This is a genomic window from Vibrio sp. Vb1755 (assembly GCF_033338635.1).
Lineage (GTDB): Bacteria > Pseudomonadota > Gammaproteobacteria > Enterobacterales > Vibrionaceae > Vibrio > Vibrio alginolyticus.
Genome location: NZ_JAWOTA010000031.1, coordinates 1 through 54,063 on the forward strand (window position 1 = coordinate 1; position 54,063 = coordinate 54,063).

The window sequence follows — 54,063 nt, forward strand, 5'->3', positions numbered from 1 at the left end:
GTTTCATTGAAACCTAAATTGTTTCCGAAGAAACTATTTGGATTATCATCAACGAGTGCCCACACAGATTGATAGGTTCTTATTTTTAAAGAGCTTTTCTAACATTTTCAGCAACTTAGTTGCTCGTCGTTAGGGGTGCGTATCTTACTTTACACCGTGAGAGAGTCAAGCATTTTTTTCAAATTCTTTTTTCTCTCTTCCCGACTCGCTATGTGACTTTCGTCTCACTCCGTGTCGGTGGATGCGCAGTATAGGGGGTTGAGAAATTAGTACAAGCGTTTTTTGCAAATAAAAAACCAACCGGTCACAAATTAGCCAAAAGTGCGATATTTGCATATTTCTTCGTCACATTTGAGACATATCACAGCAATTGGTTGGAAAAACACCAACCATATACGTAAGATTCATGTGTCTATTCTGTTAATGGACAATCGATCTCTTTATCACTATGTGTAGTAATTAAAATGACGTCTAAAAAAAATCTGATTTTATGTGTTGGGCTGGCCATCGTTGGGGGAATCATTTTCTCTCAATTCATCATCCCACCAGCCTTGAGCTTCCTCATTGGTGTTATCGCTACTGCTTTTCTTTTTTCATTTTCTAGCAAAACACCTGTTCTTCAATCTTCGGAGCCTGATCCTTCAACTAAAACGCTGTATGTCGGCAACCTTCCTTATAAGGCCAATGAGAGTCATGTTCGCGATTTGTTTGCTGAATATGGACAGGTCTATGCAGTACGCTTAATGAAAGATAAGCGTACTGGAAAAAGAAGAGGGTTTGGTTTTGTAGTGATGGCTGCGGCAGATGCCAAGCCAGCTATCGCTAAACTTAATGAAAAGGAATATATGGAGAGAACGCTAAAAGTGAGAATTGCGAACGATCCTAAACATCCGGATGGTGGTAAACCTGAACAGGATTAAAACCTAGCTTCTTTAAACAAATGTTCAGTGCATCTTCCTGCCAAGGAGTTGCACTGGCATAAATCGACTTACTTCCCTCTTCTGTATCCTCAATTTCATCACTTAATAGCAATGCTTTTACTCGACGTGCAATCGCTGCGCCTGAATCAATTAAAGTAACGTCCCCACCCAAAGCTTGATGAATCTCCTCTTTGATTAAAGGGAAGTGAGTACAACCGAGCACCGCAACATCGACTTTATCGCGAAGGGGAAGCAGGATATTTGTCAGTTCGTCGAGAGAAACGCTGTTGCCTCGCAACTTCTCTTCGGCCATATCTACCAAGCGAGTTGATCCCACCAGCTCAACTGGTTTGCCTTGCGCAAAGTCCCGTATTAACTCGTGAGTATATTGGCGTGTTACTGTCGCCGGAGTGGCGATCAGCCCTACTCCTTTTGATGCTAATAGCGATGCGGGTTTAATCGCAGGGACAACACCAACAACGGGAATCGATAAATTTTCGCGTAAGGAAGGAAGCACTATGGTGCTCGCCGTGTTGCAAGCAATGACAACAATGTCGACTTGGTGTTCTTCGACTAATGAAGAGACCAGTTGGTTAACTCGTGAAACGAGTACAGCCTGATCGAGTTCACCATAAGGGTAAGCCTGATTATCGAATAAGTATAAGTAGTCTAGCTGGGGCAATAGGCGATGTATCTCTTGGAATACAGAAAGGCCACCAACACCGGAGTCAAAAACTAGGACTTTTTTCTTACTTGCTACTCGCACGAGCCTTACCTAAAGAACAGAAACGTTGCGATCATACTGCGTAGATTTGTTTTGGCAATGCTTTAGCATGGTATCTTTGATGGCTGAATCTATCTCCAGATTCTACATCTCGCTTCGTCAACTCGATATGTCCTTGAAAAGATGGCGAAGACGTGACCAATGTGTGAAATTCACCATTTTCCCCACAGGGATCAATTTGACTTGGTAATGACTCTATTAGGGCTTTGTCATACCAGCGACCACACCATTCTGGAGGGAGAACTCTTCCGTCGATGGTGATTAACATCGTTTGAATACCACGCTCTATGATTTCCATCGCTAGTTTTTCGCTGCTCTCCCCTAATAGAGGAAAGACGCATTCCCAGCCAACAGGTTCAATATAGCTGCGTCGGTAATCGGCAATGCCATTGCAAAACATATCACCAAATGCGACAGCTTCTATGTTCAGACCACTACTTTGTAATGCATTAACGATGGTTGATTGATAAATTTCGTTACTCGGAAAGACTTCAGGCAGTTCGATAGTAATGAGCGGAAGCGCAAGTAAGTCTGCTTGCATTTGTACAACCTCAAGCGGAGTTGCTTGAAAAGGGACTTCTTTTCCTACGTAAGTCGTGTACAAACCGACAACTTGATAATTTGGATTCTCGTTAAGGCGCTCAAGCGTTAATGTCGAATCTTTACCGCTGGACCAACTGATCACCACTCGCTTGGGTTTCTTCATTCGATTTTCCACCACAAAATATTAAAAACCGCCCGAAGGCGGTTTGTGCTCATTCACGATTAGAATTCGTAGCCAACGTTGAGATAGTACGCTCGCTCTGCAGCAGGGTAACCTTTTGCCATCTCATACTCTTCATCAAGTAGATTATCGATACGAGCGCTAATAGAGGTCGACTCATTCGGATAGTAAGTCACCGCCGTATCAACCAACGAGTAAGAAGAAAGTGTAATATCTTGTGAAGGCCAAGTGCTGTAATCCACATCTGGACGCTTACCGACGTACTGATAGCTAACCGACCAATCCACTTTATCGAAGCTCACTAAAGCATTCCACTTATACATTTCTTTAGCGCGGCGCTGCAACTGATGCCCTTTATCGTCTTCGGCATCTTTGTAATCTGCACTCAACTGGTGCTGCACAATCCCTGTATCAAACTCAGCAACAAGCTCCACACCTTGGATATGTGTTTCACCATCGACATTCAAATATTTGTATGTGGTTGGATGGTAATCGATAAGATTCGTGATTTTATAGTCATAACCCGTTACGGACCAAAAAACGCCTTGGACATCACCGCTGAATGCTAACTCCCAAGCATCTGACTCTTCCGGCTTCAGATCTTTCTCACCGTATGTTGGGTCATACTGTTGATATAGGTTTGGAGCCTTAAACGCAGTACCAAAAGAGGCTTTAACCCCAAACTCTGGTACAAACTGGTAACCAGCCGCTAAACTGTAAGTGAACTCACTACCGTATTCTTCGTTATCATCAAGGCGAGCACTGCCCTCGAGCATTGCTTTATCAATACTAGTGGTTGCCATACCAAACAGAGCGCCATTGGTACGATCAAACGTTTTATTCGCACTCTTGTCTTTATAAGACTCGTTGCGCCAATCAATACCACCAGCCAACGTCGTATTGTTGTTTAGCAAGTAACTGTTGGTCCACTGGACATTTTGCTGCTCAAGTTCATCTTCAGTACCTGAGTGTTTGCCTTTTGCTTGCTCATAGTTCCAAGACTTCTGTTTCTGTGCTGTTACTTGTAGTTCTGACATCACATTATCAGACTGATACTTACCGCCCAGAGTGACAGAAAGATCGTCTTTTTCTGCTTCGTAGTAACCGCGACTGCCGTAGCTGCTGTCATATTGATAAACATTTTCGTAAGCACGTAGGTTACCAAATGCAGACCACTGGTCATTGAAGTTATGCACGTAACCTAGCAGACCATTCTTTGTATCAAAGCCATGGCGATCGCCGTCATTAACTCCCGGTACAGGACGAACGTTATAACCATCATCACTTTCACTACCAAGCGCGATATTTAGCTGGCCGCTCTCTGTGACTTTAATACCAGATGCCACACTCAATTCTTGATAATCTAAACTACCTAAACCCGCACTTAACTTCGTTCCTTCTTCGTCAGCACGCGCAATGGTGATGATATTGATCACGCCACCAATCGCTTCTGAGCCATAAAGTGACGCACGCGCACCACGCACGTACTCAATACGTTGAACGTAAGTAAGTGGGATTTGGTTAAAGTCCACAGCGCCCTTCGCTGCTCGTGCAAAACGTACGCCATCAACCAGTACTAAAACTTGGTCGGAACTGGTTCCACGAACAAATAAAGACGCTAACTGACCACGACCACCATTTTGTGAAACTTGAATCCCCGTAAGGCGACGCAATACATCTGGTAGGGTTTTCGCTTGAATGCGATCGATGTCTTGTCGAGTAACTACTTCGACATCTGCCAACGTACGGCTTTCGGCTTGCTCAAAACGGTTTGCAGTAACAACGATGGTTTCGTCAGTGGAGGTTTCTTGGGCCTGTAGATAAGAGACAGGTGAAAGCAGCGATGCCAAAGTTATCGCCAGTGCGGATTTTCTCATTGTATTGTCCTAAATCGCGTAATTCCTTCCGAGCCCTGTCATCATGACAGTCCAGTGCTGTGGCTCAGTTGTTGGCAGGTATTCGGACTCAAGAGCACGGGTGTACCGCCTACTTGCTCGACTTCCCACATAAACTAATGCAGTGTCTGATGAGCGTTCGTTCTCTTTTACCGCTGCGCGTCAGTTCTGGATTCACACCAGATTCCCATTTCAGCCATCTAGATTGCTAGATAGCACCAACTTGAGGCAAATATTATTCAGCTATTGATTATTTGTCCAGCCAATATTGCCCTTAGAAGTTGTAACGTTTTGATTGATTTTGCTTTCTACTCTGCCTGTACGCACTATCTTTAAATCAATTCCAGTACAAAACTGGACATCCTATTGAGATTGAATAAAATCTGCGCTCTTAAATTGAATGCACCATAAAAGGTAAGATCATGGCTACTCTTGATGTAAACCCACAACGCTACCAAGAACAACTGGCTGAAAAAGTCGAACGTCTCACGGATATGTTCGCGCCATACAACATGCCAGAACTGGAAGTGTTTGAATCACCAGAGCAGCACTACCGCATGCGTGCTGAGTTCCGTGTTTGGCATGAAGGCGAAGATCTTTACTACATCATGTTCAACCAAGAAACTCGTGAGAAGTACCGTGTTGACCAATTCCCTGCAGCAAGCCGTCTGATCAACGACCTGATGCCGCTATTGGTTGAAGCGATGAAAGACAACGACTCACTACGTCGTAAACTGTTCCAAGTGGATTTCCTATCGACGCTAAGTGGTGAGATTCTGGTCTCACTCCTTTACCATCGCCAACTTGATGAAGAGTGGATTGAAAACGCGAAAGCCCTTAAACAGCGTTTAAATGATGAAGGCTTTAACCTAAACATCATTGGTCGCGCTCGTAAGATGAAGATTGTCCTAGACCGAGACTACGTTATCGAGAAGCTCGATGTAAATGGTCAAAGCTACATCTACCAACAAGTAGAGAACAGCTTCACTCAGCCGAACGGCAAAGTCGCAGAGAAGATGCTGGAATGGGCGGTCGACTGTACCCAAGAAAGCACTGGCGACCTACTAGAGCTTTACTGTGGTAACGGTAACTTCTCGCTGGCGTTGGCACAGAATTTCGACCGCGTACTGGCAACTGAGCTAGCGAAGCCATCTGTGGTATCTGCACAGTACAACATCGCCGCCAATAAGATTGATAACGTACAAATTTTACGTCTATCAGCAGAGGAATTTACTCAAGCGATCGAAGGTAAGCGTGAATTCCGTCGTCTACAAGATGCAGGTGTAGATCTGGAGAGCTACAACTGCAACACGATTTTTGTCGATCCACCACGTGCTGGGATGGATGTCGATACTTGTAAGATGGTGCAAGGTTACGAGCGCATCATGTACATCTCTTGTAACCCTGAGACTCTAAAAGAGAACTTGGACATTCTATGCGAAACACACAACGTGACGCGTTTTGCTCTGTTTGACCAATTCCCTTATACCCACCATATGGAAGCGGGCGTGCTATTGGAACGCAAAGCGTAACCCACTGCGTCAAATACAAAAAAAGCGAGCTCAATGGCTCGCTTTTTTGTATTTGATTCGTTTTGCTTATTCCGCAGAAGTCTTCTTGCTGACAAAACCTAACTTCTTACCAATCCATGCGAGTAAGATCATTGAAACCATGATCGCAAAGAAGTTTGAGCCTGCTTCTGGGTATTGCGCCTTAATAAACGCAGAGTGGCCAAACGCACCTACGAAGAAACACGCCAAGCCAACTAATGGGATATCTTCTGATACCGGATTATTTAGGTACTCTTGGTAAAGAGCTTGTACAGCCAGTACGAGTGCAATCAATGGGAAGATTGAAAAAGACACTTCACTCATGGTCAACCATGACAACAAAGCATCACCACACATACCTGCAACCAGTGCCAAAATCAGCGTTTTCTTTTCAGATTTATTTCCATTCGACATTATTCTATCCCGCCTTTTAATCGGTTACGTTCACGTTCTTTGCGATACCAATAGGCCCCTTTGGCTATCATTCGCAATTGCATGATCAATCGCTCGGCGAGTTCATCGCGCTCACGTCGATCTAAATCTAAAGCTTCAGCTCCCGAACTGAAAACCAAAGTCACAGACGCTTCTGCTTGAGTATACGCCTCTTCTCTGGTCACGCCGGTGCTCATTAAATACTCGGTTAATTCTGCCGCAAAATGCTGGATTTCTCGAGCAACAGCGGTACGAAATTCAGCAGAAGTGCCGGAGCGCTCACGCAACAACAAACGAAAAACGTTCGGACTACTTTCAATGAATTCCATAAAGGTTTCGACCGAGGTACGAATTACGCTACCTTCTTTCACAATACGTTGACGCGCCTGACGCATCAGTTGACGTAGTAGCAAACCGCCTTCATCAACCATGGTTAAGCCTAGCTCATCCATATCTTTGAAGTGGCGGTAAAAAGAAGTCGGTGCAATCCCTGCCTCTCGGGCGACTTCTCGCAAGCTAAGGCTGGAAAAGCTGCGATCCGCACTTAATTGACTAAATGCCGCATCGATCAATGATCGACGTGTCTTCTCTTTTTGCTGTGCGCGGATTCCCATCGATTTCATTCTTAACTTGCTCTTTTTCTGTAGGGTACAAGAGCCTCAATATAACGCAATTTGCTCCTACGGAGAAAGATATGTTGCTTCGCTCGCTCTGAGCGCCGAGAACGTTACTATTGGCATGCATCTAATTGCAATGTTCTCGATGCAATTTATAGACATACAACATACCAAATCACCCTTTTGGTCGATTCTGCGTGATCACTTCCACTCTCTAACAGGCATGACGTGTACCAATAGAGTAAATGAGTTAAAATCGCGCTAAAGCAATGTTAAGCAAATATAACAAGGAAGGCATCATGGCGCATGTTAATCACTATGACGTGATCGTAATCGGTAGTGGCCCTGGCGGAGAAGGGGCTGCAATGGGATTAACCAAAGCGGGACTGAATGTTGCCATTGTCGAGAAAGAAAGCAGTGTCGGCGGCGGTTGTACTCACTGGGGAACTATTCCATCTAAAGCACTGCGTCATGCCGTTAGCCGCATCATCGAATTTAATAGCAACCCGCTATTTTGTCGAAACAACACCAGCGTTCATGCAACATTTTCTGACATTTTAGGTCATGCTAAATCGGTCATTGATAAGCAAACTCGACTTCGTCAGGGCTTTTATGACCGTAACTCATGCACACTTTTGTTCGGAACCGCGCGATTTATCGATAACTACTCAATTGCAGTGATGCAAAGCGACGGTACAGAAGAAATCTATTCTGCAGATAAGTTTGTCATCGCGACGGGTTCTCGTCCGTATCAGCCTAACGACGTAGATTTCTTGCATGAGCGCATCTACGACAGTGATTCCATTTTGAGCCTGAAACACGACCCTCGCCATATCATCATTTACGGTGCGGGCGTTATCGGTTGTGAATACGCTTCTATCTTCCGCGGCCTTGGAGTGAAAACCGACCTTATCAATACCCGAGACCGCTTGTTGGAGTTTTTGGATAATGAAGTGTCAGATGCGCTGTCTTACCACTTCTGGAACAGCGGTGTAGTAATTCGTAATGATGAGACCTATGAAAAAATCGAAGGCACAGAAGATGGCGTGATTATTCACCTACAATCTGGCAAGAAGATGAAGGCAGACTGCTTGTTGTATGCGAATGGTCGAACAGGTAACACCGATAAGTTGAATTTGGGTGCAGTGGGTCTGGAAGCGGACTCTCGCGGACAACTAAAAGTAAACCGTAACTACCAAACCGATATTGAGCACATTTACGCTGTAGGCGATGTCATCGGTTACCCTAGCCTTGCAAGCGCCGCTTATGACCAAGGGCGATTTGTCGCACAAGCCATTACGAGAGGTCAGGCAGAAAACTATCTGATTGATGACATTCCAACAGGTATCTACACCATCCCAGAGATTAGCTCTGTGGGTAAAACCGAGCAAGAGCTAACAGCTGCGAAAGTACCGTATGAAGTAGGACGCTCTTCGTTCAAGCATCTAGCTCGTGCACAGATCGCAGGAAAAGACATCGGTAGCTTGAAGATATTGTTCCATCGTGAAACCAAAGAAATTTTAGGGATTCACTGTTTTGGCGAACGTGCCGCGGAAATTATCCACATCGGTCAAGCCATTATGGAGCAAAAAGGCTCAGCGAATACCATCGAGTATTTCGTCAATACCACCTTCAACTATCCAACAATGGCCGAAGCGTATCGTGTCGCTGCGTTGAATGGTTTGAACCGCTTGTTCTAATCTATGCTTCTTGATAGCAGACAGAAAAACAGCAGGCTTGGACCTGCTGTTTTTATATCAACATTGTGCGAGGAAGGTATCCTTGTGCCATTGATAGAGAAAGATAACCCCTAAACCAATACCCCGCATCAACATAAAGCTCGTCATTGCAAACCACAGCGCGTGATTTTCCCACTCGGCGAATAAGTAAAAGACAACGAAGAAACTGCTGGTCGCGACAAACATACTATTGCGCATGTCTTTGCCTTTGGTTGCACCGACAAAAATGCCATCCAATAGAAAGCACCACATCGACGCAAGTGGCATCACCACCAGCCAAGGTAGATACACCGCTGCTTGCTGTTGTACCACCTCAATTGAAGTGATCATGGCGATCAACTGCGATCCCGCCAAACCAAAGAGCGCGGTCAGTCCTAAGCAAATAACCAAACTCCAAAAGAAAGTGCCGACAAGCGATGCACTCAATTGTTGCCTATCTTTGGCACCAATCGCCTTCCCGACCATGGCCTCCATTGCATAAGCAAAGCCATCCATGCCATACGAGATAATCATCAGGAAGCTCATCAGAACCGCATTTGCAGCGACAACCTCATCACCAAAGCTCGCACCTTGGAACGTCATAAAGCTAAAAGCCGCTTGCAGACACAAAGAGCGTAAGAAAATATCACGATTCAATTTCACGAATCGCCCTAAACCGTGTTGAGTGCTGGTTAGCAACTTTTGAGGTGATGGTAATTGCCTCTCTCGCCAGGTTTTCCAGACACACATGAGACCAAAACCCATGCCTGAGTAGTCAGCAATCACCGATGCCAGTGCAGCGCCTTCTACTTTCCACCCCAAACCAATCACAAACAACAAATCGAGGACAATATTCGTCACGTTAGTGATGATCACCATCCACATTGGTGCTTTGGAATTTTGCGTTCCGAGCAACCATCCCAACAACACAAAGTTCATTAGCGCAGCGGGGGCACTCCACACTCGGATAGAGAAATATTGCATGCCGTAGTGCTTCACTTCAGCACTGGCGTCACTCCAGCCAAAGATCAAATCAGCAATCGGGTTATGGGCAATAAGGAAGACTAACGCAAACAGCAGCGCCATAAGTGAGCCTTGCATGAACACTAAGGCAAGTTGCTTTCGGTCTTCACCGCCATAGGACTGCGCCGCCAACCCAGTAGTCGACATACGCAAAAAACCAAGCAGCCAAAATGTCACGCTGATCATGGTACTGCCCAACGCAACACCGCCCAAATACCAAGCGTGGTCTAGATGACCAATCACCGCAGCATCGACCAAACCGAGCAATGGAACAGTAATATTCGACAGCACCATAGGTATCGCTAAAGCTAAGACTTGGCGATGAACTTTTGGGTTAGATAAAGGAGAGAAGATTGAATTTGTCACAGGCACCTCATCAGTAAGATCGACGAGTGTACCTGAGCGCTTAACGACTAGCCAATTACCACTTGATATGAACGAGTACTGGCGTGAGGCGATGCTTCAACATTGGAATCTTATTAAGCCAACGCTGCCAAGCTTTCCAACGAGAACAGAATCTATCGAATGGCGAGAAAGCTTTCACCCACTGTGCCCATGGTAACCATTGCAATATCTGTGCTGCAGGCGCTTCAAAGCCATGAGCATAACGATCAGAGCCAAGCTTTTGTCCCCACTTGGTTTCCGTTAAATCTCCTGCCAGCACCATACACAGTTCAGCAGAAACAAAATGTCGACCTAAGGTTTGAATAAATTTCGCGACTTGACGCTCTGTGCAATCGAGCAGTGCCATTTCACATAAAATGAGTACCGGTGCTTGCTCTGGAATGGCTAACGTCTCTAGCCACGACATTTCATCCACACTGCCACAGCGATGTTCATAACGTTCATTTTTGTGGAACAAACGCTGACGCCATACCAAATTTTCCGTCACATCCAGCTCTATCCAATGGCAGCGTCCATTATCCAAACGATAAAAGCGGGTATCCAACCCCGCTCCAACATTGATTATCCAAGCATCGGGATACTGCTGTAAGAAGTGACTAACCTGCTGGTCACAAAGCTGAGTCAGCGTCACGTGCAGCAATTGCTTCTGCGCAATATCACCACTCAAACAATCCGGCGCCATCTTACAGCTCAAACACGCTTTAGCAGCTATCGGATCGTACACCAAGCCATTGTCGACCATGCTTTCACGGCTACGCAATAACAGTGGCTTTAATAAATGGTTAGGAACTTGATGTTTAGACTGAGACATGGGCATTTCCTGCGCCAGAGAGAAAACATAGACATTAATAAAGATGATAATGAATATCAATTACATTATCAAGCTTATAAATTGGTCAAAACAAACAAGGTCAAGATGATGAGCAAGCTTTTGGAGGAAGTAGAAAAAGAGAAAAGACAAAACAGCCCAGATCAACTAGGCTGCTTAAATACACTTACATCCAATCGGTATTACGAATAATACCAACGGCTAAGCCTTCAATCGTAAGGTGCTGAGACGTTAAGTCCACTTGGATTGGGGCAAACTCTTCATTCTCAGCATGCAGTAATATGGTTGAACCTTTGCGCTCCAAACGCTTCACAGTCACATCATCATCAACACGCGCAACGACAACTTGACCGTCTCTCACGTCTTGGGTTTTATGCACCGCGAGCAAATCGCCATCCATAATCCCGATGTCTTTCATACTCTCGCCATTTACACGAAGTAAGAAATCCGCTTGCGGTTTGAACATCGCAGGATCGACTTGGTAGTGCGCCTCTACGTGCTCTTGAGCCAGAATTGGCTCACCCGCTGCGACTTGACCAATCAAAGGCAAACCCTGCTCATCATTGGCTGCGTCTTCAAGCAGGATACGAATCCCACGAGAAGCGCCTGGAATAATTTCAATTGCTTGCTTACGAGCAAGCGCTTTTAGGTGTTCCTCTGCGGCATTCGCAGAGCGGAAGCCAAGCTCACGCGCAATCTCTGCACGAGTTGGTGGCATTCCGGTGTCATCGATTTTACTTTTGATCAAATCGAAGACTTGTTGTTGGCGTGGCGTTAACGGCTTCATGTCTCACCTGTCTTTTTATACAGTTAACTGTGAGTATATCCAGTAAATGCTCAAATGAAAACCCAATTGGTTGTTTTTTAATTTATTTGTGGGGAGCTTTCAGCTTACCGATTAAGTTCATTCTTTATTCGTTTAAAACACCGACTTTTCAGTTAATCAATTCAAAGCAATAACTTAGGGGTTCGACTAATTTACAGCCAATAAAATTAAAAGGTTTGACCAGTTTCTGGTATCCTTGCAGCGCTTAAATTTTATCGCCTAGGCTTATTTCTATTGCCGTACTCATCTCTTTTTATAGAGAAGACATGCAAAGCGGAAACTGAAATAAGGTTAGGCCTGTTTGAATACCTATTGAGGCTGTGAACTTTATGTCTTCTGGACAATCATTTTCACGTTCATTACTAAAACTACCTTTATCGGTACTGGTAAAGGGCACCGCAATCCCGTCGAACCCGATTGAAGATCTGAACATCGACCTAACTAAACCGATTGTATATGCCCTGCCGTTCCGCTCGAACGTGGATTTGCTGACACTGCAAAAACAAGCCATGAGCCTTGGTCTACCCGACCCGCTCAGCCCGCTGGAAATCAATGGCAAAACGCTGAACCGTTTCGTCTTTATCGCTGCGCGTCCAACTGTGATGAACAACGATAATGATGTCCCAACCGATTCTGTCTCTCTGTTCACTGACTTACTGGAACTGCACAAACTGAATAGTGAGTTGGATGTTCAAATGATCCCTGCAACCGTGCTTTGGGGTCGTAAGCCAGGTAAAGAAGAGAACCAAAAGCCTTACCTTCAACCGATGAATGGTCCGCAAAAAGCCAAAGCAGTAATGGCGGCGGGACGCGACTGCTTAGTTCGCTTTAGTCCCGTGGTATCTCTGCGTTATATGGCAGACTCTCACGGTACCGACAGCGCAATTGCGCACAAACTGGCTCGCGTGGCGCGTATCCACTTCTCACGCCAGAAACTGGCTGCTTCAGGCCCAAACTTGCCACAACGCCAAGTGTTGTTTGCTCGTTTACTAAAATCTCCAGCTATTGAACTGGCGATTGCTGACGAAGCCAAGAGCAAAAACATCTCGATTGATAAGGCACGTAAAGAAGCCCACGACATCATGGATGAAATTGCTGCCGACTTCTCCTATAGTCTGGTGAAAAACGGCGACCGCATCCTGAGTTGGTTATGGACAAAACTATACCAAGGTTTGCACATCAATAACGCCTCGACTGTGCGTCGTTTAGCGCAAGACGGCCACGAAATTGTGTACGTTCCGTGTCACCGTAGTCACATGGACTACCTGCTGTTGTCTTATGTTTTATACCATGAAGGCATGGTGCCTCCGCACATTGCGGCAGGCATTAACTTGAACTTCTTCCCGGCCGGTCCTCTTTTCCGTCGTGGTGGGGCGTTCTTTATTCGTCGTAGTTTTAAAGGCAACAAACTATATTCAACCATTTTCCGTGAGTATCTAGCAGAGCTGTTTGCCAAAGGCTATTCAGTCGAGTACTTCAGTGAGGGTGGTCGTTCACGTACAGGTCGCTTACTGCAAGCGAAAACGGGTATGCTGGCTATGACCATCCAAGCAATGCTACGTGGTTTAAACCGCCCAGTAACGCTAGTGCCGGTCTACATCGGCTACGAGCACGTAATGGAAGTGGGCACTTACGCGAAAGAGCTGCGTGGCAAACGCAAAGAGAAAGAAAACGCAGGGCTTGTACTGCGTACTCTGCGTAAACTGCGTAACTTTGGTTTGGGCTATGTGAACTTCGGTGAGCCAATTCAGCTCAACCAATACTTGAACGAGCATGCTCCTGAGTGGACGAAAGACATCGACAGCATGGGTGGTAACAAACCACAATGGATGAATCCTGTGGTCAACGACCTTGCTAATAAGATGATGACGCACATCAACGATGCGGCGGCAGCAAACGCGTTGACCTTGTGTGCAACCGCACTGCTTGCTTCTCGTCAACGTGCACTTTCTCGTGACTCGCTGATCAATCAGATCGAGTGTTACTTAAAGCTACTCAAAAATAATCCGTACTCAAGCACCTCCACTATCCCTACCGAAAGTTCTGAGGAGTTGGTCGATCATGCAATTTCGCTTGATAAGTTCGTGATTGAAACCGATAGCATGGGTGACATCATTTCGCTGGACCGTAGCCAATCGATCCTGATGACTTACTATCGCAACAACATCATTCACTTGTTCGCTCTGCCGTCATTAATTGCCCAAATGCTCATTCGTCAGCGCAACCTTTCGGTAGCCAAGATTCAAGCGAATGTCGCGCAAATCTACCCATTCTTGAAGAAAGAGCTGTTCTTAAGTTACCAAGAAGACGAGTTAGATGAATTGGTCGTTAAAACACTGCATGAATTTGCCGATCAGAAAATGATTAGTCTTGATGGTGATAAGCTAGAGATCAATCAATCGAACAACCAGCCTTTGGTTCTGCTAGGTCGTACGATAACTGAAACGCTGCAACGCTACTCTATCGCGATGAACTTGCTTGTTGCTTACCCTGAGCTGGGTAAATCGGACCTAGAGCAGAAGAGCCAAGATATTGCTCAACGCCTAGGGCGTTTGCACGGTATTAATGCGCCAGAATTCTTCGATAAAGGTGTGTTTACCGCGATGTTCAATACGCTCAAACAGCAAAAATACCTCGATAACGATGGTAACTGTGACACGAAGAAAACGCAGCAATTTGCACGGCTACTGTTCACTCTGCTTTATCCAGAAGTGAAACTGACGATAGAAGAGAGTATTCACCAACTTCGGTCGTAACCGTTTTACCTTCGTCCAATAAGAAAAAAGGCATCCAATCGGATGCCTTTTTCTATTTCTTCGCTTACCAAAATGCGACCAGTAACCCTATCGCTATCACCATGCCAACATAATTGTTGTTAAGGAAAGCCTTAAAGCACAACTCACGCTCACGGTGACGAATTAAGTGCTGCTGATAAACAAACAACGACGCTGCAATCAAAAGGGTCCAGTAGTAACTTTGTCCCAATTGGTAGAACTGCCCTAACCAAACCAGCATCGCGAGTGTAATCAGTTGCAACACACCAATAATAAGCTTGTCATGACGACCAAACAGAATTGCCGTCGATTTAATGCCAATCTTTAGATCATCATCTCGGTCTACCATCGCATATTGAGTGTCGTACGCAATGGTCCACAAAGCGTTAATGAGGAACAAAAACCAAACAATCAATGGTAATTCCCCAGTTTGTGCAGCCCACGCCATTGGAATCGCCCAGCTAAAAGCCAAGCCTAAAAATAGCTGTGGAATATGAGTATAACGCTTCATAAATGGATAGATGAACGCCAACACAATGCCAGCGAAGGATAGCTGAATCGTCAGCGGGTTCATGGTCAGCACTAACAAAAACGAGCTGATACCCAAAACCAAAAATAATCCAATCGCTTCTTTTGCTGTCACTTTCCCTGATGGCAGTGGACGTTGCTTAGTACGCTTTACATGGCCGTCGACTTTGCGATCTGCAAAATCATTAATCACGCACCCCGCACTACGCATTAGGAAAACACCCAATACAAACACGATGAATACATCCCAACTTGGCATCCCTTGGGCTGAGATAATTAGCGCCCAAATCGTTGGCCACATCAGTAACAGTGAACCAATCGGGCGATCCATGCGCATCAGTTGCCAATATGCTTTGGCTTTTTCTGCGGACATTTACACTGTCTCCTTAGCGTAAACTGGTGAATTAGATAAGAATAACTCGGCGACTAGCATCGGTTTGTGATTCATCCACAACCTTGAGCGTCGTGCTAACAAACGTCCTTCTGGTACGGCTACCCATCCCATTTGCAAAGAGTCCCGCTCAACGTTATCTGCGCTAAACACAGTTAGTCCTAATGGGATATCCCCTTGTTGAGCCAAATCATACTGCTGATCAACTAAGGTTGAACGAGGAATCAATGTCCGCCCAATAACCCAGTTATTATTGTCACCGCACAAAATTACCTCTCTCAGTAAGCAATCTTGTTCGGACAATAACTGGCTTTCGTCCTGTTTTAATGTCGCTGCAGTGACGATCTGATTTTGTAGCAATTCTACCGTTAACGCTTGGCAGTGCTGTTTTAAACGACGTGACAAAGACCCTTGCTCTTCAAGCCAATGCTTGGCAAATTCATTTGGAAATTCGAATTCTTCGGGGTTTTGCCACTCTACTTCCAATAAAGAAGCAAGATAGAGTGATGTTGGCTGATTCATACTAGTATTCAATTGGAGGCTTTATGCGTACAATAAAGCAACAACTTACCGTCCATAGTAATGTATGTAACCGTAAGTTCCGTTATTTGTTATAGACGGCCCATTGTATCAAGACTGAAGCGATTCGAATATCGCGATCCAGAGAAAGAAAAGTTAGAAATATGTACAAACGTTATATAGCCCAAATTATTTTTGCGTTAACCATACTATTCGCCGCACCAAGTTGGGCTGAAACGGAAGAAGCTGGACCTAAGTTGGCATACTTTACCCTAGAGCCTGACCTCACTACTAACTTTTACACCAAAGGCAAAAAGTTAGGTTATGTGCAAGTGCGCATCGACATCATGGTAATGAGTCAACAAGATTTATCAGTTGTTGAGCATCACCAACCTTTGATTCGCGATGCAGTGATTGAATTATTGGGTAAGCAAACAGAAGATACGATTAAGTCCCTTTCTGGCCGAGAAGATCTGCGCAAAACTTTAGTGACGACCCTCAACGAAACGCTTTTGCCTGAAACAGGTAAAACCATCATTGCCGATTTGTTGTTTACAAAATACCTTTATCAATAAACCCAAATCCGTTTTGAACATAAAAAAAGACCGCTCTTGAGCGGTCTTTTCATTTCATCGGCTTTAGGCTTGCTGTTGGTATTTCATCTTGCCTGAATCAAACAGCGCAATCACCATCCCCGACAGTAGCCCAACTAAGTGAGCGGTGTTTGCAATCGCCATAAATGGCTGCACAAAACCAAGAACTAACCATACCAACATAAAGACGATGATTGGCTTGGGTAGCGTAAGGCCTAAATGTGGCAAGCGGTAACCCAGTATCCACAAATAACCAAGCAGTGCATAGACCACACCAGACAAGCCGCCGAAGTTAGCCCCTTCAACATAGAACTGGCCTGCCCCTGAAAGCGCTGCCGACACCACAAAGAGTTGCAATAGCTTACCGGAACCGAGACGACGTTCGATGTCGCCCCCCAACTGCCACCACCATAGTAAGTTAAACACGATGTGAGTTACTGAAAAGTGCAGTAACGCATGACTTAGCCATCGCCACACTTGCCATTGTTGCCCCTCAAAAGCCGGGAAGTGCAACAACTTAAACACGCCATTGCCAAAGCCAAACATTTGTAACAAGTAGATGATGATACAGACTGTCATGATCAGCAAAGTCATGGGGCCAGCTTTCGCTTTGACCATGCTCATGATACTCGGGCTGGAATAATGAAATGTGCTCTTACGAGTATCGGCAACGTCCCACGAGGCGGCGCTGTATTTTGAATCAGACGGGTTAGCAAGGAACAGCTTAAGTTCGGCTTCCGCTTCTATTTCATGCTGGCTATCAGTCAGCCACAGCGCAAATTGCCCATCCCCTTCAGGCATCATTTCGATGTCAATTTGGCGAGAGGCCATATAATCAATAAAGGCTTGCGCCATACGTGGATTATTTAACGTTACCAATCTCTTCATTAACTTCTCACTATCGGTAGTTCTGCTCGATGCCAGGCTTCAAAGCCACCATCTACACTGTACACCTGTTCAAAGCCTTGGTTAACTAAATATTGCGCCGCACCTTGGCTACTAATGCCGTGGTAACACATCACTAGAATAGGTTGTTCGAACTCCACTTCATCCATAAACGCAACGATCGTATCGTTAGTTAAGTGATACGCGGACTCCGCATGCGCAACGGCAAACGATTGAGGGTCACGGATATCTACAAGCTTCGCATCACCCTGCTCGAGCAGCGCTTGCGCACCTTGTACATCGATATGCTTAAACTGATCCATTTACTTTCTCATTGTCTTATTAATATACCCAAGCAACCTCGAACCTAACGTACTAATCAGCACCCGTGGTACAGCATAAAATCCATATTTGAAGCTGCTTGGGTATACTGCCGCTATTGTAACCTATCCAACGGCAAACTTAGACACATGGATAATCAGGGTTTTCAAAAGTGTACACATTCCAACCATTTGTGGATAAAGCTGTGAATTGCGTTGATAAAGTGTATTTGGATCTTTTGATCCACAATATGTAGTGATGATCCTGATCTAACTGTGTGTATATCTATAACTATCCCCAGATGGAAAAGTGCTTGAATCCCTTGTTTTGTCCGGGTTTCGAACAGTTGATAAATAATTACTTCACAGAGTTATACACAGGTAGCACATAAAATCCGGATCGCAAACGCTATCGATTTTCGATCGACAATAAAAAAGCCGAGATCACATGATCTCGGCTTTCTATGAAAATCTTACTTTCAATTAGCAGTGGAAATTAAAATTCACCCACGGCCAATTTTAGTTTCTTCATTGCATTTTTTTCTAGCTGGCGAATACGCTCGGCAGAAACACCGAACTCATCAGCTAAGTCTTGCAATGTTGCTTTCTCATCATCTAACCAACGAGAACGCACGATGCGCTGACTACGCTCATCCAAACTCGCTAATGCATGACCCAAGCGATTGTTGGTGTGCATTTCCCAGTTGGCGGCTTCAATGTTGTCGGCCACATCAGACGATTTGTCTTCTAGGTATAGCATCGGCGCTGTGTAAGCGTTTGAACTGTCGTCTTCATCAGTTGGCATATCAAAGGTTGAATCCACCGCCGCTAAGCGTGATTCCATCTCGCGAACTTCAGAAGGCTCAACACCTAACTCGCGCGCAACGGTTTCCACTTCACCGTTGTTAAACCAACCCAAGCGCTTTTTCGACTTACGCAGGTTGAAGAACAATTTACGTTGCGCTTTAGTGGTCGCAATTTTCACGATACGCCAGTTACGTAGCACGTATTCGTGGATCTCTGCTTTGATCCAGTGGACAGCAAAAGAAACCAAGCGAACCCCTACTTCTGGGTTAAAACGCTTAACGGCTTTCATTAGACCGATGTTACCCTCTTGCACAAGATCCGCCATTGGCAAACCGTAGCCAGAGTAACCACGAGCAACGTGAACAACGAATCGTAGGTGCGAAAGAATTAGACCTTTTGCAGCCTCAATCTCACCTTTATAGTGTAATCGTTCTGCCAGCTCACGCTCTTCGTCTGCAGTCAGCATTGGGTAGCTGTTTACTGAGCGAATATAGCTATCAAGGCTATCTTGCGTGACTAGAGCCATCGGATACGCTTCTTTTGTCATTCAATTCCTCATCAATCTCTGATCTGGAGCATTACATTGCAATTTAGCTTCGATATCTTGAACTCAAAATGAACAAGTTTCAAGAAGGGGAAGCAATTATCCATAAACATTTGGTCTAAGCAAGGGTTCAAAATTAGCTAGTGCTAATGAAATCCAAGTAATAAGACCGCCATCACTTAAACTGGTTCAATTTCTTTTAAATGTCGTTGCGCAGAAAAGCGCGCCGCAATACATCCCAAAAGACTCCCAATGATGATTAGTAACAAAGATTCATCCCAACTTAGACCAATCAGGCGGAACTGGCTATCGTACAACGCAGCAAGGTCTTCCACCGCACTATTCATGACAATGGTCACTAAAGCCGTTACCAACCACGCAATAGTGGCACCTAACACGCCAAACCACATACCTGTGTACAAGTAAGGGCGCAGAATGAAACTGTCCGTCGCACCGATCAGTTTCATGGTTTGAATCTCTTCTTTATTCGCCAGCACATTAAATCGCAATGTATTGCCAACGATTAAAAATACCGCACCGAGCATCAGCACTGTCAGGGTAATGACAATAATACTCGCGAGAGTTTTGATGGCATCAAGACGCGCTAGCCAGTCTTCGTCAAGTCTCACGTCGGTCACATCTTGTTGCTCTCGAACGTCTTTGGCTAATGACTGAATATCACTTTTTAGCTCCGAATCTGGCGTAATCACCAACACACCAGGTAGCGCATAGCCACTTAAGAGGCTGATAGCTTGGTCGAACCCTGCATATTGGCTTAAATCAGATAGACCTTGTTGCGGTGAAATATACTCTACCTCTTTTACCAAAGGCCAAGTTTCAATTTGATCTTTGAGAACCATCACTCGTGCATCCGGCATGCCTTCAACTAAGTAAGCACTAACTTGTGAAGGAGAAGCGACATCTTCCGCTGCCCCCGCAACGTTTTTCCCCAATAGATACAAACAAGCTGGCATGGCAAGTGCCATGGAGATGACCGCTAGGGTCAGAATGTTGCCTAGTGGTCGTTGCCATAAGGCGCTAAAAGAGGATTTAGCTTGTTTTGCATGGACAGAGAAAAAACCATCGGTATTCGCACGCTTGGCACTGCGGCCTTTCCCCTTCTTTTGGGAGTGCTTGTTACCTGCCATAGTCTTCTACCTCACTTAGGAAGCCTTGGTTCAATTCAAAATGACGATACTGTGGGCGAGTGTTTACTAACCCCACATCGTGCGTGGCAAGTAGGATAGTCACGCCCGCACGGTTAAATTCTTCGAATAGACGCAACACACGGTTGGATAATTCTGGGTCAAGGTTACCCGTAGGCTCATCAGCCACCAGCAACGTTGGTCGATTAACCACAGCACGGGCAATACCGACGCGCTGTTGTTCACCACCAGAAAGTTGACTAGGTAGACAACGAGCTTTATCGAGTAAGCCCGTTTTATCTAACGCCGCAGAAACACGGCGTTTGATTTCGTTTTCAGAAATCGATTCGATACGCATTGGCAGAGCGACATTGTCGTACACACTGCGATCCATCAATAGGCGATGATCTTGAAAAACAATCCCAATATTGCGGCGCAAAAAAGGGATGTCTTTGCCTGGAATACGCGTGATGTCGTGGCCATTAAAATGGATTTTGCCATCGGTTGGTCGCTCTATCGCGCAGATCAATTTCAGCAAGGTACTTTTACCAGCCCCGGAATGTCCGCCTAAAAACGCCATTTCACCGCGCCTCAGGTGAAAATCGACTTTTTGCAGTGCTTGTCGACCACCTCGGTAAGCTTTGCTTACTTGCTGAAATTTGATCACCGTTGATTTCCTCTAACTCTTTTTATTCTTCACGACTAAACAGTGCGTCAATAAACTCTTGAGTTTCAAATGGACGCAAGTCTTCGATACCTTCACCCACACCAATGTAACGAATTGGAATACCGAACTGATCAGCAATAGCGAAAATTACGCCGCCCTTGGCTGTACCATCCAGCTTAGTCAAAGTAATCCCGGTTAGAGGGGCAACATCACTGAAAAGTTTCGCTTGGCTAATGGCATTTTGTCCTGTACCTGCGTCAAGCGTTAGCATGATCTCATGTGGTGCAGATTCATCAATTTTCTTCATCACACGTACAATCTTACGCAGCTCTTCCATTAGGTTCGCTTTGTTCTGTAGACGACCTGCTGTATCAGCAATCACCACATCCACACCACGTGCTTTTGCCGCTTCAATCGCATCATAGATAACAGAGGCACTGTCTGCGCCAGTATGTTGAGCAATCACAGGAACATTATTACGTTCACCCCACACTTGTAGCTGCTCAACCGCTGCGGCACGGAAAGTATCGCCCGCTGCAAGCATCACTTTTTTGCCTTGAGTTTGGAACTGCTTCGCTAGCTTACCGATGGTCGTGGTTTTACCCACGCCATTTACACCCACCATCAAGATGACGTAAGGCGTTTTGTTGCTATCGATTTCTAGTGGCTGTTCGACTTTAGAAAGAATCTCAGCCATTTCTTCTTTCAACAAACCATAAAGGGCTTCGCCGTCTTTCAGATCGCCACGTGTGGCTTTTTCTGTCAGGTTGTTGATGATTTTTGTTGTGGTATTCATGCCCACATCAGCAATAAGCAGTTGCTCTTCTAGCTCTTCAAATAAGTCTTCATCGATTTTCTTACCGCTGAACAGACCGAAGAAGCCAGCACCAATATTTGCTTTTGTTCGGCTTAGGCTGCGTTTAAGACGAGCAAAAAAGCTTTCTGTTGGCTTTTCTTGTTCTTGAACACGAGGCGCGGCCGATACGACTTCTGGCTCTTCTGCTTCTGCTTCTGCTTCTGCTTCTGCTTCTGCTTCTGCTGGGGCAGCCTCTGATTGTTTCGCTTCTTCTTCAAGTTCTGGCGTTGCTTCCGCTTGCTCAGCAACCGCTTCGGTTTGCTGCTCTTCAGAAGGCGCTTCCACTGCTTCTTCTTTTACTGTTTCTTCAGTTTTTGGTTTTGGGCTTTGTTCTTCGTCACCAAAACCTAGCCACGAAAGTAATCCGCGCTTCTTTTTTTCCGTCATCTGGGGCTATCCTAGATTGTTCTTTTATCTATTAATGACTCTTTTTTGACAAGATTATTATCTGTCTAAAAAAGGCTAATGACAAAGTTCTGAAAACTTTCCGATTAGGTAATTCTAATCTTATTAGTGTTACACTCTGTCATCTTGAATATTCTGGGCTGTATCCAAGCTCCAAGCTCATTGCTTGGGCGATTAGATATAGTATCACTTTATTAGCGGTCAAAAAATCTATGGTAAGACGTCGCCAGCAAAACTCATCACAAAAAAAGCCAACAACGGGCTTTGTTCGCATTATTAGTGGCTTATGGAGAGGCAGAAAACTTCCTGTACACGATGCTGAAGGCTTACGCCCCACGACCGATCGCGTCAAAGAAACGCTGTTTAACTGGTTAGCTCAAGATGTACCACAGGCAAAATGTCTCGACTTGTTTGCTGGCTCTGGCGGCTTGGGATTTGAGTCAGCTTCACGCCAAGCAGAGCAAGTGACCATGGTTGAGCTAAACCCACAAGCTTTCCAACAGTTACAAAAGAATGTTGCCTCTCTTAACGCGAACAACATCCAAGTGGTAAATACCGACGCACTGAGTTTTTTGAAGCAACCGGGTTCTGCTCACCATGTGGTGTTTATTGACCCACCGTTTCGCAAAGGTCTATTGGATGAGACCGTGGCTCTGCTAGAACAAAATGGCTGGCTCGCGGAAGATGCGATGATTTATATTGAAACAGAAAAAGAACTCAATATTGCCGACTTACCAGAAAACTGGCAATTACATCGAGAAAAAACAGCAGGCCAAGTGAGCTATCGTCTGTACGAACGTACCTCCGCATAACGCCTCGATTTAAAAGGATACTTAAATGAAAGCACTAATTATGCTGGCCAAAGCGGCTATCGCCTTTGTTTGGTTAGTATTAATCCTAAATATTTTTATGCCCTTTCCCGGCAATGCCGCGATTGCGCTTTACATCATGACCGCTTTTTTGTTCATCATGCACGGTTTACAAATGGCCATCTTCATTGGTGCATTTGGCGACAAAATAAAAATGAGTAGTTGGGAAAAATATTCAATACTGATTTTTGGTATTTTTGCCCTACTCGATATTCGTCGTAAACACATGATGTAATCGCTCAGATACGAAAAAGCCGCTCTTGTGAGCGGCTTTTTTCTGCGTTTCGTTCGTCACCCAATGTAACTTTTTACACCATCTAAGAACATTTGAGTGGAGATCATCACCAGTAACAAGCCCATTAAGCGTTCTACCGCCTTCAAGCCACGTTCACCCAACAAGCGATTAAAGAAGCCATAAAACATCAGTATAAAAAATGTTGCGCCCCACGCAATTACGACTGATGCTGACATTTCCAACATTTTCTCTGGATGTTGCGAAGACAGTAAAAGCAAGGCTGCAATCACTGAAGGGCCCGCGATCATAGGAATGGCCATCGGAACAATAAAGGGCTCCTCGCCTGCTGCCAGTCCAGTGATGCTGCCAGCACTCGGGAAAATCATCTTAATCGCAATAATGAAGAGAATAATGCCACCTGAAATGCTGAGCGTTTCTGGCTGGACATGCAAAAAACTTAAGATGCTTTGTCCTGCAAACAGAAACAACATCAAAATCAGTAAGGCAAACAGTAGTTCACGAATCAATACCTTACGACGACGCTTGGGATCGATATGTTTGAGAATAGACAACACAATCGGCAAGTTACCGAGAGGGTCCATGATTAGAAACAGCATGGTCGCTGCAGAAAGAATGTCCATATTCTGGCCTCACCTAAAAAATGGCGGCCAGTGTATAGCAAACTGACAACATGAGTATATGACTGAGGGCGAAAACACCATATTCACCCTCGATCTTAGCCGCCGTTTAGTGATTGCAAACTCGCGCCATATTGACCACAAACTTACCTTCAAGCTCACGAATTTTGTCGCGCTTGAGCAAAAATGCTAGTAATGCATCTAAGTCTAGATCATTCAGTTTACAGGTGTGAAAGCGAACGCTAGCGCCAAAGTGCTGTGTGAGGGCTTCGCGATCCATTGGTGTTTCTCTAAGTAGGTTTAGCAGCTCGTGAGCATGGATTTCACTCATTATTGACTCCAGTTATTAAGAACAATGCGTTCAGTTTACTGAAATCCTCAAGAGCTGCTTTGACTTAAATTAGTAAATGATTGAGGCAACAATGAGGGCATGAGCAAAAAAGTAACTGCCACTCACCCACAAATAGGCGTGTTTCATCGGTTTTCGATAACCGTGTATCGCGTATGCCAGCGCCGAATAGATCAGAACTAAGGTTCCGCTAAAACCGATAGCATTGGCGTAACTCGGCACTTGTAACCAAACTTCACCGGCTGCCCAAGCAAGTTGAACCAGCATCATCCCCATGATCACAACAGGGAATACCAGAGAGTCGAGTTGAGGTAGCAACAAAAAGAACGCCACGATACTCGCTGCAAGCAGCAGGGCCAACAGCCACCAGACAATCTCACCATTAAGCTGCACCCAAAATGACTTGCTGTAGCATACCTGGGCAACCAGATAAGCCGTAAAATAGATTAGCTTACGAGTTTTAAACGAGTGCAGCGTATCTGCCACCATAGACACAATAAGCCCACCCGCAATCCAGTAGGTATATGTTGCGGATGCACCTTGAGTTAACACCAACACAAGAAGAAGTAGCAGAGTAAAGATTTTAAACACGAGGGATTGTGTCGGGTTAGCTTGCTTTGCTCCCAACACGGAATACACACCTGATAGCCCTATCGCCAGCCAACTCCACATGCAGTATACACCTTTTACTTAAACTCGCCGCTAGTCTAGGTAGACCAGTTTTGATGTAAAGACACAATCTACGAAAGTTGGATCTCGCTAGCGATTCGAAACATTTTGTAACCCTCAGCCTACGTAATAATAAAGCCGATGAGCCTGAATGATGCCACTAAACATTGGGGCCAAGCTTTGCTCATCAGCCGAACCCATCAAATCACACGACACAATAACCAACGCTTTCTAAAACTATTTAACTGAAAAACAGATAAGTGCTCCAGGTAAGCCGCCACTTCACAAACTGACGATTAAACCACCAGGATGTATGTAATGCAGGCAACAAGAATAAATAACAGACACAAAATAGAAAATAGTCTTAGTAGCGCCCTAAGAGAGGAGAAACTACTGATGACTAGGGGTAAAAACTAAGAAAACCGACCTTAATTCAGTAAAAAAAACATCAGACAAGAAAAGTAAGTCAATGATAAATAAAACCATAATTTCAATAACAGATAAAAGTGCGGACTTCATAAACCATAAAATCACTAAACTCTTTTGAAGCCCATATTTTCTCATAAGGTAAGAAAATCTCACTCCATGCTTTCGATTTGACGATGCAACCTCATAGCACATTTTTTAATTTTCTCAATTTTTGAGAAATACAGGCAAAATAAACACCCAACATACCATTCGAAACAAAAAACAATTACAAAGCCAACATCACAAACCATTTAATATTATAAAATCATACACTTAAAACAAAAAAGGCTAGAAATAAAACAATGTGAACACTTTAAATACAGCACAAAAAACATAGTTTCATTAGTCAGAATCACGTAAAACCAGACAAGTTAAGTGTGGTTTTTGAAAAGATTAACGAGCATATGTTGATCAAACCCCAAAAACAGTGCTATATTAAATTCATCGAGTTCATCAAAGATTAAGGGGTAGTGTTATGATTTCATCTTCTCAAAAACAAGGGCTGGTTATGATTGCAGTGGTTGTGGGTTTAATGACACTGCCAATGATGTACTAAACCAATGATTTAAAATAAAAAAGGACGCAAATGCGTCCTTTTTTATTTATCTGTATAGCTCTACTGAATGTGCTTAGATAAAATATCCCAGTGCATATAGTAGAAACCAAGAGCGGCCAGCGTAATCAACGTCATTAGCAAAATTGCTGTACGCCAAATAAAGCGAGAGCTTCTTGGTGTCAGCTCTTTTTCACAAGCATCACATGCCGCCATAAAGCCTTTACGATCATCCAGCTTGTAATCGTCTTCGTGCACCACTTTGTTACGCACGGTTGCGATGAATCGAAGCTTTGCTATCACGTCATGCGGTAAACGTTCTTCACAACTATTAATAAGTTGGTGCAACCCTTTCCCTTCTGCATGGTACTGAGTACGCAAAAGTTTTTCGATCGTTCGGGTACGCATGACTACTTTTTCAATATCTGACATCGTAACCCTCCTTACCAGACCCTTCCTATGTTCATTATTTTTATTCTTCTATAAATTTAGAGCTTTTTCGAGCCGTTAAGTGCAATTTTACTTTCAATTTGTGCCCTTGAGCTCATATAGCCTAACAAGTGAAAGCCGCTTCGTTCAGCTTTAGTGACTTCGCTTGCAGATGAAGCGACGATTTCATCGTGCATCATTAAGATAAATCGTGAAGTGCGCCGAATAATCTCCATATCCCTTTCATTAGATTATGAATAAGCTACCTCAACTCATCGTTTCGTCAGCGAGTTCTGTAGAATGGAACCCGATAAAACATTGGAGGTTAATATGCCAATCTCACTTATTGTCGCCCTATTCGCCCTTATTGCCTTGGGCGCGTGGGTGTTTTTCCGTTTTTATAGTAAGCACTATGTGGGCGAAGACGCTCCAGAGCAAAGCGCGCAGGTAACGGTTTTAGATAAACAAGCGATAGACATACCAAACGCACCACCAGGTCAAGACGATCAAGAGTATTGGATTTACGTTCAACGTGGTTCTATCGGTCCAAAGCGTGAATTCCAAATTGGAGTGCATTACTACCATGCACTCAACCCTGGAGATAAGGGAACACTGACCTATCGCGGCAACAAGTTCCTTCACTTCGCTATCAAACGTTAAGGCAGTAACCAACGAGTCTTGGCAGAACGAGAAAAGAGATAGCTCATCGCCAAGGCTCCAGCTCCACTTAGAACGATCCAGACTGGAATCACCCACGCAGGATGTCCTGTGTACCAACCGAACTCTTTCATCGGCCATAAGAAAATAGGGTGAAGTAAGTAAATCCCTAAGCTGTGCTGACTGATCACACTAACCACTTTTTGTACTTTTGGTGATAAGCCTTCACCAAAGTAACGCCCGATCATAAAAATCATCGAAGCCGCTAGAATCACATTCAGTGTTTTATAAGAGAGCCAGCGCCCAACCGTATACTTCTCCGCCTCTAAGCTATTTGTCACAACCATCGTAAAGGTCACTGCCAACGCCACGAGTCCTAGCCCAACAAATAAGGTCACCATAGAGCGATTCAAAGGTACCTTTTGAAATAAAACATACCCCAGTGGAAGGTAACCCATATAAAGCCACATCTGATTACTCCACGGGCCATCAATCTTGAACAAGAACAGTGTGCTGGTGAAAAGCCAAAATGCGAGATAGGTATACAAGACGTTGTCATCCACGTTGCGTACCATCCATTGAAACAGCGGAATCACAAAATACAGTGGTATAAAGTAATAGAAAAAGCCGAGATGGTAATACGTTGCGTGGAATGGGCTATTGCTTAATACCTCTTTTACGGTTTCAAAATCAAAGCCTTGAGAAGTCCAACCTGAAAGGTATGCATAAAACATCGACCAAATAAGAAATGGAACTAAAACTTTGCCCAAACGCCTTTTGATATAATACTTACCGTCAAATGGTCGAGTGTCACTGAGCATTAGCGCTCCGGTGATCAAAATAAAAACTGGCACTGCCCAGCGGGTTACGCTATTCACGCCTACCGCTGTCAGCCATTGGTCAAATGGAATCACTCCTAACTCATTTCGATACGGTGCCAAGACGTGAATGGCGATCACTGCTACCGCTGCGAAGCAGCGCAATAAATCAAAAAACAGAACCCTTTCTCTCATACCTTTCCCTACTTTGAGTCGCTTATCGTTTATAGCATAGGGTAAATCTCAACCAGTGAAATGGTTAACAATCTGTTTTTGCTTATTTTTAACTCAACAATGACCTACAACGGAGATTTCATCACCACTCTAATCACTTAACGAGAACCAAAAACCAAGCATCAGTATTCACTCTCGATGCCAAACCGACACAATCTGATTACAGCAAACGGCGCATAAGAAACAAAAATGGCTCCGATTTGGAGCCATTTATACCATCTACAGATAGCGATACTGGGGGTAGTTACGCAGTAGCAACATTAGCTTTTGGCAACTTAATTGAAATAAGCGTCGTCAGTGCCAAGAAAGCAAAAGAAACCCATAAGCACGCTGCAAGACCAGCCTCTTGGTAGATCCAACCCGATAATACCGTGCCAATCAAACGTCCCATCGCATTGGCCATGTAGTAAAAACCGACATCCAACGAGACGCCATCGCCTTTAGCGTAGCTCACTATCAAGTACGAGTGCAGCGAAGAGTTAATGGCAAACACAGCGCCAAAAATCATCAAACCTACCACAATCACCAATTCAGGCTGCCAACCGATTTGCACACCATAAGCAATACCAGCCGTAATTAACGCTAGGATTCCTGCCCACACCAATGCTGCACTACCATCAGGCACACGACCTTGCGCTTTGCCAGTAATACGCGGCGCAAAGCCTTGCACAAACCCATAAGCAATGACCCACGCTGCGAGAAAGCTACCAACCCACAAGTGATCCCAGCCAAACACGCTACCAAGATAAATAGGCAGAGCAACGACAAACCACACATCACGAGCACCAAACAAGAACATGCGTGCTGCGGATAAAATGTTTATCGATTCAGACTTGGAGAATATTTGGCGAAACTTAGGTTTACTCTTTGCTTTACCCATGTCCGCTTCTAGCCAGATCATGCTGCAAACAAACACTAATGTAAGTACACCCGCCATAATAAACATCGAGTTTTGAAAACCCACCCAAGACAGCAGCAAGCCACCAACAAAAAAGCCCGCTCCTTTGAGTGCATTCTTCGAGCCAGTCAAAATCGCTACCCATTTGTAGAGCGCACCTTGCTGTTCGTCTGGTACTAGCGTTTTAATCGCGCTCTTAGCACTCATTTTGTTCAGATCTTTGGCAATCCCCGACAGAGCTTGCGCTGCCATCACCCAAGGAATGGTCAGCCATGCATTTGGTACTGCGAGCATCAGCAACGCAAACACTTGCATCGCTAAACCAATGTTCATGGTTTTATTTAGGCCTAACCTTGCGCCCAACCAACCACCAACCAGGTTTGTCACCACACCAAAAAATTCATAGAAAAGAAACAGTGAGGCAATAGCTAACGTGGAATAACCTAAGTCATGAAAATAGAGCACCACCAGCATACGCAGTGCGCCATCGGTCACCGTAAAGTTCCAATAGTTAAACGTCACTAACATGTACTGACGAATACTTTTGCTTAATTGAGAAATCATATTGACCTCATATGTACAGCGATAGAAGCATTTAGATCATCATGTTCTAAATACTTTCTAACCTGTACAGCAACATTGACCAATATAATGTTGCTGTGATTTTTAAAAAATGCCCCAACATCAATAAAAAGCAAAATACACCTTAAAAACAATGCATTAGTTAATATTAATGGCTTTTTTTGTAAACAGTCGTATCCTGAAGAAGCTCGAATTTAGCTTTTGGATCATAATGAACCAAAAGCTATTTAAGCTGATCAAGCGTCTTGAGCCACGCGTTCGATGTACTCAACTTGCACAGGTTTTGTAAATGCACCAGGGCGCAATGCCTGCACTTCTCGCACGATATCTTCTAACTGCCATTCCTTTTCTAGGAGTAGGTGAGCAGCGAACAAACCTGTGCGCCCCGAACCACCCATACAATGCATCGCAATTTTGCCACCTTGAGCAAGAATCTCGTGCAGTTCCGGACTGGCTTGTTGCCACTTCGTCGCAAATTCTTCATTTGGTGCGCAGTCGTCTTCAATCTCGATCTGGAACCATTTCATACCCAGTTGCTGAGTGGCTTCACCCAATGCAGAGACATTCTTCGCAGCTAATTCACTATCATCTAATGCAGTAACGACCGCTTGAACACCCTGCTCTTTCAACTGTTCTAACGACGCATGCAAATCGACACCTTTCGTTCCTGGGCACGGTGTTAAGATTAAAGCACCGGAGTCCAAATCTAATTGCCATGTAGGATGAGACATTGTGACCCCCTTTTAAGCCAAACCAACGTTACGAACCAGCTCTGCTGTGCGCGTTGCATAACCCATTTCGTTATCGTACCAAGCATAAATCTTAACCATACGAGAACCCACAACCATGGTTGATTGCGCATCAACGATGGTTGAACGTTGGTCGCCTTTATAATCGATAGAAACTAAAGGACGCTCTTCGAAGCCAAGGATGCCTTTCAAATCACCTTCAGATGCTTCTTTTAACAGTGCATTCACTTCTTCTGCTGTGGTATCACGCTTCACATCAAAAATGATGTCTGTTAACGATGCGTTTGCTAGAGGTACGCGAACCGCATGACCATTAATTTTGTCTTTTAATTCTGGGAAAATTTCGACAATCGCCTTCGCGCTACCCGTCGTAGTCGGGATAAGGCTCATGCCGCATGCTCTTGCACGGCGTAGATCTTTGTGTGGCGCATCCAAAATAGTTTGCGTATTCGTCAGGTCGTGAATGGTCGTAAAAGAAGATTGTTCGATACCCAATTTCTCATGAATGACTTTAACCACAGGTGCGATACAGTTAGTCGTACACGAAGCTGCTGTCACGATACGATGTTTTTCAGGGTCGAAAATATGGTCGTTCACGCCCACCACAATGTTCGCGATACCTTCTTCTTTCACAGGTGCGCTTACCACGACACGTTTCACGCCTTGCTCTAGGTATTTGTTTAGGAATGATGTTTTGCGATGTACGCCTGTCGCTTCAATCACAACATCACAATCAGACCAGTTCACCGCATCGATATCGCGTTGTTGAGTCGTGGCGACACGCTTGCCGTTGATGACGAGCTCACTGCCTTCGACCTGAACTCCATGATGCCAACGACCTTGCACTGAATCGAATTCTAATAAGTGACCAAGCGTCGCGGCGTCACCTGCGACATCGTTGATTAACACAAACTCCAATTCTGGCCAATCAAATGCCGCTCGCAGCGCTAAGCGACCAATTCGGCCAAAGCCATTAATTCCTACTTTAATTGTCATAGTTTTACCCTCTAATCTTCTACCTTGAATCTCTATTCGCTGTTAACAGCAAGCCTCACGACTTTTATCGTGTAAGCGTGTGATGTCGTCTTGGTATTCCTGCTTCAAACAGTTTGATGCCACTAAGTCTTCAATTAACTTTCGCATCCAACCTGGCAATTGCTGTGATAACTCGTAATACACCCATTGCCCTTGGCGTTTATCCACCAAGATGCCACTGGACCGTAACTGAGCAAGATGACGAGAAACTTTCGGCTGGCTCTCTTGCAGAGCAAACGCCAAATCACCAACGCAAGTTTCACCTTCACGGGCCACGAGCATTAAACAACGTACGCGTGTTTCATCGGATAACAGCTTAAAAAACTGATGTGGAAGCATAATGAACATACCTATATATGGATATGCGTATATGTTTATTTAATTAAGATATATCGTCAAGAGGAAACCGTCCATCGTCATAAAAGTTTCACATCTAACGAACAGCTTGATTGTAAAGAGAGAGATTCAAAGAGATAAAAGATAAGACACGAAATTATGCAGTCGCGATGCTTTGACTCCAGCGAACCGCTTCACCTAAGGAGAGCTTCACTTCCTCTAAAGGCAACCCCAATTGCATCGTGATTTTTTCAACCCCTGACCAATCGGCACGCTCGTAGCACTCTTCGAGGGAAATAAGTGCACCATAAACCCCTTTGCGATGTAATAGCGCTTGTTGTACTGAATGACTAAGCGGTAACTGCCTAACTAAAGATTCCACCGAAAGATCCAACAGCGCATCTAGAATCGACAGCAAACCAACCATAAAACCTTGTTCGTTGAGGTGAGAGAAGGGCTGATAGCGCGACATCAATTGGCAAAATTGAGCTCGTTGCAATGAAAGGTGATACAGCTCTCGAGGCTTGTTACTGGAGATATACGATGCCACAACCAAAGAGACAAACTGCTTAAGGTTATCCTGGCCAAGATAAATCAATGCCTGACGAAAAGAGCTGATTTCGACAGCCAAATTCGGCGCTTGCGTATTTACAAAACGCAATAATTTATATGACAACGCGACATCTTGCGTAATGATGGACTCGATACGAGTAAAGTCAGGCTCAGGAGCACAAACTTCACGAAACAGTTGCAATGCCAACACTTGCTCAGGACTGACGTATTTAGTCTGCGAGACGAGTGGCTTGCTAAAAAAATAACCTTGGAAAAATTTAAAGCCAGCCGCTTTCGCTTGCTCAAACTCTTCTGCGGTTTCAACACGTTCTGCTAAAAAGTGGTATTTGACGCGTTTGGCAAGGTGTGTTGTGACAAGTTCACAGGCCTTTTCGAGCCCCATCGCCATAATGTCGAGCTTCACAATATGCACATATGGCAAAAAACGGCGCCATTCTGGTGTTAGGGTGAAGTCATCCAAAGCGATCAAGTAACCTTCTCGATAAAACTCACGAATCGCATCAAGAAGCTCATCCGTAGGTTGGCACGTTTCCAACACTTCGATGACAATTTTGTTTTTCGGCAAACTGCGCGGCAAACGTCGCACCAAACTTTGATGAGGAAAGTTAATAAAGCATCTTGAAGAGGCAATCACTGGGTTAGTACCCAGTGATAGGAAGTTTTCGACGATCAGTCGGTATGTCGCTCGATTTGAATCAATATGTGAAGGGTATGCGTTACTCTCCCCGTCTCGAAACAACAATTCATAACCCAGCGTCTGTCTTTTTCGGTTAAAGATCGGCTGGCGAGCGACATACGTTGTATTCATGCTAAAGAAGGACCTATAAATGGCTTATGACTTTGCAGCTGCTAATAATGCACCACAACCCATGAACATTGAACCGAATACTTTGTTTATTTTTCCCATGATTTTATCGGAGCGAATAAAGCGTCCCATTTGTGCTGCCAAGCTCGTGTAACCCAACATTACACACGCATCAATCACGACCGTAGTGACGCCAAGCACCAACAGTTGCGTGATTTGGTCTTTTGCCGGGTCAATAAACTGCGGGAACAACGCCACCAGAAAAACAATCGATTTAGGGTTGGTGAGGTTAATTAACACAGCCTTGTACAACAGCGCCGTGCCTGACATCTCGTTGTGGTTTTCAGCTGCGACTAAGCTTGATGTATCGCGCCATTTCTGAATCCCCAACCAAACCAGATAAGCGGCACCAACCCATTTAATGACAGAAAATGCGGTTGCTGACTGCGCGACAAGCGCACCAATACCCGCCCCCACCAGCGCGATGTGGATAACTAAACCAATTTGTAAGCCAATAATGGCACCCAGTGATTTACGGGTACCGTAACTCAAACCATTACTGATTGAGTTCACCGTGCCAGAGCCCGGAGCCAAACTAAAAACGATTGCTGTTACTACATAAGCTAACCAGACATGGGTATCCATTGCATTTCCTCACTAATTCTTCGATGATACATCGCGTAAACAACGTATCTTCAGGTAATCAACTAATGGCGACTAACCATTCACCTTTGACTTATACTCAAGAGACATTATTTGAGCAAGCAATTGGTGGTCCGATCGCAGCACTTTGGCAAACTCGCCAAGAGGGCTTTGTTAAAGGGACTGAGAAAAAGAACATTTACTGGTGCAAGCTAACCAACCCAGAGCATAAAAAAGCCGTGCTCATCGTAAATGGACGCATTGAGTCTTCCTGGAAATACCAAGAGCTGTTTTACGATCTCTACCGCCAAGGTTTCGATGTCTATTCCTTTGACCACCGCGGACAAGGTTTATCAGATCGTTTATTATCTGACTCAGATATGGGTCACGTCTATGACTTTACTGATTATATTGATGATATGGACATCGTCGTAAAAAAACACGACCTTAGCGAATATCAACAATGCTTCATCATCGCGCACTCTATGGGCGGCGCGATCGCCACACGTTACCTGCAAACTCACCCAGAACACCCTTTTACTGGTTTGATTCTAAGTGCGCCCATGTTTGGCATTAACCTGCCATGGTACCTATCACCAATAGCGATTCCGGTCACACAAATTATGTCAGCGGTATCGACTTTGCCACGCTATGCACCAGGACATCAGGCCTACTTCCCTAAGCCCTTTGAAGATAACCCACTTAGCCAAAGTTACGGCCGCTACCAATGGTTCCGAAACCTATATACGGAAAAACCGGAACTGCAAGTCGGTGGGCCAAGCACTCGCTGGGTTTGGCAAGGGCTCATGGCCGCTAAGCAGTGCTTTTTATTAACTCGCCAAGTCAAAATACCAGTAATCCTAATCCAAGCCGGAAACGATCGGATTGTTAGCAACCTCGCGCAAAAGCGTTTTATTGATAAATTGCGGAAAACCAACCCGCACGCGGAGCTGCTTTCTATCGAAGGCGCACAGCATGAAATCTTGTTCGAAACCGACAAGTATCGTAATCAAGCGCTCGATGCGATTTTCCGCTTTATGAATGACCCTAAATCGCCATCAAACGAACAAGCACAATAAGAACTCTAGGCGACCATTTCACGACTAAGATTAAAGAGGAAATGTCTACACATCGATTTACCCTCTTTTTCATCCTCATTTTGGCGTACACTGCTTGAACTTGGCTACTTTGACACTGTGTTTAACCGCATAGTGCTATGAGCCCAAGTTCCCCCGCATTCGGAGCAGTACGATCTAGTCAGTCTGCTGTACTCCGTTTGCAATTCACCTGTTCCACACTATCCAAACCGTTTACGAGGACTTCATGAGCACATCGCTACCTTGCAAAGAGATCACCAAAATCGTTGCCTCTGATCTGGATGGCACGTTACTCGCACCTAACCATCAGCTCAGTGCTTACTCAAAAGAGACGCTAAAAGCGCTGCATGAAAAGGGTTATACCTTTGTCTTTGCAACCGGCCGTCACCACGTAGACGTTGCGAGCATCCGTCGCCAAGTTGGCATTCCAGCTTATATGATCACGTCGAATGGTGCCCGAGTGCATGACCAGGAAGATCAGCTAATGTACAGCGAGAATGTCCCTGCGGAACTGGTACAAGGCGTGATCGACACGATCAAACATGATCAAGAAATACTTATTCACATGTATCAAAATGATAGCTGGTTGATGAACAAGGATGATGAAACGTTACGTGACTTCCACGATGAATTCACTTACGTCTTATTTGATGAAGACCGCGCCCCAACTGACGGTATTGCGAAAGTTTTCTTCACGCATCCTGGAGAAGACCACGAACGTTTGGTCGTATTTGAAAACAAACTACGTGAGCAGTTTGGTGATAAGCTGAACATCGCATTTTCAACGCCTTGGTGTTTGGAAGTAATGAGCGCTGGCGTGTCTAAAGGTCATGCTCTTGAAGCGGTAGCGAAAAAACTCGGCCTCACGTTAGAAAACTGCGTAGCATTTGGTGATGGCATGAATGACGTAGAAATGCTGTCGATGGCAGGTAAAGGGCTAGTTATGGGTACATCACACGAAAAAGTGATGAAAGCTCTACCAAATAATGAAGTAATTGGCAGCAATGCAGAAGATGCGGTTGCACACTACCTACAAGAACACTTGCTGTAAGCTTCAATACTCCAAATTATGAAGGGCTGCACATTCGCAGCCCTTTTCTTTTATCGCTGACTTGGCAGCTTCTCTTTGCCAAGAATCGCGTCCCATTCTTCTTCTGTCACGGGCATAATCGACAAGCGATTTCCACGTTTCACCAACGGCATGTTCTCAAGTTCTGGCATCGCTTTCATCACCGACAACGGAATCACTCGCGCCGTTTTACGTACAAACTCTACATCCACCATAATCCAACGCGGGTTGTCTGGGTCTGACTTTGGATCGTAATAATCGCTTTCGGGATCGAATTGGAAATGATCGGGATAGGCTTCTCTCACAACTTTAGCAATACCTGCCACGCCAACATGTTTACAAGAAGAGTGGTAAATCAGGACTAAATCGCCCACCTTCACTTGGTCACGCATCATATTGCGCGCCTGATAATTACGAACTCCCTCCCAACATGAAACCTTTTGGGTTCGAAGCGTGTCAATAGAAAAGGTATCTGGTTCAGTTTTAAATAACCAATATGCCATAATGCCATCCGATGCCGATTGAGTAACAATAATGAGGAAGATATAACATGAAGGCTTTGAAAAACCCAGTGGCGCTTGCCACCCTGCTGGTTCTGCAAGCATGTAGTTCACAGTCGCCACAATCTGGTGCCGCTGACCTAACCTCTCCACCAGCAACCTTAGATAAGCCTGAAACCATTCAACCTCAAACTTTTATGCTGCGCGGAAAAGTGATCGTCGGTCACGAGAGCCAATACATCATGCCTTGTGGCAGCGACAAGCAATATTGGTTGCAACTGTCACCACAGCAAATGCAACGAGCAATTCAGTTAAATAACGAGCCTTACCAGACCATGTATGGCGAGGTTATCGGCCACCTCAACCCACCGGGCATCGATGGGTTTTCTGCTGATTTCGATGCTAACTTTGTCGTGGAACAAGTGAACTTCCTCACAACGGAAAATCCAAACTGTTGTCAGCAACCAAACAAACCAACTCGCGTGTTTGGTAATGAGCCTTCTTGGTCGGCAAGCTTTGAGGCTAATGGACTAACATTCCAGCAAATCGGCAAACAAACCACAAAATTAGCGATTAAAAGCAGTCAGCTTCAACCTCGCCAGCGCACTTATCAACTACAAGATGGTGAGCTTCGCTTAACAGAAAACCTCTGCTCAGACACAATGAGCGATTCTTTGTATGGCTGGAAAGCAACACTAAAACATGATGGCGAGACGTATCAAGGTTGTGGTATGGCTGCAAACGTCGATGCAACGCTTGGCTGGGCTAATACCTATGTCGCGACCTCAACCCAATCACAAGGCTTTGAAGTACAAATGACCTTAAACCCAGACCATAGCGCCACAACAAAATACCGTTACGCCAATGGACAAGCACCATTAATCGAGCGTGGTTACTGGCAACAGTTAAGTCCGTATCAGGTTCAAGTTGTCATGACGCATCATCAACAGCAAAGGCTAATGTCAGAGCGACTGTTTACTCGAGAAGGCAATCAGCTCAAAGCGACCAAAGAAAAAGTCGGTAACTTGGTATACCCAATCGCCGATGGTGGTTTAGTCCTTTATCCTGCCACCGTTCGTGATGAAGGCATCATGCAACCAGCCGAAAAACGCACCAACAACCCCATCGGTAGTGCTGACGTCCCTTCTAGTGCAGAGTTTGATTCAAAAGTAGATGCCGCGGTGCGCAACTACTTCTTTATCCATCAAACCACCCCCAACAATAACCAATACCGTTGGCTAACTTACGACCTCAACAGCGATGGTAACGAAGAGCTATTGGTACAGTTGGATTGGTGTGGTTCCGGAGGCTGTACATTGCTGATATTTGAACATCACGAAAAGGAATGGCGATTTAATAGCCGCATTACACTAGTGCAAAGCCCGATTATGCTCGGCCAACAAACCTCTCATGGTTGGCGAGATCTGATTTTTAATGTCAGCGGTGGCGGAGCTAAAGCGGCTCAACACGTGATGCAATACACTGGGGTTAGCTACCCACTCAACCCAAGCATGGCGCCAACGGCAACGCCGAACCAAGTCAGTGGTGTGCGTCTGTTCTCTGATGGGATAAGCCCGGTGCGCGAAGGAGTTCGTCTGTAATGTCACAACCGTGTCCAACCTGCGGTTTTCAATTCAATTGTATGTGCTCGCTAATGCCGAAACTTACCAGTGAGCACAACATCCTGCTGTTAATGCATCCGAATGAACTGAAGCGTGATACTAATACCGGCCAGCTACTAGAGCAGTGCCAACTCAACATTGAGCGAGTAATCTGGGATCGCAAACAGCCACCAGCAGAATTGCTCACTCTATTAGCTGATCCGTCGCGGTATCCGGTGTTGCTCTTCCCCTGTGAAGAAAGTATCACACTCGAAGATGTGGTACTCCAAAGCCAGCAACAAACCAAAACTCCGCTGTTTATTATTTTGGATGCCACCTGGCAAGAGGCGCGCAAGATGATCAATAAGAGCCGTTGGTTAGAAGGTATCCCTACTATGGGATTGTCTGCGTCGGCGGACTCACAATATCAGCTGCGACGCAACCAACAACAAGGTAACTTGTGCACGTTTGAAGTCGCTGCACATTTGCTCGGGCAACTTGGAGAACAAAACAACCAACAACAAATGCAGCGCTTTTTTGCCCATTACCTCGCTCTGTTCCAAGCTGAAAAGAGTGGACACGCTCTTAAGCGTTAAACATTAAGCTCAGTAGAAGAACCAAAAAAAAACGCAGCCTACGCTGCGTTTTTTACGACAAGAAGTTTCACGTGAAACATCATTAAAACAGTCGAGTCGGCTCGCCAAGATAGTAACCCTGCAAATAATCCACCCCCATGTCTTGTGCAATGGTGCACACCTCCTGACTGTGGACGAACTCCGCCACCGTCTCCGCGTTAAACACCTGGCACAAACGCACCAACTGGGAAGCGATCTTGCGCTGTTTTAAGTCTTTATCAATATCACGAATCAAGCTGCCATCGAGCTTTATGACTTCTGGCTCCAACTTTAGGATTTCATCGATATTCGAATAGCCGGACCCAAAGTCATCAACAATGATACGCGCCCCTAAGCTTCTAAAATGACTGCACACTTCTATCATTCGGCCGTAGTCTTTGATCTGCTCAGATTCCAGCACTTCTAAACCAATTCGCCTTGGGTCATTTAGCTGGCTAATTTCATGCTCTAAAAGCATTAAAGTTTTATCACTGAGCAAATCTTGCGGCGATAAGTTTATAGAAAAGTCACCTTGCTTATCTCGCATGTAATGCAACGTAGAATGAATCATGTGCCGACTTAATCGAGTGTAAAGATGCGTATCAGAGATAATTGGCAGAAAACGCCCTGGCGCAATCACCGTTCCATCGGCTTCCAGAATACGAACCAAACATTCTTGGCTTGCCAATTTGTGGCTACCCGCATGCACAATAGGTTGGCTATAAGTGATGATATTCTGTTTGAGAATGGCTCTACTGACGCAACTTAGCCATCCAAGTTGCTCTTTACGCACATCCTCACTGACTTCAATATCTTTCGCATTACAGATATGGGTATTACTGCGTACACCGGAGCGCCTCGCTTCGATGCCTTTGAGTAAGAGCTCATCTACTGAAGCGGATGGAAAATCTCGACGACTCACTAAGCCGCCGCATAGCGAGATAGAAAGATAATCTATTTCACGTAGGCCAATTGGCTCAAAATTAGTTTGTTCTACCGCGTCAGCAAAACGCGTAAAGTGCTGTTTGATGGTCTCGCTGCTTTGATCAGCTTTAAATATGAACGCCCATTCACCAACCCCAATACTATAAAGCTGCAAAGCCGTTGGCATGCCGAAACGCTTTCGTAGTCGATTCGTAAAGTGCATTGAGAGATCTTTGAGTAATTGATCTCCCACTCGGTAGCCGTATTTTTCGTTGATATGACTAAAGTTAAGTAGCTTTAGAGTCAACAAATGCTCATCCAAATCGATGTTACTCAGCCGCTCTTGCAATGCGACCCGGTTTTGTAACCCCGTGCGACTGTCGCGTCGATAGCTTTCTTGTAACTTGCGCGTTTGGCGATCGAGTTGATATCCCATATGCGCGTTCATATGGTTGAGATCGCCGATCGCATTTCGAATCAAGCTAAACAACGGTGAAATAGAGGAGCTAACGGGCAACTTAGGCAAGTTCAATGTTTGCACTTCGTCTCCCTCTCGCATCGCTAAATACGTCAGGCTGTGATGAAGAATTTCGGGCTGACCAATACCACCATGCAGTTCCCCCATACAGTAACTACCAAACGTCGTCGCAATATCTTTGAATGCTTGGACTTCGTCGCTGCTGTCAATAAAGTCTAACCGTGACGCGCAGTTAAAAATCATCACGACTTCAGGTTGGTGCATGGCTAACTCAACCACACCATGCCGCACTTGCTCGAGCGTTAACGAGGGATGGTTATAGCAAAATTGCACTTCGTCACCAAGACACCAGGGCCTGTCGAAGCTCATACTGCCATCAGCGTGTAGCTCCGTTACCGTACAAACTTCCTTTCGCCCTAAGCTTTCTCGATACAAAGGAAAGCTGAGCAGTTGACTCAGCGTCACATCATGGCCATCCGCCAAGTAACGCTTGTATACGTCCAGCGCTTTCTTCTCACCTAAACAATACAAGCGCGTTCCTTTTGCATGAGTGACTTTGTGTGGCATGCCAATCGGGTTCCACTCCGAATACGCATCAGTCCATAGCTTCAAAGTATCACTGTGCAAAGCTACGGCAACCACAGCGTTATCGTAAACTCGGTTTTGATATAGCACCCAGCAGCCATCGTCAATACTCTGCGCCAACCCTCCAGAAATCACTACTTCTTCACTGGCAAAGGTTTGAAACAAGGGATAGTCACGTCGTTCAATTTGCACAGCAAAGCTGAGGATCACCTGTGAATTATGCTGCATTAGAAGAGAGCGCTTGAGCTCCCCGCCATCAATGTCAGGGGAGTAAGAGTATGTTTGTACCGCAGAAGTCAGCGTGGTTTGCTCAAATTCAATCACACTCACTAGGCAACCAGAGGTAAATATCTCCCCTTCCAGAATTACATTACGCGTACTATGCCCCATAACATGAGCATTCGGCAGCGACGACAAAACGGCGTCTGCAAGTGTGGTCGTAAATTCGCGCGATTGCGTCGACAATATTTGTACTAAATATTGTTTATCTGAGGAAATTGGAAAAGTGACTAAAAAGTCATTCAGTTGACTGACATCGTGAACCAGTTTTGAAAAAGCTCGCATGGACCTACCACTGCCGTAACACTATCTTCACCACGACGTGTGGCGTTACTATTTTTATTTAATAGAGAATAATTTACGTGGCTTTGCGCTGCTTTTCTAGACACAAAATGAGATTAGAATGGATTAATGCGAAAGCAATTAAAAAAGTGTGAGTAACGGCTGCAAACTATTGATTTCAATATCAGGTAAAGTACGTGTTTTTGAATGGTTAATGACATTTTTATTCATATCATTAAACCAACAGGCTGCAAAACCAGCCAACTTTGCACCATGCACATCCGTGGTTAGGTGATCACCGACATGCAGAATATTCTCCGCAGGGATATCCAAGAATCGCTTCGCTTTAGTAAACATATCGGTTGCGGGTTTCGCCAATCCATCTGGTCCTGCTTTAAGTACCTGTTGGAAATAAGGCGTAAGACCGATGCGGTCTAAATCCACATTACCGTTGGTGATTGCCACCAACGGGATGTGCTGCGCGAGTTCCTCCAGTACATCGAGGCTTTGCTGCGGCACTTCAAAACGGTTACGCCAGTCCAACGCAACGTCTACTGCGGCTTTCGCAGCGGCATGTGCTGCGTCTTCGTCGTAGCCTACTTGGGAGAAAGCTTGCTGAAGTTGCACTAAACGCCATAAAGTGACATCGCTCTTCAGCTCGGGTTGTTGCTGCACAACACGTTGTTTGAGAGCAAACCAATCCGCTTTGTTCATATGAGCAACCGCTGGATGATGGTGCTTGAGCCAAGATAACAACTCACGCTCCATGCGAACTATCACAGGATAGTTGTCATAGAGGGTATCATCTAGGTCAAAGGTCATTGCCTTAATAGGCTCGATACGGCGATAAAATTTCATACTTCGGCTCACTCCCCGTTCTTTTTACGTGCGCGTGGGTGGGCTTGGTCGTAGGCTTGCGCCAAATGTTGGAAATCCAAGTGCGTGTAGATTTGGGTCGTCGAAATGTTCTCGTGCCCTAAAAGCTCCTGCACCGCACGTAAGTTATTGCTTGATTCGAGCATATGTGTCGCAAATGAGTGACGCAATTTATGCGGACTAATATGGCTTGCGACAGACTGTTTCTGCCCCCATTCAGCCATGCGCTTTTGCACGCTACGATGCGAAATACGCGTTCCGAGCTTAGATACAAACAAGGCGGGCTCACCTGGAGCGGCTAAATCACCACGAACGCGTAACCACTTCCCGACCCACTCGGTTGCCATCCCAGAGAACGGTACTTTACGTTCTTTATCGCCTTTACCAATAACACGAAGCTCACCACTACGCAGTTGTACATCACGTACATCCACACCCACCAACTCAGCCAAACGTAAACCGGCGCCGTACATCAGCTCCATCATGGCGCGATCGCGCACAGCCAACGGGTCGTCCTCGTTGACTTCAAGTAATTGGCTCACTTCGTCAACATCGAGGTTTTTGGGCAACGGGCGTTTTTTGCGAGGTGCTGAAACCCCTTTGGCTGGGTTAGCCGACATCTCGCCACGCAGAATAAGGAAATCGAAAAAGCTACGCAGCGATGAGAGTCGCGTTGCCAAACTGCTGGCTTTCATGCCTTCTCGCATGCCCTTACCTGCTAATTGGCGCACCCAACCAGCATCCACTTGAGACCAATCTTTGAGCCCCATTTCAGCTAAGTGCTGCGCCATAGTTTCTAGCTGCTGTTTGTAATTGCGCTGAGTATGTAGGCTAAGCCCCTTTTCGCTTCGTAAGAATTCATAGAAGCGCTCAAGAGGCTTTTGCAAACTATTTGGCAGAGGAGTGTTGGGAGTTGTCGTCATCGTAACTTTGCCATACCAGTGTTTGAGCGAGATGTGCCACTACTAATGATAGGTGACGCAAAAACAAGGTATCCATATCTGGCTGAAAATGGCCGCCATCTTCACTAGAAAAAGCAAGCACGCCCAGTGTTTGCTGTTTCACGAGCGGCAGTACCACATAGGACCCCATTTCCGGCACTTCCATGTTGCCAAACAAAGCTTCACGATCTACTTTGCGAAGACGTCCTAAGTACGCATCTTTGCCATTTAAGTGAGTGGTCGCAAAGCGTTGATAACTTTCCTTACTCAATTGAATCGATGCGTCGCATTGACTAAACAATCGAACAAACGCACGTAAGCCCAGCGCCTTGGCTTTCTCTTCGATAGAATGAATGACTTGTTTAAAGTCACCACATTTTAGAATCTGCCCCTGCAAATCCATAAATTCGTAAAAGGTCCGATCATTGTTCGCAGCAAGCGACATTAGTGTAGTGATCTCTTCCTCTAACTCTTCAATGCGCTGACGTTGGCGATTCATTTGGATGTGTACCAAAGATACCGCGCCTAAGTCTGAGTGTGGGAAAGATAAACGATCCACAAGCTCCGGACGTTGCACAAAAAAGTCTGGATGATCTTTGAGGTACTCGGCCACTACTTCAGCCGTTAAGGCATCTGCTTCTACTTGAGACAAACCGTTTCCTTTTTCTTCAACTAGCAAGACAATTGACCATCAAATACATGCGTTGTAGGACCGGTCATAAACAACGGCTTGCCAGGACCTTGCCATGCAATTCGCAATTCACCACCAGGTAGAGAAACCTTAACGTTTTCATCCAACAAGCCCTGCAGAATCCCAACCGCGACTGCCGCGCATGCACCACTACCACAAGCTTGTGTCTCTCCTGCGCCTCGCTCGTAAACTCGAAGACGAATATGGTCACGACTCATCACCTGCATAAAGCCAGCGTTGACGCGCTCTGGGAAACGCTCATGCGACTCAAGCAGCGGACCGAGAGTTTCCACTTCTGCCGTATCCACATCGTCGACCACGGTCACTACGTGCGGGTTACCCATGCTCACAGCACCACAAAACAAGGTATTGTCGCCTGCTCGCATGATGTAAGTTTTCTCTTTTTGCTTCGCTTTGAAAGGAATTTTGTTCGGTTCAAACTCTGGCACGCCCATGTTGACCGTCACTTCCCCATCATCTTCGATGTTGAGAATCATCTTTCCTTTCTTGGTGCTCACGCTGATGCTGTATTTATTGGTCAGCCCCTTCAAGCGAACAAAGCGGGCAAAACAGCGTGCACCGTTACCACACTGTTCAACTTCACTACCATCGGCATTAAAAATCCGATAATGGAAGTCGGTTTCAGGGTCGTAAGGGGCCTCTACCACAAGCAATTGGTCAAAACCAACGCCAGTATGACGATCCGCCAAGCGGCGGATCAGGTCTTGCGAGAAAAACACGTTCTGGGTAATACAGTCGACGACCATGAAGTCGTTGCCCAAACCGTGCATTTTGGAAAAGTGGAAATGCATTTGTTGTGTGTTACTCCGGTAGAATCTGTTCCAGCTGCCACAAACTGGTCAGCTCCTCACGCTGGCGAACTAAGTGGCTTTGTTTACCGTCCACCATCACTTCTGCCGCTCGGGTACGAGTATTGTAGTTCGAAGACATCACAAAACCATAGGCACCTGCTGAACGAACCGCGAGTAGATCACCTTCTTGCAAAACGAGTGCGCGATCTTTACCCAAGAAGTCGCCGGTTTCACAAATAGGACCAACCAAGTCGTAAGTCTGAGCTTCACCCTTTCGCGGTGAAACTGGCACAATATCTTGCCATGCTTGGTATAGCGCAGGACGCATCAAGTCGTTCATTGCAGCGTCGATAATCGCAAAGTTTTTATGCTCAGTATGTTTTAAAAACTCAACACGCGTTAGCAAGATACCTGCGTTCGCAGCAATTGCACGGCCTGGCTCAAAGATCAGCTCCAAGTCTTGGTGATTTTCAAGACGGCCTAGTAACGCTTTGGCGTAATCAGAAGGCTGAGGTGGTAATTCATCACGATAGACCACACCCAAACCACCGCCGACATCAAGGTGACGAATGTTAATGCCTTGCGCTTTTAAATCATCAATCAGAGCTAATAAACGGTCTGTCGCGTCGATAAATGGGTCTATATTGGTCAGCTGAGAACCAATGTGGCAGTCGATGCCTTGCACATTCAAGTTCGGCAGGCTTTGCGCGAATTTATAAACATCTGGCGCACGATCAAACGCAATGCCGAATTTATTGTCGCGAAGACCAGTCGAAATGTAAGGGTGTGTTTTAGCGTCGACATCTGGATTGATACGCAGAGAAATTGGCGCAATCACACCAAGCTCACCCGCAACCTTGTTCAAACGTTCTAGCTCTGGCTCAGATTCAACGTTGAAACATTTGATACCTAGCTCAAGAGCGCGCTTCATCTCTGCCGGTGTTTTACCAACACCAGAGAAAACGACTTTTTTCGGATCACCGCCTGCGGCAATCACACGCTCAAGTTCACCACCCGACACGATGTCAAAACCCGATCCCAAACGCGCTAGCGTGTTCAATACGCCTAAGTTTGAGTTGGCTTTCACCGCGTAGCAAACCAGGTGAGGATGCTGACCCACAGCACTATCAAACGCCTTCCAATGGCGCTCTAGCGTGGCTCGAGAATATACGTAAAGAGGAGTGCCATATTGCTCTGCAAGAGCTTGAAGTGGGACGTCTTCGGCCCAAAGCTGGCCATCATCCTGATAGTTGAAGTAATCCAAAATTCGCTTCCCTTATTTTATTCGACTGCTGAAACCTAATTTCACCCTAAGGTGCGGTTATTTATTGTGATTGCTCATTCTGTTGAGTGTCATCTGGAATGTATAGTGAGCCAGACTGACCACACCCCGCTAAGGTCGCGGCAACCATCACAAACAACACAGTAACTAATTTTTTCATTTCGCATATCGTGATTATTGAATCAATGCCCCCTATAATCGCACCACACTCAGGAAAAGCAATAGGATAGACGGATGAACGATACTGAATTTCATCAACTGGTGGATGCGCAGATGCAAATCATCGAAGAATCCATCGATGATTCAGGCGCAGACATTGATTACGAAGTCACTGGCAACGTAATGACATTGGAATTTGAAGACCGCAGCCAAATCATCATTAATCGCCAAGAGCCGATGCATGAGATCTGGCTAGCGTCCAAATCTGGTGGTTTCCACTTCAAACTTATTGAAGGTAAATGGACCTGCTCAAAAACGGGTATGGAGCTATTTGAAATGGTGAAGCAAGAGTGTGAAAAGCACGCAGGCGAAGCCATTGATTGGGCATAATTCTGGTCAATCGTCACCAAAACAAAAAGAGCACCGAAGTGCTCTTTTTGTTTATTGATACGGGTTTAATTACGCATTCACAGTTTTGGTCGGGCGGCTCGGTGAACAACCGTCATTACGGTAAGGAATGATATACGCATTCCCCTCTTCAGGGTGAATAATTTGATAGTACTGAGGCAGGTTAAAGTTAATAAACTTAGACGCGACGCGACTATCGTCTTTTACCGACGTGTAGAAGCTGTTTACAGACGAAATCATTTCATCTTTGGAGCCACTAAATTGGTGATACACTTCCACTTGATTTGACTCATCCAACACATAAATATTGAAGCCATCTTCGTTATCTTCAAAGAAGAACTGCACTAGACCTTCACTGGCAAACCCATCCACCGCTTCCGGCATTTGATATTCTTGCTCACGATCGAGCATTAACAGCGGCGAGCCTTTGAGTTTGTTAGTAGAAATGCTGCGGTAGAAATCGATGGAATTTTCTAGCTTTTGCACCGACACACCACGACGTTCAAAGAACAACCCATAAGTCTGGTTACCAAGACGCATCGCTTTAAAGCGGCGGCGTTTCTCTTGCTCTACTGGTTTCAAGCGTAAGTCGATACATTCAGCTAAAAGCTGGTAAACCATATTACGCATCACACCACGCATGTTCTTCGCATAGCAGAACACATCCACTGATTCTGGTGGCAACGCATCTTGGTGCATTTTGCCCAAAATGGTTTTCAGTGCATCCAGCATCGCCGTTTCCCCTTTGAAATGCAGCGTACGCACTTCATGCCAAGAGTTACGGTAAACAAGGTCAACACTGCCGACTAAATTTTTATGTTCTGGACCAAAGCTAAAAATATCGGTGTTCTTAACATCCACTTTCAACGAACGACCAGAAAGTTCAGACGTCGGATCATTTTCAAAGTTGATGAACATCGCAAGCTGGCTTATTTCACAAGGACTCGCTAGCGCCTGCATAGATGGACGACGCTTACGCAACGCAAAAGTATTTCGTAAGTCACTCACCATTTGGTAAAACTTATCAATATCTAGCTGCGCTTCACGTACCACGGCATGTAAACGAGTCGATTCAGTGATCAAGCCATTGAAGAATGCCCAAGCAACCAATTTACTCAAGTATTCATGATGCTCTAGATATGGTTGCCCCAAAATGCGGTGCGCAATAAGTGGTTGTTTATAGAGGTACCAACCAGACTTGTTCACTCCCCCTTTTTTCACTTCGATAAAGCTCAAGTCAGGCTCGTGCAGATCAGGTGAAATCTGTGGGTTTAGTAACGTTACTTTGCCCGGCAATACTTCAAAAGCCGCGTAAAGTTTACGGGCCAAAATACTGATGTCTTGCGGACTGATAGCAGAAGTGATGTCGTTACGACGCGCAAATTGAATCAAGTTACGGTAGCTTTGCATCAACGCATCCAGCAATGCATGATGTACCACCTTTACTTGTTCAACCTTCCAATTACGGCGGTCATCGAGCTCTGCAACGACACTGGCATCCCAATTCCATTTTGCAATCATATCGCTCAGTGCTTCACGACGCCAAGCTACTGAGCCAATATTCGGCTCACGAGATAGTTTTTCATGGGTTTTGAGATAGAAACAGCGACGCACCAAATCCAAACGTGTATCGTCTTGAATTCGCTCTAAGTAACGGGTTACTTTTTCCAACATTAAGTAGTACGCATCCATGCCATAGAGGTCAGGCTCATGGGCAAAGAAACGACGCTTAGTGTCGATACTTAACAATTGAGTATGCGGGTATTCCCACGAGTAAGCTTCTAGCAAGATGGCTTTTAATACCGATTTGTAGGGAGAGTCGATGCTTTTGTATAACTGCCACAAGTTCGAGCCGAAGTATTCTTCAGCAGGAATGCAGTTCAATTTACCAAAGTCGATCCATTCACTACAGTCGATGTAACCATCACTGCACAGTTGAGAAACGTACTCGTCGTAACACTCTTCCATTTCTGGCGGCACGATTTGCCATAACAAACGCTGTCCGGCAATACGCACCGCACTACGATAGAATTCATCTAGCAAAAGTAAGTGCTGAGATGAACCACAGTTATCACCTGTCATCTCCTCAGAATGATTGCTTCTAAAGCGCTCTTTATCCATTAAGAAAAAGTTCGCTTCCACGCCTTTGCTTTGTGCCCAATCCGTGATGAGTAAGCATTTATTGGTCAATAACTCGCGTTCGTCACAATCCATATCGGGCGAGATACACACCCAAATATCCAAATCACTGGAAGTACTTTGACCAATCGAGGAGGTACTGCCCATGGTGTATAAACCCAATATAGCGGGCTTTTCTACCGTCTTGAGCGGCTGACCAATGGCAAGTTGAATATCATCTATGAATTGTTGCTGAATGCTATTTAGTTCAAGCCCATGCACACCAAACGGGACATCGGCATCATAATAGCCAGGAATTACAGGATGGTTGTAGTTCAACAAGGCAGGAATCAAGTGGAAGACTTGCTGGCTTTGCGAATCCATAAGCGCCAACGCGCGATCAACTCGCTGCTGATTCAAATTATCTAGTCGCTGGATGATTTTTTGGGTGTAAGCCTGCAAGGGGAATTCCTTGGTTGAACAATCACGAAAATCTGCTGACGTTTTAAACCAAAATGGCTTAAAAACGTGATCAATTTAACACTTTTATTGGTGCGGGTAAAGCTTCACGCCCGCGTATCACTCTGGATACAAAACCATACTTTAGTCACAAAATTAATCGCGCGGTAGTGTCGCTCTTATTACCTATTACTAATAATAGTCCTTAGTCTAATTGAGAATCCAGTCACACTATTTTCATAACGTCATGTAATTCCATTCATAGCCTTCAGAGATAACGAACTAACAGTAAGCATTTCTTGATGAGAATGGTAGGATAAACCCAAATCCAAACAGCATTGAGAAGATCATGACACAATCCACACCGATTCGCATTGCAACTCGAAAAAGCCCTCTTGCTTTATGGCAAGCTTACTTTGTTAAAGACGCCCTTCAAGCCGCTCACCCTGGCTTGGAAGTCGAGTTAGTAACCATGGTGACCAAAGGTGACGTGATTTTAGATACACCACTAGCAAAAGTTGGCGGCAAAGGCTTGTTCGTAAAAGAGCTTGAAATCGCGATGCTAGAAGGACGTGCAGACCTCGCCGTTCACTCAATGAAAGACGTACCCGTCGATTTCCCAGAAGGCCTTGGCCTCGTGACCATTTGTGAGCGTGAAGATCCTCGTGATGCCTTCGTCTCTAATACCTATAGCCACATTGATGAGCTCCCTCAAGGTGCTGTGGTTGGTACTTGCAGTTTGCGCCGTCAATGCCAACTGAAAGAATATCGTCCGGACATCATCATCAAAGAGCTTCGCGGTAATGTGGGCACTCGCCTTGGTAAGTTAGATGCGGGTGAGTATGATGCAATCATTCTTGCTGCGGCTGGCCTCAAACGATTGAAGCTTGAAGAACGCATTCGTAGCTTTATCGAACCAGAGCAATCACTACCAGCGGTAGGCCAAGGTGCTGTCGGTATTGAGTGCCGCCTTGACGATGAAAGACTGCTTAAGCTGCTTGAGCCACTTAACCACCAAGACACCGTAGACCGCGTTTTGTGTGAGCGCGCAATGAACCTTACGCTAGAAGGCGGCTGTCAGGTACCTATCGGCAGCTATGCCCTGCTAGACGGCGACAACATTTGGCTACGCGCATTAGTTGGCGAACCAGATGGCAGCGAAATTGTGCGTGGTGAAATTCGTGGCCATCGTAAAGATTGCGAAGCATTAGGAGTGCAGCTAGCCAATGAGCTGCTAGATAACGGCGCTCGTGAAATCCTAACTAAGCTGTACGCAGATCACGAATAACCATGGCAGTGTTGGTCACTCGGCCGGGAGAGCAAGGCAACGCGCTTTGCTCTCTGCTCGAAAGGCACGGCATTTCCGCATATCACCATCCTCTGATCGACATTGTCGCCGATCTCACGGACACGCACCTCTCTAAACATCTACATCAAGCTCAAATTGTTATCGCTGTTAGTCGACATGCAGTGCAATGTGCACAGCAAATCTTAGCCAGCAACGGGATGTCATGGCCGAAACAAGCTATTTACCTTGCCGTTGGTCAAAAAACAGCACACTATTTAAGCAAATGTACCCAACAGAAAGTACACTATCCCCAAGTCAGTGATAGTGAACACTTATTGCGACTGCCAGAGCTCAACAATGTGGCACAACAACAAGTTCTTATCCTTCGTGGTAACGGCGGAAGAGAGCTGATCAAAGATGCATTGGTGAGGCGTGGCGCAAAAGTTCACTATAGTGAGACTTACAAGAGAGAATTCATCCCATTCGATCCAGTAAGCTGTATCTCACTATGGAAAAACCTACAAATTAACCAGATTATTGTCACCAGTGGTGAACAACTGGATTATTTGTGCAGCCAATTGACGTCGGAGCAATTGACTTGGCTTAATCAACAAGAGTTGTATATCCCCAGTCAGCGTATCGCTGACATCGCAATTCAAAGGGGGTTCACTCGCGTGAGATGCACGGGAAGCGCATCCAACCAAGAATTACTGGCGGCTCTCCAGCCCTAGCTACACAGGATATAGGCATGACAAGTAAAAATAACGACCAAAAAAATAACGATAAAAACCTTTCCGAAGAAACCTCATCGGCACCGCTAGTCGAAAAAACCACATCGCAGCAGGATGCGGACCTTAAAAAAGAGCAACCACAAGCGGCCGAGCCCCCAAAAACAGCAGAGCCAACCAAAGTCGAGTTTGAAGAAAAACAAGGTAAACGTGGTGTCAAACTAGGTACGGTCGCTATCATCTTATCGATTATTTTTGGCGGTGGCCTCGCGTACAAGCTGCATCAACAGCAAGCCGATTACCAAGCGCAGATCGCCCAACTAAAAAGTCAGCTAGAAAGCACTCAAGCTTCCATGAAGCAAGAACTCAGCCGGGTACAAGAAGAAACCATCGAGAAAGCAACAACCGTGACACACAAAGCGGAAGTGGTACTTGGACAGCAACAGAAGAGCATTGAAAGCTTACAGCTCGCCGTTGCCGATGTGAAAGGTCGTCGACCAAACGACTGGCTATTAGCGGAAGCCGATTACCTTGTCAAATTAGCTGGTCGTAAATTGTTCTTAGAGCACGATGTAGAAAGCGCGACTCAACTGATGGAAAGTGCAGACCAACGCATTGCAGCACTGAATGACCCTAGCCTCGTCAAACTACGTAAAGCAATGGCGAACGATATCACCAAACTTCGCACGATCCCGCTAATTGACCGTGATGGATTGGTACTACGCTTAACTGCCCTACAACAGCAAGTAGACAAGCTCCCTCTCGCCAATGCACTGCTACCTGAAGCTGAAGCCGTAGAAAACACTGAAGTGTCTGAAGATATCGCAAACTGGCAAGATAACTTAATGACCTCTTTGAAGGACTTTTCAGAAAACTTCATTACCTTCCGCACGCGCGATGGTAACGTCATTCCACTGCTTTCTCCTGAGCAACACTTTTACCTGAAAGAAAACATCAAAGCCAAATTGGAAACGGCAATAAAAGCGGTGTACCAAGAACAAGGTGAAATTTACACCACATCTCTAAAAACAGCCGACAAATGGGCATTAGCTTTCTTCAACCAAGACGATAATTCTGTTAAAGAGTTCAACAAAACGGTTAACCTACTAAGTCAGCAAAATATTCAAGTGGAATACCCAACAAAACTGCAAAGTCAGTCTCAACTATCAGATGTCATCCGTGAACGCCTACGTCGTGAAGTCACAACGATGACAGGCATGGAGGATAAGTAATGTTTCGTCTTATTTTCCTATTTGTTGTACTAGGCGCAGGACTATTTGTTGGCACCCAGTTTTCTGGTCAGCAAGGCTATGTACTCATCTCCATTGCCGAGAAAACGATCGAGATGAGCGTAACGACATTAGTGGTTTTCGTTATCGCTGCACTCGCAGGTCTTTTTCTGCTTGAGTACCTGATTAAGAAGTTAGTTTATGCTAGTTCTACAACATGGAACTACTTCAGTGTTCGCAAAATGCGCCATTCCCGCCGATACACCAATGAAGGCATTATTAAACTTCTAGAAGGTGACTGGAAAGGTGCTGAGAAGAAAGTAACTCGCTGGGCAAATCATCACGATATGCCGCTGCTTTGCTACTTGGTTGCGTCTGAAGCCGCACAAGGCCAAGGTGATAAAGCAAAACGAGATCACTATCTAGAGCTAGCGAGCCAACAAGAGAACGCTCATCTCGCAGTAGAACTGACTCGAGCGAAACAATTTATCCGCGACAACGAGTTCGAGTCCGCTTTCGATACCTTGCAATCGTTAAAAAGTCAGTATGCGAGTAACTCTATTGTATTGAACTTGCTGAAAACAACGTACATGCAGCTAAAGTTGTGGCAACCTCTTATTGACCTCTTGCCACAACTAACCAAAGCAAAACTCATCACGGAAGAAGAACATGCAGAGCTGATTCAAAAGGCGCAGTGCGGCTTACTCCATGAAGTAGCGCAACAACAAGGTAGCGAAGGGCTAATCTCCCATTGGAATAGTCTCTCACGTAAAGTGAAACAAGACACAAACCTCGTTGCCTGTTTTGCTCGAGAACTCATCACACGAAAAGCTGATGCAGAAGCCTTTACCGTGCTAAAAGAAGCATTAAAAAAACAACCTGCCCCAGAGCTTTATCAACTTCTGCCAGATCTAAACCTGCCAGATACCCACCCTGTCGTGGTCTTCTTAGAGGGAGTAGTGAAGAAAGAACCGGATAACGCCGCTGCCCATAGCGCATTAGCGCACTTCTATTTCCGTCAAGAGAAGTGGCAAGAAGCCCAGGATCACTTTGAGATCGCCTTAAAGCTTCGCTCTGACGTCTCTGACTATGCATTCCTAGCAGACACACTAGAGAAGCAAAATCTAACCAAAGCTGCTCACGAAGTCTCTCGTAAAGCTCTCACGCTCGTACAGAATGACTAACTTAAGATGACCTAACCAAGCCGACAGCTTACCTGTCGGCTTTTTTATTGCCTGCTATTAACCCTTCAGTCCTTAGTCATCAATATGTTTATCCAATTCATTGGCTCCCAAGTAGTTCTCAACTTCCTAGCAACTCACTATCGTTTCACTTTCCTCTTCTCTTTTGACTACTCTGATCCTGTCATTCCAGCAGAATCCAAAACAATTTTAAAAGATGCAGGAATACGTAACTTTAGCCTGTTGATGTATGGTTTTAAGACGTAGCTAGATTTAGGCAATAGAGCACACGCGTCGCTAGACTGAGTAAAACAAAAAGATACATCAGTGAAACAGTGGCTATTTGAGTATGCTTATTTGTTCGGTCTATCCGGTAAAATGGGCTAGAGAAGCAATGGTAGTGCTTTAAGAGAACGATAAGGCAATAGATGGTTCAACACCTTAACAAAGCATCTCCAACAACCTTATCGGGACAGCATGCAGTGATGAGGATGAACAGCTTTAGAAGCAACTGCACTTCTTAGCAAAAATCAAAACGTCACAACCAATACCAATACCGATACCGATACCGATATTACTTAGTCCAAAAGTAGATCGCATATGGAATTGATTTTTGGCAAGCACAGATAGAGTAATAAAGATGTGCGGAAATGAAAAAAGCCTCGCTATTTCTAGCGAGGCTTCTTAATAGTGGCGGAGAGATAGGGATTTGAACCCTAGATACGCTATTAACGTATGCCGGTTTTCAAGACCGGTGCTTTCAACC

General features: G+C 45.2%; 53 protein-coding genes and 1 riboswitch. Of the genes, 17 read left to right on the forward strand and 36 right to left on the reverse strand.

Features of this window, described 5'->3' with window-relative positions; translation table 11 throughout:
* Window positions 1-464 precede the first annotated feature (464 nt).
* Window positions 465-920, forward strand: a complete 456-nt coding sequence (locus R7E00_RS19620; protein ID WP_017821270.1) for an RNA-binding protein — start codon at window positions 465-467, stop codon at window positions 918-920.
* Here R7E00_RS19620 and murI read toward each other — a convergent pair.
* Genes murI through btuB form a run of 3 tightly spaced genes read right to left on the reverse strand, consistent with a single transcriptional unit; the run spans window position 883 to window position 4,305 of the window.
* Window positions 883-1,686: a glutamate racemase gene (gene murI / locus R7E00_RS19625; RefSeq protein ID WP_047104461.1), complete on the reverse strand. Its 804-nt coding sequence runs from the start codon at window positions 1,684-1,686 to the stop codon at window positions 883-885. The genes R7E00_RS19620 and murI overlap by 38 nt on opposite strands.
* A gap of 31 nt (window positions 1,687-1,717) precedes the next feature.
* The gene (locus R7E00_RS19630) at window positions 1,718-2,410 is read right to left on the reverse strand and encodes an ATPase (RefSeq protein ID WP_005389693.1); all 693 of its coding nucleotides are present in this window, start codon (window positions 2,408-2,410) and stop codon (window positions 1,718-1,720) included.
* A 59-nt stretch (window positions 2,411-2,469) separates the two neighbouring features.
* Window positions 2,470-4,305, reverse strand: coding sequence for a TonB-dependent vitamin B12 receptor (gene btuB / locus R7E00_RS19635; protein WP_005389692.1), 1,836 nt, complete (start codon window positions 4,303-4,305; stop codon window positions 2,470-2,472).
* A 55-nt stretch (window positions 4,306-4,360) separates the two neighbouring features.
* Window positions 4,361-4,561: riboswitch (cobalamin riboswitch) on the reverse strand.
* A 184-nt stretch (window positions 4,562-4,745) separates the two neighbouring features.
* Here btuB and trmA point away from each other — a divergent pair.
* Window positions 4,746-5,855 carry a tRNA (uridine(54)-C5)-methyltransferase TrmA gene (trmA, locus tag R7E00_RS19640; RefSeq protein WP_206955044.1) on the forward strand — a complete coding sequence of 370 codons (1,110 nt, stop codon included), beginning with the start codon at window positions 4,746-4,748 and terminating at the stop codon, window positions 5,853-5,855.
* A 66-nt stretch (window positions 5,856-5,921) separates the two neighbouring features.
* Here the strand turns inward: trmA and R7E00_RS19645 are convergent, their stop codons facing one another.
* Entirely contained in the window at window positions 5,922-6,287 is a 366-nt protein-coding gene (locus R7E00_RS19645) for a YijD family membrane protein (protein WP_005378634.1), read from the reverse strand.
* A complete protein-coding gene (gene fabR, locus R7E00_RS19650) occupies window positions 6,287-6,928 on the reverse strand; it encodes an HTH-type transcriptional repressor FabR (RefSeq protein WP_005378632.1) in 642 nt (213 codons plus the stop codon). The genes R7E00_RS19645 and fabR overlap by 1 nt, the downstream gene beginning before the upstream one ends.
* Window positions 6,929-7,191: 263 nt before the next feature.
* Between fabR and sthA the strand changes: the two genes are divergently transcribed.
* Window positions 7,192-8,622 carry a Si-specific NAD(P)(+) transhydrogenase gene (sthA, locus tag R7E00_RS19655; protein WP_206960053.1) on the forward strand — a complete coding sequence of 477 codons (1,431 nt, stop codon included), beginning with the start codon at window positions 7,192-7,194 and terminating at the stop codon, window positions 8,620-8,622.
* Between the two features lie 57 nt (window positions 8,623-8,679).
* Here sthA and dinF read toward each other — a convergent pair whose 3' ends face one another.
* The 3 genes from dinF to lexA all read right to left on the reverse strand — a co-directional run bounded on the left by dinF (window position 8,680) and on the right by lexA (window position 11,684).
* Window positions 8,680-10,029, reverse strand: coding sequence for an MATE family efflux transporter DinF (gene dinF / locus R7E00_RS19660; RefSeq protein ID WP_054579651.1), 1,350 nt, complete (start codon window positions 10,027-10,029; stop codon window positions 8,680-8,682).
* Between the two features lie 55 nt (window positions 10,030-10,084).
* Window positions 10,085-10,879 carry a class I SAM-dependent methyltransferase gene (locus tag R7E00_RS19665; RefSeq protein ID WP_005378679.1) on the reverse strand — a complete coding sequence of 265 codons (795 nt, stop codon included), beginning with the start codon at window positions 10,877-10,879 and terminating at the stop codon, window positions 10,085-10,087.
* Between the two features lie 184 nt (window positions 10,880-11,063).
* Entirely contained in the window at window positions 11,064-11,684 is a 621-nt protein-coding gene (lexA, locus tag R7E00_RS19670; RefSeq protein WP_005378682.1) for a transcriptional repressor LexA, read from the reverse strand.
* Between the two features lie 368 nt (window positions 11,685-12,052).
* Here lexA and plsB point away from each other — a divergent pair, with 368 nt between their 5' ends.
* On the forward strand, window positions 12,053-14,479 hold the full coding sequence (gene plsB, locus R7E00_RS19675; RefSeq protein ID WP_213907449.1) for a glycerol-3-phosphate 1-O-acyltransferase PlsB: 2,427 nt from the start codon (window positions 12,053-12,055) through the stop codon (window positions 14,477-14,479).
* Window positions 14,480-14,543: 64 nt separating this feature from the next.
* Here plsB and ubiA read toward each other — a convergent pair whose 3' ends face one another.
* Window positions 14,544-15,398 carry a 4-hydroxybenzoate octaprenyltransferase gene (gene ubiA / locus R7E00_RS19680; protein WP_005378684.1) on the reverse strand — a complete coding sequence of 285 codons (855 nt, stop codon included), beginning with the start codon at window positions 15,396-15,398 and terminating at the stop codon, window positions 14,544-14,546.
* Window positions 15,399-15,938 carry a chorismate lyase gene (locus R7E00_RS19685; protein ID WP_005378686.1) on the reverse strand — a complete coding sequence of 180 codons (540 nt, stop codon included), beginning with the start codon at window positions 15,936-15,938 and terminating at the stop codon, window positions 15,399-15,401.
* 161 nt (window positions 15,939-16,099) lie between these two features.
* On the opposite strand from R7E00_RS19685, the gene R7E00_RS19690 reads away from it, so the two are divergent.
* Window positions 16,100-16,510, forward strand: a complete 411-nt coding sequence (locus tag R7E00_RS19690) for a flagellar basal body-associated protein FliL (protein WP_005378687.1) — start codon at window positions 16,100-16,102, stop codon at window positions 16,508-16,510.
* Between the two features lie 63 nt (window positions 16,511-16,573).
* On the opposite strand, the gene glpG is transcribed toward R7E00_RS19690, so the two are convergent.
* From glpG to ftsY, 6 genes are all read right to left on the reverse strand, one after another.
* Complete coding sequence (gene glpG / locus R7E00_RS19695) at window positions 16,574-17,416, reverse strand: rhomboid family intramembrane serine protease GlpG (protein WP_085570120.1); 843 nt, start codon at window positions 17,414-17,416, stop codon at window positions 16,574-16,576.
* Window positions 17,416-17,736: a thiosulfate sulfurtransferase GlpE gene (gene glpE / locus R7E00_RS19700; RefSeq protein ID WP_005378691.1), complete on the reverse strand. Its 321-nt coding sequence runs from the start codon at window positions 17,734-17,736 to the stop codon at window positions 17,416-17,418. Before glpE ends, glpG begins: the two co-directional genes overlap by 1 nt.
* A 493-nt stretch (window positions 17,737-18,229) precedes the next feature.
* Window positions 18,230-19,087 carry an RNA polymerase sigma factor RpoH gene (gene rpoH, locus R7E00_RS19705; RefSeq protein WP_005378693.1) on the reverse strand — a complete coding sequence of 286 codons (858 nt, stop codon included), beginning with the start codon at window positions 19,085-19,087 and terminating at the stop codon, window positions 18,230-18,232.
* A 176-nt stretch (window positions 19,088-19,263) separates the two neighbouring features.
* Window positions 19,264-20,232, reverse strand: coding sequence for a permease-like cell division protein FtsX (gene ftsX / locus R7E00_RS19710; RefSeq protein WP_005378695.1), 969 nt, complete (start codon window positions 20,230-20,232; stop codon window positions 19,264-19,266).
* Complete coding sequence (ftsE, locus tag R7E00_RS19715) at window positions 20,222-20,896, reverse strand: cell division ATP-binding protein FtsE (RefSeq protein ID WP_005378697.1); 675 nt, start codon at window positions 20,894-20,896, stop codon at window positions 20,222-20,224. The genes ftsX and ftsE overlap by 11 nt, the downstream gene beginning before the upstream one ends.
* A 22-nt stretch (window positions 20,897-20,918) precedes the next feature.
* Complete coding sequence (gene ftsY / locus R7E00_RS19720; RefSeq protein ID WP_054577273.1) at window positions 20,919-22,139, reverse strand: signal recognition particle-docking protein FtsY; 1,221 nt, start codon at window positions 22,137-22,139, stop codon at window positions 20,919-20,921.
* A 230-nt stretch (window positions 22,140-22,369) separates the two neighbouring features.
* On the opposite strand from ftsY, the gene rsmD reads away from it, so the two are divergent.
* Together rsmD and R7E00_RS19730 are read left to right on the forward strand one after the other, a co-directional pair.
* A complete protein-coding gene (rsmD, locus tag R7E00_RS19725; RefSeq protein ID WP_005378702.1) occupies window positions 22,370-22,969 on the forward strand; it encodes a 16S rRNA (guanine(966)-N(2))-methyltransferase RsmD in 600 nt (199 codons plus the stop codon).
* 25 nt (window positions 22,970-22,994) lie between these two features.
* The gene (locus tag R7E00_RS19730) at window positions 22,995-23,261 is read left to right on the forward strand and encodes a DUF1145 domain-containing protein (RefSeq protein WP_005378704.1); all 267 of its coding nucleotides are present in this window, start codon (window positions 22,995-22,997) and stop codon (window positions 23,259-23,261) included.
* 56 nt (window positions 23,262-23,317) lie between these two features.
* Here R7E00_RS19730 and R7E00_RS19735 read toward each other — a convergent pair whose 3' ends face one another.
* The 4 genes from R7E00_RS19735 to R7E00_RS19750 all read right to left on the reverse strand — a co-directional run bounded on the left by R7E00_RS19735 (window position 23,318) and on the right by R7E00_RS19750 (window position 26,370).
* Window positions 23,318-23,902 (reverse strand): YhgN family NAAT transporter, encoded by a 585-nt coding sequence (locus R7E00_RS19735; RefSeq protein WP_005389671.1) that lies wholly within the window; start codon window positions 23,900-23,902, stop codon window positions 23,318-23,320.
* A 106-nt stretch (window positions 23,903-24,008) separates the two neighbouring features.
* The gene (locus R7E00_RS19740; protein ID WP_005378711.1) at window positions 24,009-24,230 is read right to left on the reverse strand and encodes a YecH family metal-binding protein; all 222 of its coding nucleotides are present in this window, start codon (window positions 24,228-24,230) and stop codon (window positions 24,009-24,011) included.
* A 69-nt stretch (window positions 24,231-24,299) separates the two neighbouring features.
* Window positions 24,300-24,920 (reverse strand): lysoplasmalogenase, encoded by a 621-nt coding sequence (locus R7E00_RS19745; RefSeq protein WP_005389670.1) that lies wholly within the window; start codon window positions 24,918-24,920, stop codon window positions 24,300-24,302.
* A gap of 1,081 nt (window positions 24,921-26,001) precedes the next feature.
* A complete protein-coding gene (locus R7E00_RS19750; RefSeq protein ID WP_005378717.1) occupies window positions 26,002-26,370 on the reverse strand; it encodes a hypothetical protein in 369 nt (122 codons plus the stop codon).
* A 327-nt stretch (window positions 26,371-26,697) separates the two neighbouring features.
* On the opposite strand from R7E00_RS19750, the gene R7E00_RS19755 reads away from it, so the two are divergent.
* On the forward strand, window positions 26,698-27,027 hold the full coding sequence (locus R7E00_RS19755) for a DUF2500 domain-containing protein (protein ID WP_005389668.1): 330 nt from the start codon (window positions 26,698-26,700) through the stop codon (window positions 27,025-27,027).
* Here the strand turns inward: R7E00_RS19755 and R7E00_RS19760 are convergent.
* The 7 genes from R7E00_RS19760 to rhtB form a co-directional block, all read right to left on the reverse strand.
* On the reverse strand, window positions 27,024-28,037 hold the full coding sequence (locus tag R7E00_RS19760) for an acyltransferase (RefSeq protein ID WP_017636080.1): 1,014 nt from the start codon (window positions 28,035-28,037) through the stop codon (window positions 27,024-27,026). The two genes, R7E00_RS19755 and R7E00_RS19760, sit on opposite strands and share 4 nt — an antisense overlap.
* A gap of 283 nt (window positions 28,038-28,320) precedes the next feature.
* Window positions 28,321-29,538 (reverse strand): organoarsenical effux MFS transporter ArsJ, encoded by a 1,218-nt coding sequence (gene arsJ, locus R7E00_RS19765; RefSeq protein WP_005378722.1) that lies wholly within the window; start codon window positions 29,536-29,538, stop codon window positions 28,321-28,323.
* A gap of 254 nt (window positions 29,539-29,792) precedes the next feature.
* Window positions 29,793-30,287: a cyclin-dependent kinase inhibitor 3 family protein gene (locus R7E00_RS19770; RefSeq protein ID WP_053307418.1), complete on the reverse strand. Its 495-nt coding sequence runs from the start codon at window positions 30,285-30,287 to the stop codon at window positions 29,793-29,795.
* 12 nt (window positions 30,288-30,299) lie between these two features.
* Entirely contained in the window at window positions 30,300-31,301 is a 1,002-nt protein-coding gene (locus R7E00_RS19775; protein ID WP_005383630.1) for an ArsJ-associated glyceraldehyde-3-phosphate dehydrogenase, read from the reverse strand.
* A gap of 42 nt (window positions 31,302-31,343) precedes the next feature.
* Window positions 31,344-31,679 (reverse strand): metalloregulator ArsR/SmtB family transcription factor, encoded by a 336-nt coding sequence (locus tag R7E00_RS19780; RefSeq protein ID WP_005378730.1) that lies wholly within the window; start codon window positions 31,677-31,679, stop codon window positions 31,344-31,346.
* 154 nt (window positions 31,680-31,833) lie between these two features.
* Entirely contained in the window at window positions 31,834-33,057 is a 1,224-nt protein-coding gene (locus R7E00_RS19785) for an EAL and HDOD domain-containing protein (RefSeq protein ID WP_017636082.1), read from the reverse strand.
* Between the two features lie 24 nt (window positions 33,058-33,081).
* On the reverse strand, window positions 33,082-33,699 hold the full coding sequence (gene rhtB, locus R7E00_RS19790; RefSeq protein ID WP_005378732.1) for a homoserine/homoserine lactone efflux protein: 618 nt from the start codon (window positions 33,697-33,699) through the stop codon (window positions 33,082-33,084).
* A gap of 65 nt (window positions 33,700-33,764) precedes the next feature.
* On the opposite strand from rhtB, the gene R7E00_RS19795 reads away from it, so the two are divergent.
* Together R7E00_RS19795 and R7E00_RS19800 are read left to right on the forward strand one after the other, a co-directional pair.
* Entirely contained in the window at window positions 33,765-34,775 is a 1,011-nt protein-coding gene (locus R7E00_RS19795) for an alpha/beta fold hydrolase (protein ID WP_005378733.1), read from the forward strand.
* 244 nt (window positions 34,776-35,019) lie between these two features.
* Window positions 35,020-35,844 carry a Cof-type HAD-IIB family hydrolase gene (locus R7E00_RS19800; RefSeq protein ID WP_053307416.1) on the forward strand — a complete coding sequence of 275 codons (825 nt, stop codon included), beginning with the start codon at window positions 35,020-35,022 and terminating at the stop codon, window positions 35,842-35,844.
* A gap of 50 nt (window positions 35,845-35,894) precedes the next feature.
* On the opposite strand, the gene R7E00_RS19805 is transcribed toward R7E00_RS19800, so the two are convergent.
* Window positions 35,895-36,365: an EVE domain-containing protein gene (locus tag R7E00_RS19805; protein ID WP_005378735.1), complete on the reverse strand. Its 471-nt coding sequence runs from the start codon at window positions 36,363-36,365 to the stop codon at window positions 35,895-35,897.
* A gap of 47 nt (window positions 36,366-36,412) precedes the next feature.
* Here R7E00_RS19805 and R7E00_RS19810 point away from each other — a divergent pair, with 47 nt between their 5' ends.
* Together R7E00_RS19810 and R7E00_RS19815 are read left to right on the forward strand one after the other, a co-directional pair.
* Complete coding sequence (locus R7E00_RS19810) at window positions 36,413-37,963, forward strand: COG3650 family protein (RefSeq protein WP_262606410.1); 1,551 nt, start codon at window positions 36,413-36,415, stop codon at window positions 37,961-37,963.
* Window positions 37,963-38,559 (forward strand): tRNA-uridine aminocarboxypropyltransferase, encoded by a 597-nt coding sequence (locus R7E00_RS19815; protein WP_025768162.1) that lies wholly within the window; start codon window positions 37,963-37,965, stop codon window positions 38,557-38,559. Before R7E00_RS19810 ends, R7E00_RS19815 begins: the two co-directional genes overlap by 1 nt.
* A gap of 82 nt (window positions 38,560-38,641) precedes the next feature.
* Here the strand turns inward: R7E00_RS19815 and R7E00_RS19820 are convergent, their stop codons facing one another.
* The 7 genes from R7E00_RS19820 to lptM form a co-directional block, all read right to left on the reverse strand.
* The gene (locus R7E00_RS19820) at window positions 38,642-41,128 is read right to left on the reverse strand and encodes an EAL domain-containing protein (protein ID WP_262606409.1); all 2,487 of its coding nucleotides are present in this window, start codon (window positions 41,126-41,128) and stop codon (window positions 38,642-38,644) included.
* Between the two features lie 138 nt (window positions 41,129-41,266).
* Window positions 41,267-41,983 (reverse strand): 5-amino-6-(5-phospho-D-ribitylamino)uracil phosphatase YigB, encoded by a 717-nt coding sequence (gene yigB, locus R7E00_RS19825; RefSeq protein WP_053350826.1) that lies wholly within the window; start codon window positions 41,981-41,983, stop codon window positions 41,267-41,269.
* A gap of 8 nt (window positions 41,984-41,991) precedes the next feature.
* On the reverse strand, window positions 41,992-42,924 hold the full coding sequence (gene xerC, locus R7E00_RS19830) for a tyrosine recombinase XerC (protein ID WP_005378742.1): 933 nt from the start codon (window positions 42,922-42,924) through the stop codon (window positions 41,992-41,994).
* A complete protein-coding gene (locus R7E00_RS19835; RefSeq protein ID WP_005383398.1) occupies window positions 42,890-43,621 on the reverse strand; it encodes a DUF484 family protein in 732 nt (243 codons plus the stop codon). The genes xerC and R7E00_RS19835 overlap by 35 nt, the downstream gene beginning before the upstream one ends.
* Window positions 43,615-44,445 (reverse strand): diaminopimelate epimerase, encoded by an 831-nt coding sequence (dapF, locus tag R7E00_RS19840; RefSeq protein ID WP_005378744.1) that lies wholly within the window; start codon window positions 44,443-44,445, stop codon window positions 43,615-43,617. Before dapF ends, R7E00_RS19835 begins: the two co-directional genes overlap by 7 nt.
* Before the next feature lie 10 nt (window positions 44,446-44,455).
* Entirely contained in the window at window positions 44,456-45,709 is a 1,254-nt protein-coding gene (gene lysA / locus R7E00_RS19845) for a diaminopimelate decarboxylase (protein ID WP_005378745.1), read from the reverse strand.
* Window positions 45,710-45,770: 61 nt separating this feature from the next.
* Entirely contained in the window at window positions 45,771-45,887 is a 117-nt protein-coding gene (gene lptM / locus R7E00_RS25455) for an LPS translocon maturation chaperone LptM (protein ID WP_005378746.1), read from the reverse strand.
* Window positions 45,888-45,961: 74 nt separating this feature from the next.
* Here lptM and cyaY point away from each other — a divergent pair, with 74 nt between their 5' ends.
* Complete coding sequence (gene cyaY / locus R7E00_RS19855; RefSeq protein WP_005383391.1) at window positions 45,962-46,276, forward strand: iron donor protein CyaY; 315 nt, start codon at window positions 45,962-45,964, stop codon at window positions 46,274-46,276.
* A 69-nt stretch (window positions 46,277-46,345) separates the two neighbouring features.
* Here the strand turns inward: cyaY and R7E00_RS19860 are convergent, their stop codons facing one another.
* Window positions 46,346-48,874, reverse strand: coding sequence for a class I adenylate cyclase (locus tag R7E00_RS19860; RefSeq protein WP_042523920.1), 2,529 nt, complete (start codon window positions 48,872-48,874; stop codon window positions 46,346-46,348).
* A 346-nt stretch (window positions 48,875-49,220) separates the two neighbouring features.
* On the opposite strand from R7E00_RS19860, the gene hemC reads away from it, so the two are divergent.
* Genes hemC through R7E00_RS19880 form a run of 4 tightly spaced genes read left to right on the forward strand, consistent with a single transcriptional unit; the run spans window position 49,221 to window position 53,300 of the window.
* A complete protein-coding gene (gene hemC, locus R7E00_RS19865; protein WP_115386364.1) occupies window positions 49,221-50,159 on the forward strand; it encodes a hydroxymethylbilane synthase in 939 nt (312 codons plus the stop codon).
* 2 nt (window positions 50,160-50,161) lie between these two features.
* A complete protein-coding gene (locus tag R7E00_RS19870) occupies window positions 50,162-50,890 on the forward strand; it encodes a uroporphyrinogen-III synthase (RefSeq protein WP_005383386.1) in 729 nt (242 codons plus the stop codon).
* A gap of 17 nt (window positions 50,891-50,907) precedes the next feature.
* Window positions 50,908-52,119: a uroporphyrinogen-III C-methyltransferase gene (locus R7E00_RS19875; RefSeq protein ID WP_005378751.1), complete on the forward strand. Its 1,212-nt coding sequence runs from the start codon at window positions 50,908-50,910 to the stop codon at window positions 52,117-52,119.
* Window positions 52,119-53,300, forward strand: coding sequence for a heme biosynthesis protein HemY (locus R7E00_RS19880; RefSeq protein ID WP_017635979.1), 1,182 nt, complete (start codon window positions 52,119-52,121; stop codon window positions 53,298-53,300). The genes R7E00_RS19875 and R7E00_RS19880 overlap by 1 nt, the downstream gene beginning before the upstream one ends.
* Window positions 53,301-54,063: the final 763 nt, after the last annotated feature.

What these genes read in the sequence shown, in the direction of transcription:
- R7E00_RS19620 (WP_017821270.1), top strand. Translation starts at nt 465, where the DNA reads ATGACGTCTAAAAAAAATCTGATTTTATGTGTTGGGCTGGCCATCGTT.
- R7E00_RS19630 (WP_005389693.1), bottom strand. Translation starts at nt 2,410, where the DNA reads ATGAAGAAACCCAAGCGAGTGGTGATCAGTTGGTCCAGCGGTAAAGAT.
- btuB (WP_005389692.1), bottom strand. Translation starts at nt 4,305, where the DNA reads ATGAGAAAATCCGCACTGGCGATAACTTTGGCATCGCTGCTTTCACCT.
- trmA (WP_206955044.1), top strand. Translation starts at nt 4,746, where the DNA reads ATGGCTACTCTTGATGTAAACCCACAACGCTACCAAGAACAACTGGCT.
- R7E00_RS19645 (WP_005378634.1), bottom strand. Translation starts at nt 6,287, where the DNA reads ATGTCGAATGGAAATAAATCTGAAAAGAAAACGCTGATTTTGGCACTG.
- fabR (WP_005378632.1), bottom strand. Translation starts at nt 6,928, where the DNA reads ATGAAATCGATGGGAATCCGCGCACAGCAAAAAGAGAAGACACGTCGA.
- sthA (WP_206960053.1), top strand. Translation starts at nt 7,192, where the DNA reads ATGTTAAGCAAATATAACAAGGAAGGCATCATGGCGCATGTTAATCAC.
- R7E00_RS19665 (WP_005378679.1), bottom strand. Translation starts at nt 10,879, where the DNA reads ATGTCTCAGTCTAAACATCAAGTTCCTAACCATTTATTAAAGCCACTG.
- lexA (WP_005378682.1), bottom strand. Translation starts at nt 11,684, where the DNA reads ATGAAGCCGTTAACGCCACGCCAACAACAAGTCTTCGATTTGATCAAA.
- plsB (WP_213907449.1), top strand. Translation starts at nt 12,053, where the DNA reads ATGTCTTCTGGACAATCATTTTCACGTTCATTACTAAAACTACCTTTA.
- ubiA (WP_005378684.1), bottom strand. Translation starts at nt 15,398, where the DNA reads ATGTCCGCAGAAAAAGCCAAAGCATATTGGCAACTGATGCGCATGGAT.
- R7E00_RS19685 (WP_005378686.1), bottom strand. Translation starts at nt 15,938, where the DNA reads ATGAATCAGCCAACATCACTCTATCTTGCTTCTTTATTGGAAGTAGAG.
- R7E00_RS19690 (WP_005378687.1), top strand. Translation starts at nt 16,100, where the DNA reads ATGTACAAACGTTATATAGCCCAAATTATTTTTGCGTTAACCATACTA.
- glpG (WP_085570120.1), bottom strand. Translation starts at nt 17,416, where the DNA reads ATGAAGAGATTGGTAACGTTAAATAATCCACGTATGGCGCAAGCCTTT.
- glpE (WP_005378691.1), bottom strand. Translation starts at nt 17,736, where the DNA reads ATGGATCAGTTTAAGCATATCGATGTACAAGGTGCGCAAGCGCTGCTC.
- rpoH (WP_005378693.1), bottom strand. Translation starts at nt 19,087, where the DNA reads ATGACAAAAGAAGCGTATCCGATGGCTCTAGTCACGCAAGATAGCCTT.
- ftsX (WP_005378695.1), bottom strand. Translation starts at nt 20,232, where the DNA reads ATGGCAGGTAACAAGCACTCCCAAAAGAAGGGGAAAGGCCGCAGTGCC.
- ftsY (WP_054577273.1), bottom strand. Translation starts at nt 22,139, where the DNA reads ATGACGGAAAAAAAGAAGCGCGGATTACTTTCGTGGCTAGGTTTTGGT.
- rsmD (WP_005378702.1), top strand. Translation starts at nt 22,370, where the DNA reads ATGGTAAGACGTCGCCAGCAAAACTCATCACAAAAAAAGCCAACAACG.
- R7E00_RS19730 (WP_005378704.1), top strand. Translation starts at nt 22,995, where the DNA reads ATGAAAGCACTAATTATGCTGGCCAAAGCGGCTATCGCCTTTGTTTGG.
- R7E00_RS19735 (WP_005389671.1), bottom strand. Translation starts at nt 23,902, where the DNA reads ATGGACATTCTTTCTGCAGCGACCATGCTGTTTCTAATCATGGACCCT.
- R7E00_RS19740 (WP_005378711.1), bottom strand. Translation starts at nt 24,230, where the DNA reads ATGAGTGAAATCCATGCTCACGAGCTGCTAAACCTACTTAGAGAAACA.
- R7E00_RS19745 (WP_005389670.1), bottom strand. Translation starts at nt 24,920, where the DNA reads ATGTGGAGTTGGCTGGCGATAGGGCTATCAGGTGTGTATTCCGTGTTG.
- R7E00_RS19750 (WP_005378717.1), bottom strand. Translation starts at nt 26,370, where the DNA reads ATGTCAGATATTGAAAAAGTAGTCATGCGTACCCGAACGATCGAAAAA.
- R7E00_RS19755 (WP_005389668.1), top strand. Translation starts at nt 26,698, where the DNA reads ATGCCAATCTCACTTATTGTCGCCCTATTCGCCCTTATTGCCTTGGGC.
- R7E00_RS19760 (WP_017636080.1), bottom strand. Translation starts at nt 28,037, where the DNA reads ATGAGAGAAAGGGTTCTGTTTTTTGATTTATTGCGCTGCTTCGCAGCG.
- arsJ (WP_005378722.1), bottom strand. Translation starts at nt 29,538, where the DNA reads ATGATTTCTCAATTAAGCAAAAGTATTCGTCAGTACATGTTAGTGACG.
- R7E00_RS19770 (WP_053307418.1), bottom strand. Translation starts at nt 30,287, where the DNA reads ATGTCTCATCCTACATGGCAATTAGATTTGGACTCCGGTGCTTTAATC.
- R7E00_RS19775 (WP_005383630.1), bottom strand. Translation starts at nt 31,301, where the DNA reads ATGACAATTAAAGTAGGAATTAATGGCTTTGGCCGAATTGGTCGCTTA.
- R7E00_RS19780 (WP_005378730.1), bottom strand. Translation starts at nt 31,679, where the DNA reads ATGCTTCCACATCAGTTTTTTAAGCTGTTATCCGATGAAACACGCGTA.
- R7E00_RS19785 (WP_017636082.1), bottom strand. Translation starts at nt 33,057, where the DNA reads ATGAATACAACGTATGTCGCTCGCCAGCCGATCTTTAACCGAAAAAGA.
- rhtB (WP_005378732.1), bottom strand. Translation starts at nt 33,699, where the DNA reads ATGGATACCCATGTCTGGTTAGCTTATGTAGTAACAGCAATCGTTTTT.
- R7E00_RS19795 (WP_005378733.1), top strand. Translation starts at nt 33,765, where the DNA reads ATGGCGACTAACCATTCACCTTTGACTTATACTCAAGAGACATTATTT.
- R7E00_RS19800 (WP_053307416.1), top strand. Translation starts at nt 35,020, where the DNA reads ATGAGCACATCGCTACCTTGCAAAGAGATCACCAAAATCGTTGCCTCT.
- R7E00_RS19805 (WP_005378735.1), bottom strand. Translation starts at nt 36,365, where the DNA reads ATGGCATATTGGTTATTTAAAACTGAACCAGATACCTTTTCTATTGAC.
- R7E00_RS19810 (WP_262606410.1), top strand. Translation starts at nt 36,413, where the DNA reads ATGAAGGCTTTGAAAAACCCAGTGGCGCTTGCCACCCTGCTGGTTCTG.
- R7E00_RS19815 (WP_025768162.1), top strand. Translation starts at nt 37,963, where the DNA reads ATGTCACAACCGTGTCCAACCTGCGGTTTTCAATTCAATTGTATGTGC.
- R7E00_RS19820 (WP_262606409.1), bottom strand. Translation starts at nt 41,128, where the DNA reads ATGCGAGCTTTTTCAAAACTGGTTCACGATGTCAGTCAACTGAATGAC.
- yigB (WP_053350826.1), bottom strand. Translation starts at nt 41,983, where the DNA reads ATGAAATTTTATCGCCGTATCGAGCCTATTAAGGCAATGACCTTTGAC.
- xerC (WP_005378742.1), bottom strand. Translation starts at nt 42,924, where the DNA reads ATGACGACAACTCCCAACACTCCTCTGCCAAATAGTTTGCAAAAGCCT.
- dapF (WP_005378744.1), bottom strand. Translation starts at nt 44,445, where the DNA reads ATGCATTTCCACTTTTCCAAAATGCACGGTTTGGGCAACGACTTCATG.
- lptM (WP_005378746.1), bottom strand. Translation starts at nt 45,887, where the DNA reads ATGAAAAAATTAGTTACTGTGTTGTTTGTGATGGTTGCCGCGACCTTA.
- cyaY (WP_005383391.1), top strand. Translation starts at nt 45,962, where the DNA reads ATGAACGATACTGAATTTCATCAACTGGTGGATGCGCAGATGCAAATC.
- hemC (WP_115386364.1), top strand. Translation starts at nt 49,221, where the DNA reads ATGACACAATCCACACCGATTCGCATTGCAACTCGAAAAAGCCCTCTT.
- R7E00_RS19870 (WP_005383386.1), top strand. Translation starts at nt 50,162, where the DNA reads ATGGCAGTGTTGGTCACTCGGCCGGGAGAGCAAGGCAACGCGCTTTGC.
- R7E00_RS19875 (WP_005378751.1), top strand. Translation starts at nt 50,908, where the DNA reads ATGACAAGTAAAAATAACGACCAAAAAAATAACGATAAAAACCTTTCC.
- R7E00_RS19880 (WP_017635979.1), top strand. Translation starts at nt 52,119, where the DNA reads ATGTTTCGTCTTATTTTCCTATTTGTTGTACTAGGCGCAGGACTATTT.